Source organism: Streptomyces sp. NPDC088766 (assembly GCF_044750845.1).
Classification (GTDB): Bacteria; Actinomycetota; Actinomycetes; order Streptomycetales; family Streptomycetaceae; genus Streptomyces.
Genome location: NZ_JBIVKQ010000001.1, coordinates 1 through 55,469, shown reverse-complemented (window position 1 = coordinate 55,469; position 55,469 = coordinate 1). Strand labels below are relative to the sequence as shown.

62 protein-coding genes, 1 tRNA gene and 1 pseudogene (1 of these 64 running past the window's edge) are annotated in these 55,469 nt (G+C 68.5%); 9 read left to right on the top strand and 55 right to left on the bottom strand.

Translation table 11 applies throughout. From position 1 onward, the window contains the following. Positions 1–83, top strand: the final stretch of a protein-coding gene (gene coaA, locus ACIP5W_RS00320; protein WP_401464366.1) for a type I pantothenate kinase. Its footprint begins 907 nt before the window's first position; only the last 83 of its 990 coding nucleotides appear in the window; the start codon falls outside the window, past its left edge; it ends in the stop codon at positions 81–83. Positions 84–140: 57 nt separating this feature from the next. Continuing rightward, complete coding sequence (locus tag ACIP5W_RS00315) at positions 141–1,115, top strand: DUF389 domain-containing protein (RefSeq protein WP_401464363.1); 975 nt, start codon at positions 141–143, stop codon at positions 1,113–1,115. Positions 1,116–1,176: 61 nt separating this feature from the next. On the opposite strand, the gene glmM is transcribed toward ACIP5W_RS00315, so the two are convergent. The 4 genes from glmM to ACIP5W_RS00295 form a co-directional block, all read right to left on the bottom strand. Beyond that, on the bottom strand, positions 1,177–2,535 hold the full coding sequence (gene glmM / locus ACIP5W_RS00310; protein WP_401464360.1) for a phosphoglucosamine mutase: 1,359 nt from the start codon (positions 2,533–2,535) through the stop codon (positions 1,177–1,179). Between the two features lie 250 nt (positions 2,536–2,785). Next, positions 2,786–3,298 (bottom strand): 30S ribosomal protein S9, encoded by a 513-nt coding sequence (rpsI, locus tag ACIP5W_RS00305; RefSeq protein ID WP_401464357.1) that lies wholly within the window; start codon positions 3,296–3,298, stop codon positions 2,786–2,788. Positions 3,299–3,342: 44 nt separating this feature from the next. Next, on the bottom strand, positions 3,343–3,786 hold the full coding sequence (gene rplM, locus ACIP5W_RS00300; RefSeq protein ID WP_189718044.1) for a 50S ribosomal protein L13: 444 nt from the start codon (positions 3,784–3,786) through the stop codon (positions 3,343–3,345). Positions 3,787–4,029: 243 nt separating this feature from the next. After that, positions 4,030–5,241, bottom strand: coding sequence for a glycosyltransferase family 87 protein (locus tag ACIP5W_RS00295; RefSeq protein WP_401464353.1), 1,212 nt, complete (start codon positions 5,239–5,241; stop codon positions 4,030–4,032). Between the two features lie 74 nt (positions 5,242–5,315). Between ACIP5W_RS00295 and ACIP5W_RS00290 the strand changes: the two genes are divergently transcribed. Beyond that, positions 5,316–6,194: a hypothetical protein gene (locus tag ACIP5W_RS00290; RefSeq protein WP_401464350.1), complete on the top strand. Its 879-nt coding sequence runs from the start codon at positions 5,316–5,318 to the stop codon at positions 6,192–6,194. A gap of 19 nt (positions 6,195–6,213) precedes the next feature. Here ACIP5W_RS00290 and truA read toward each other — a convergent pair whose 3' ends face one another. The 33 genes from truA to ACIP5W_RS00125 form a co-directional block, all read right to left on the bottom strand. After that, positions 6,214–7,068: a tRNA pseudouridine(38-40) synthase TruA gene (gene truA / locus ACIP5W_RS00285; RefSeq protein WP_401464347.1), complete on the bottom strand. Its 855-nt coding sequence runs from the start codon at positions 7,066–7,068 to the stop codon at positions 6,214–6,216. A gap of 73 nt (positions 7,069–7,141) precedes the next feature. Further along, a complete protein-coding gene (rplQ, locus tag ACIP5W_RS00280; protein ID WP_392240446.1) occupies positions 7,142–7,666 on the bottom strand; it encodes a 50S ribosomal protein L17 in 525 nt (174 codons plus the stop codon). A gap of 144 nt (positions 7,667–7,810) precedes the next feature. Next, entirely contained in the window at positions 7,811–8,833 is a 1,023-nt protein-coding gene (locus ACIP5W_RS00275) for a DNA-directed RNA polymerase subunit alpha (protein WP_003966937.1), read from the bottom strand. A 223-nt stretch (positions 8,834–9,056) separates the two neighbouring features. Beyond that, a complete protein-coding gene (rpsK, locus tag ACIP5W_RS00270) occupies positions 9,057–9,461 on the bottom strand; it encodes a 30S ribosomal protein S11 (RefSeq protein WP_010354218.1) in 405 nt (134 codons plus the stop codon). Positions 9,462–9,525: 64 nt separating this feature from the next. Continuing rightward, on the bottom strand, positions 9,526–9,906 hold the full coding sequence (gene rpsM, locus ACIP5W_RS00265) for a 30S ribosomal protein S13 (RefSeq protein WP_020132619.1): 381 nt from the start codon (positions 9,904–9,906) through the stop codon (positions 9,526–9,528). 214 nt (positions 9,907–10,120) lie between these two features. Next, complete coding sequence (gene rpmJ, locus ACIP5W_RS00260) at positions 10,121–10,234, bottom strand: 50S ribosomal protein L36 (RefSeq protein ID WP_003998809.1); 114 nt, start codon at positions 10,232–10,234, stop codon at positions 10,121–10,123. A gap of 68 nt (positions 10,235–10,302) precedes the next feature. Beyond that, on the bottom strand, positions 10,303–10,524 hold the full coding sequence (infA, locus tag ACIP5W_RS00255; protein WP_004927214.1) for a translation initiation factor IF-1: 222 nt from the start codon (positions 10,522–10,524) through the stop codon (positions 10,303–10,305). A gap of 258 nt (positions 10,525–10,782) precedes the next feature. After that, a complete protein-coding gene (gene map / locus ACIP5W_RS00250) occupies positions 10,783–11,619 on the bottom strand; it encodes a type I methionyl aminopeptidase (protein ID WP_401464343.1) in 837 nt (278 codons plus the stop codon). Between the two features lie 104 nt (positions 11,620–11,723). Further along, a complete protein-coding gene (locus ACIP5W_RS00245; RefSeq protein ID WP_401464340.1) occupies positions 11,724–12,386 on the bottom strand; it encodes an adenylate kinase in 663 nt (220 codons plus the stop codon). Beyond that, complete coding sequence (gene secY / locus ACIP5W_RS00240) at positions 12,386–13,699, bottom strand: preprotein translocase subunit SecY (protein WP_401464338.1); 1,314 nt, start codon at positions 13,697–13,699, stop codon at positions 12,386–12,388. The genes ACIP5W_RS00245 and secY overlap by 1 nt, the downstream gene beginning before the upstream one ends. Positions 13,700–13,944: 245 nt before the next feature. Continuing rightward, on the bottom strand, positions 13,945–14,400 hold the full coding sequence (gene rplO / locus ACIP5W_RS00235; protein ID WP_003974249.1) for a 50S ribosomal protein L15: 456 nt from the start codon (positions 14,398–14,400) through the stop codon (positions 13,945–13,947). A 2-nt stretch (positions 14,401–14,402) separates the two neighbouring features. Then, positions 14,403–14,585 (bottom strand): 50S ribosomal protein L30, encoded by a 183-nt coding sequence (rpmD, locus tag ACIP5W_RS00230; RefSeq protein ID WP_030788246.1) that lies wholly within the window; start codon positions 14,583–14,585, stop codon positions 14,403–14,405. Continuing rightward, a complete protein-coding gene (rpsE, locus tag ACIP5W_RS00225; RefSeq protein ID WP_013001409.1) occupies positions 14,585–15,193 on the bottom strand; it encodes a 30S ribosomal protein S5 in 609 nt (202 codons plus the stop codon). Before rpsE ends, rpmD begins: the two co-directional genes overlap by 1 nt. 43 nt (positions 15,194–15,236) lie before the next feature. Beyond that, positions 15,237–15,620: a 50S ribosomal protein L18 gene (gene rplR, locus ACIP5W_RS00220; RefSeq protein WP_398097245.1), complete on the bottom strand. Its 384-nt coding sequence runs from the start codon at positions 15,618–15,620 to the stop codon at positions 15,237–15,239. 3 nt (positions 15,621–15,623) lie between these two features. Further along, positions 15,624–16,163, bottom strand: coding sequence for a 50S ribosomal protein L6 (gene rplF / locus ACIP5W_RS00215; RefSeq protein WP_058923759.1), 540 nt, complete (start codon positions 16,161–16,163; stop codon positions 15,624–15,626). 24 nt (positions 16,164–16,187) lie between these two features. Continuing rightward, the gene (gene rpsH, locus ACIP5W_RS00210) at positions 16,188–16,586 is read right to left on the bottom strand and encodes a 30S ribosomal protein S8 (RefSeq protein ID WP_073491923.1); all 399 of its coding nucleotides are present in this window, start codon (positions 16,584–16,586) and stop codon (positions 16,188–16,190) included. Positions 16,587–16,796: 210 nt separating this feature from the next. Next, complete coding sequence (locus ACIP5W_RS00205) at positions 16,797–16,982, bottom strand: type Z 30S ribosomal protein S14 (protein WP_003948630.1); 186 nt, start codon at positions 16,980–16,982, stop codon at positions 16,797–16,799. A gap of 5 nt (positions 16,983–16,987) precedes the next feature. After that, positions 16,988–17,545 carry a 50S ribosomal protein L5 gene (rplE, locus tag ACIP5W_RS00200; RefSeq protein ID WP_030788262.1) on the bottom strand — a complete coding sequence of 186 codons (558 nt, stop codon included), beginning with the start codon at positions 17,543–17,545 and terminating at the stop codon, positions 16,988–16,990. Beyond that, complete coding sequence (gene rplX, locus ACIP5W_RS00195) at positions 17,545–17,868, bottom strand: 50S ribosomal protein L24 (protein ID WP_033272457.1); 324 nt, start codon at positions 17,866–17,868, stop codon at positions 17,545–17,547. The genes rplE and rplX overlap by 1 nt, the downstream gene beginning before the upstream one ends. Before the next feature lie 2 nt (positions 17,869–17,870). Further along, positions 17,871–18,239, bottom strand: a complete 369-nt coding sequence (gene rplN, locus ACIP5W_RS00190; protein WP_003998823.1) for a 50S ribosomal protein L14 — start codon at positions 18,237–18,239, stop codon at positions 17,871–17,873. A gap of 135 nt (positions 18,240–18,374) precedes the next feature. Next, on the bottom strand, positions 18,375–18,662 hold the full coding sequence (gene rpsQ, locus ACIP5W_RS00185) for a 30S ribosomal protein S17 (RefSeq protein WP_009327090.1): 288 nt from the start codon (positions 18,660–18,662) through the stop codon (positions 18,375–18,377). Next, positions 18,662–18,886 carry a 50S ribosomal protein L29 gene (gene rpmC / locus ACIP5W_RS00180; RefSeq protein WP_003998824.1) on the bottom strand — a complete coding sequence of 75 codons (225 nt, stop codon included), beginning with the start codon at positions 18,884–18,886 and terminating at the stop codon, positions 18,662–18,664. Before rpmC ends, rpsQ begins: the two co-directional genes overlap by 1 nt. Continuing rightward, complete coding sequence (gene rplP / locus ACIP5W_RS00175; protein WP_004927269.1) at positions 18,886–19,305, bottom strand: 50S ribosomal protein L16; 420 nt, start codon at positions 19,303–19,305, stop codon at positions 18,886–18,888. Before rplP ends, rpmC begins: the two co-directional genes overlap by 1 nt. Positions 19,306–19,310: 5 nt before the next feature. Next, positions 19,311–20,144: a 30S ribosomal protein S3 gene (gene rpsC, locus ACIP5W_RS00170; protein WP_366059592.1), complete on the bottom strand. Its 834-nt coding sequence runs from the start codon at positions 20,142–20,144 to the stop codon at positions 19,311–19,313. Beyond that, positions 20,144–20,491 (bottom strand): 50S ribosomal protein L22, encoded by a 348-nt coding sequence (rplV, locus tag ACIP5W_RS00165; protein WP_006130776.1) that lies wholly within the window; start codon positions 20,489–20,491, stop codon positions 20,144–20,146. The genes rpsC and rplV overlap by 1 nt, the downstream gene beginning before the upstream one ends. A 41-nt stretch (positions 20,492–20,532) precedes the next feature. Then, on the bottom strand, positions 20,533–20,814 hold the full coding sequence (rpsS, locus tag ACIP5W_RS00160) for a 30S ribosomal protein S19 (RefSeq protein WP_363089032.1): 282 nt from the start codon (positions 20,812–20,814) through the stop codon (positions 20,533–20,535). Between the two features lie 12 nt (positions 20,815–20,826). Then, complete coding sequence (gene rplB / locus ACIP5W_RS00155; protein WP_030039757.1) at positions 20,827–21,663, bottom strand: 50S ribosomal protein L2; 837 nt, start codon at positions 21,661–21,663, stop codon at positions 20,827–20,829. A 38-nt stretch (positions 21,664–21,701) separates the two neighbouring features. Next, a complete protein-coding gene (gene rplW / locus ACIP5W_RS00150) occupies positions 21,702–22,121 on the bottom strand; it encodes a 50S ribosomal protein L23 (RefSeq protein ID WP_363172337.1) in 420 nt (139 codons plus the stop codon). Beyond that, on the bottom strand, positions 22,121–22,780 hold the full coding sequence (gene rplD, locus ACIP5W_RS00145; protein WP_382785971.1) for a 50S ribosomal protein L4: 660 nt from the start codon (positions 22,778–22,780) through the stop codon (positions 22,121–22,123). Before rplD ends, rplW begins: the two co-directional genes overlap by 1 nt. 8 nt (positions 22,781–22,788) lie before the next feature. Then, positions 22,789–23,433, bottom strand: a complete 645-nt coding sequence (gene rplC, locus ACIP5W_RS00140) for a 50S ribosomal protein L3 (protein ID WP_366059595.1) — start codon at positions 23,431–23,433, stop codon at positions 22,789–22,791. Between the two features lie 16 nt (positions 23,434–23,449). After that, positions 23,450–23,758 carry a 30S ribosomal protein S10 gene (gene rpsJ / locus ACIP5W_RS00135; RefSeq protein ID WP_003948644.1) on the bottom strand — a complete coding sequence of 103 codons (309 nt, stop codon included), beginning with the start codon at positions 23,756–23,758 and terminating at the stop codon, positions 23,450–23,452. A gap of 574 nt (positions 23,759–24,332) precedes the next feature. Continuing rightward, on the bottom strand, positions 24,333–24,668 hold the full coding sequence (locus tag ACIP5W_RS00130; protein ID WP_401464326.1) for a cupin domain-containing protein: 336 nt from the start codon (positions 24,666–24,668) through the stop codon (positions 24,333–24,335). A 578-nt stretch (positions 24,669–25,246) separates the two neighbouring features. Continuing rightward, positions 25,247–25,783, bottom strand: a complete 537-nt coding sequence (locus ACIP5W_RS00125; RefSeq protein ID WP_401464323.1) for an alpha/beta hydrolase — start codon at positions 25,781–25,783, stop codon at positions 25,247–25,249. Between the two features lie 170 nt (positions 25,784–25,953). On the opposite strand from ACIP5W_RS00125, the gene ACIP5W_RS00120 reads away from it, so the two are divergent. The 3 genes from ACIP5W_RS00120 (at position 25,954) to ACIP5W_RS00110 (ending at position 28,693) form a co-directional block, all read left to right on the top strand. After that, the gene (locus ACIP5W_RS00120; protein WP_401464320.1) at positions 25,954–26,415 is read left to right on the top strand and encodes a hypothetical protein; all 462 of its coding nucleotides are present in this window, start codon (positions 25,954–25,956) and stop codon (positions 26,413–26,415) included. A gap of 543 nt (positions 26,416–26,958) precedes the next feature. Beyond that, positions 26,959–27,504: a DUF5819 family protein gene (locus ACIP5W_RS00115; protein ID WP_401464317.1), complete on the top strand. Its 546-nt coding sequence runs from the start codon at positions 26,959–26,961 to the stop codon at positions 27,502–27,504. 1 nt (position 27,505) lies between these two features. After that, positions 27,506–28,693: an HTTM domain-containing protein gene (locus tag ACIP5W_RS00110; RefSeq protein WP_401464314.1), complete on the top strand. Its 1,188-nt coding sequence runs from the start codon at positions 27,506–27,508 to the stop codon at positions 28,691–28,693. A 161-nt stretch (positions 28,694–28,854) separates the two neighbouring features. On the opposite strand, the pseudogene ACIP5W_RS00105 reads toward ACIP5W_RS00110, so the two are convergent. The 6 genes and pseudogenes from ACIP5W_RS00105 to ACIP5W_RS00080 form a co-directional block, all read right to left on the bottom strand. Next, positions 28,855–29,989: pseudogene (locus ACIP5W_RS00105) on the bottom strand (acyltransferase family protein); the annotation flags it as partial. 269 nt (positions 29,990–30,258) lie between these two features. Further along, the gene (gene tuf, locus ACIP5W_RS00100) at positions 30,259–31,452 is read right to left on the bottom strand and encodes an elongation factor Tu (protein ID WP_363089027.1); all 1,194 of its coding nucleotides are present in this window, start codon (positions 31,450–31,452) and stop codon (positions 30,259–30,261) included. Positions 31,453–31,607: 155 nt separating this feature from the next. After that, on the bottom strand, positions 31,608–33,734 hold the full coding sequence (fusA, locus tag ACIP5W_RS00095; RefSeq protein ID WP_401464310.1) for an elongation factor G: 2,127 nt from the start codon (positions 33,732–33,734) through the stop codon (positions 31,608–31,610). A 39-nt stretch (positions 33,735–33,773) separates the two neighbouring features. After that, complete coding sequence (gene rpsG, locus ACIP5W_RS00090) at positions 33,774–34,244, bottom strand: 30S ribosomal protein S7 (protein ID WP_030788318.1); 471 nt, start codon at positions 34,242–34,244, stop codon at positions 33,774–33,776. 3 nt (positions 34,245–34,247) lie between these two features. Beyond that, on the bottom strand, positions 34,248–34,619 hold the full coding sequence (rpsL, locus tag ACIP5W_RS00085) for a 30S ribosomal protein S12 (RefSeq protein WP_003948652.1): 372 nt from the start codon (positions 34,617–34,619) through the stop codon (positions 34,248–34,250). 254 nt (positions 34,620–34,873) lie between these two features. Beyond that, positions 34,874–35,971: a glycosyltransferase family 2 protein gene (locus tag ACIP5W_RS00080; RefSeq protein WP_401464306.1), complete on the bottom strand. Its 1,098-nt coding sequence runs from the start codon at positions 35,969–35,971 to the stop codon at positions 34,874–34,876. A gap of 126 nt (positions 35,972–36,097) precedes the next feature. On the opposite strand from ACIP5W_RS00080, the gene ACIP5W_RS00075 reads away from it, so the two are divergent. Next, a complete protein-coding gene (locus ACIP5W_RS00075) occupies positions 36,098–37,384 on the top strand; it encodes a hypothetical protein (protein ID WP_401464303.1) in 1,287 nt (428 codons plus the stop codon). 44 nt (positions 37,385–37,428) lie between these two features. Here ACIP5W_RS00075 and ACIP5W_RS00070 read toward each other — a convergent pair whose 3' ends face one another. From ACIP5W_RS00070 to ACIP5W_RS00015, 12 genes are all read right to left on the bottom strand, one after another. After that, on the bottom strand, positions 37,429–37,911 hold the full coding sequence (locus tag ACIP5W_RS00070) for a DUF1707 and DUF4190 domain-containing protein (protein WP_401465592.1): 483 nt from the start codon (positions 37,909–37,911) through the stop codon (positions 37,429–37,431). A gap of 328 nt (positions 37,912–38,239) precedes the next feature. Next, positions 38,240–42,154, bottom strand: coding sequence for a DNA-directed RNA polymerase subunit beta' (locus tag ACIP5W_RS00065; protein ID WP_401464300.1), 3,915 nt, complete (start codon positions 42,152–42,154; stop codon positions 38,240–38,242). Positions 42,155–42,251: 97 nt separating this feature from the next. Further along, positions 42,252–45,737 (bottom strand): DNA-directed RNA polymerase subunit beta, encoded by a 3,486-nt coding sequence (rpoB, locus tag ACIP5W_RS00060; RefSeq protein WP_366059608.1) that lies wholly within the window; start codon positions 45,735–45,737, stop codon positions 42,252–42,254. A 575-nt stretch (positions 45,738–46,312) separates the two neighbouring features. After that, entirely contained in the window at positions 46,313–46,696 is a 384-nt protein-coding gene (gene rplL / locus ACIP5W_RS00055; RefSeq protein ID WP_355140812.1) for a 50S ribosomal protein L7/L12, read from the bottom strand. A gap of 111 nt (positions 46,697–46,807) precedes the next feature. After that, positions 46,808–47,338, bottom strand: a complete 531-nt coding sequence (gene rplJ / locus ACIP5W_RS00050) for a 50S ribosomal protein L10 (RefSeq protein WP_401464296.1) — start codon at positions 47,336–47,338, stop codon at positions 46,808–46,810. A gap of 332 nt (positions 47,339–47,670) precedes the next feature. After that, positions 47,671–48,498: a hypothetical protein gene (locus tag ACIP5W_RS00045; protein WP_401464294.1), complete on the bottom strand. Its 828-nt coding sequence runs from the start codon at positions 48,496–48,498 to the stop codon at positions 47,671–47,673. 108 nt (positions 48,499–48,606) lie between these two features. Further along, a complete protein-coding gene (locus ACIP5W_RS00040) occupies positions 48,607–49,524 on the bottom strand; it encodes a hypothetical protein (protein WP_401464291.1) in 918 nt (305 codons plus the stop codon). Positions 49,525–49,654: 130 nt separating this feature from the next. Beyond that, positions 49,655–50,380 (bottom strand): 50S ribosomal protein L1, encoded by a 726-nt coding sequence (gene rplA, locus ACIP5W_RS00035; RefSeq protein WP_319673713.1) that lies wholly within the window; start codon positions 50,378–50,380, stop codon positions 49,655–49,657. A gap of 103 nt (positions 50,381–50,483) precedes the next feature. Beyond that, positions 50,484–50,918, bottom strand: coding sequence for a 50S ribosomal protein L11 (gene rplK / locus ACIP5W_RS00030; protein ID WP_020132675.1), 435 nt, complete (start codon positions 50,916–50,918; stop codon positions 50,484–50,486). Positions 50,919–51,087: 169 nt separating this feature from the next. Continuing rightward, positions 51,088–51,957, bottom strand: a complete 870-nt coding sequence (gene nusG, locus ACIP5W_RS00025) for a transcription termination/antitermination protein NusG (protein ID WP_401464288.1) — start codon at positions 51,955–51,957, stop codon at positions 51,088–51,090. A 79-nt stretch (positions 51,958–52,036) separates the two neighbouring features. Continuing rightward, the gene (gene secE, locus ACIP5W_RS00020; RefSeq protein WP_356560341.1) at positions 52,037–52,324 is read right to left on the bottom strand and encodes a preprotein translocase subunit SecE; all 288 of its coding nucleotides are present in this window, start codon (positions 52,322–52,324) and stop codon (positions 52,037–52,039) included. A 108-nt stretch (positions 52,325–52,432) separates the two neighbouring features. Continuing rightward, a tRNA-Trp gene (locus ACIP5W_RS00015) sits at positions 52,433–52,505 on the bottom strand. Positions 52,506–52,786: 281 nt separating this feature from the next. Between ACIP5W_RS00015 and ACIP5W_RS00010 the strand changes: the two genes are divergently transcribed. Together ACIP5W_RS00010 and ACIP5W_RS00005 are read left to right on the top strand one after the other, a co-directional pair. Further along, positions 52,787–54,013: a pyridoxal phosphate-dependent aminotransferase gene (locus ACIP5W_RS00010; protein WP_401464285.1), complete on the top strand. Its 1,227-nt coding sequence runs from the start codon at positions 52,787–52,789 to the stop codon at positions 54,011–54,013. Positions 54,014–54,136: 123 nt separating this feature from the next. Then, on the top strand, positions 54,137–55,168 hold the full coding sequence (locus ACIP5W_RS00005; protein WP_401464282.1) for an adenosine deaminase: 1,032 nt from the start codon (positions 54,137–54,139) through the stop codon (positions 55,166–55,168). Positions 55,169–55,469 lie beyond the last annotated feature (301 nt).

Genomic DNA, 55,469 nt, shown 5'->3' with positions numbered 1-55,469 from the left:
CCCCCACCCGCGGTCGCGCGGCCCTCGTCCTGCGCAAGGGCCCGGACCACAAGGTGCAACGGCTGAGCCTGCGCAAGCTCTGACCCGGGCCCGGACCCCTCCCGGACGAGCCGCACCGCGGTGCTGTTAGAAAGGGCGCCATGCTGCACCTGCGCCTGATCACTCCGCCCGACCGCACCGACGACGCGGTCCGCCTGATCGAGAACACGGTCGGCGCCACCCACCTCGTGGTGCTGCCGGGCGCCGCCCGCGATCCCCGGGGCGACGTCGTCATGTGCGACGTGGCACGCGAGGCGGGCGACCAACTCCTCACCGATCTACAGGAGTTGGGCCTGGAGAAGACCGGCTCGATCGCCGCCGAGAACATCGACCTGTCCCTGTCGCAGCGAGCCGACCGGGCCGAGGCGGACGCCCCGGGCGAGGCCGCCGACGCGGTCCTGTGGGAGCACCTGGTCGAGGCGACGCACGAGGAGTCGACCCTCTCGGTCACCTACGTCGCCTTCATCACCCTGGCGACGATGATCGCGGCCTGCGGTGTGGTGCTCGACAACGCGATCCTGATCGTGGGCGCGATGGCGGTCGGCCCGGAGTTCGGCCCCCTGGCCGGCATCTGCACGGCCGCCGTGCAGCGCGCGCCGCGCCTGGCCCTGCGTTCGCTGGTCGCCCTGCTGGTGGGCTTCGCCGCGGCGATGGCGGTGACGGCGGGCTTCAGTCTCTTCATGGACGCCGTGGGCCTGTTCACCAAGGACCAGCTGGAGGGCGACCGCCCGAACACGGGGTTCGTCTACGCCCCGGACTGGTTCTCCTTCGTGGTGGCGGTCCTCGCCGGCGCCGCCGGCACCCTCTCCCTCACCTCGGCGAAGTCGGGCGCCCTGGTCGGCGTCGCCATCTCGGTCACCACCGTCCCGGCCGCCGCCAACGCGGCCGTGGCCCTGATCTACGGCGACACCCACCAGACCCTGCGCTCCTCGCAACAACTCCTGCTGAACCTGCTGGCCATCATCCTGGCGGGGACCCTGACCCTGCTGCTGCAGAAGTGGCTCTGGTCGCTGGCGAGGAGGCGTCGGACGGCGCCCCGCCCGCGAACCGACCCCGGATCCGCCCCGCGGAGCTAGGGCGTGTTTCGTCTGGATCAGGCCGGACCCCGCGAGCCCGGCATGATCCAGGCGAGAGGCCCTAACCGAGCGCCGACTTCACGGCGTCGGCCAGCCGCCCCGCGACGGACCGCGCCTGGTCGATGTCCGCCGCCTCCACCATGACCCGCACCAGCGGCTCGGTCCCGGAGGGCCGCAGCAGTACCCGCCCGGTGGCGCCCAGCTCCCGCTCGGCCTCGCCGACCGCGGCCGCGAGGTCCGCCGAACTGGCGACCCGGGACCTGTCCACGTCGGGCACGTTGATCAGCACCTGCGGCAGCCGCTCCATGACGGACGCCAGCTCCCGGAGCGTCCGTCCGCTCTCGGCGACCCGCGCCGCCAGCATCAGCCCGGTCAGCGTGCCGTCACCGGTGGTGGCGTGGTCGAGGATGATCACGTGCCCGGACTGCTCACCGCCGAGCGCGTACCCGTGCTGCTTCATCTCCTCCAGCACGTACCGGTCGCCCACGGCGGCCTGCACGAGCGAGATGCCCTCGCGCTCCATCGCCATCTTGAAGCCGAGGTTGGACATGACGGTCGCGACGACGGTGTCCGAGCGCAGGGCGCCCCGCTCCCGCATCGCGAGCGCGAGCACGGCGAGGATCTGGTCCCCGTCGATCTCCTCGCCGGTGTGGTCCACGGCCAGGCAGCGGTCGGCGTCACCGTCGTGCGCGATACCGAGGGCGGCTCCGTGCTCGACGACGGCGGCCTTCAGCTTGTCCAGGTGGGTGGAGCCGCAGCCGTCGTTGATGTTGAGGCCGTCCGGCTCGGCGCCGATCGTGACGACCTCGGCGCCGGCCCGCGTGAAGGCCTCGGGCGAGACCCGGGCGGCGGCTCCGTGCGCCTCGTCCAGGACGATCTTCAGCCCGTCGAGCCGGTTCGGCAGGACGGCGATCAGGTGGGCGACGTACCGGTCGAACCCCTCGTCGTACGAGCGCACCCGGCCGACGCCGGCGCCGGTCGGACGGTCCCAGGGAGCGCCGGTGCGGTGCTCGTCGTAGACCGTCTCGATCCTGTCCTCCAGCTCGTCGGCGAGCTTGTGGCCGCCGCGGGCGAAGAACTTGATGCCGTTGTCGGGCATGGCGTTGTGGCTGGCGGAGAGCATCACGCCGAGGTCGGCACCGAGCGAGCCGGTCAGGTAGGCGACCGCGGGCGTCGGCAGCACGCCGACCCGCAGGACGTCGACGCCCGCGCTGGCCAGACCGGCCACGACGGCCGCTTCGAGGAACTCCCCGGAGGCACGCGGGTCCCGTCCGACGACCGCCACCGGCCGGTGGCCCGCGAAGGTGCCCGCCTCGGCCAGCACGTGCGCCGCCGCGACGGAGAGGCCCAGCGCCATCTCGGCCGTGAGATCCACGTTGGCGACACCGCGCACGCCGTCCGTGCCGAAGAGTCGTCCCACTTGTCCTCCTGAGGAAGCGTCAGTTTCGAAAGCCGTGCGGCGCGTCGACGGATCAGCGGCGGCTCCCGCGTTCAGGCATCTGATGCCCTGAACATCCGATCACACAAGCCTTTGAGCACCTTGTGCCGTTATACGCCCACGGCTGCGAGAAAACGAACGCCCCGACGGCACTGTGGCGTGCCGCCGGGGCGTTCGGAGTACGGAGGGGCGGGCCGATCGGCCCACAGCCCGTACTAGCAGGCAGCGAAGCTTAGCGCTTGCTGTACTGCGGGGCCTTGCGGGCCTTCTTGAGACCGGCCTTCTTGCGCTCGACCGCGCGGTCGTCGCGCGTGAGGAAGCCGGCCTTCTTCAGCGGGCCGCGGTTGTTGTCGACGTCGGCCTCGTTCAGCGCGCGGGCGACACCGAGACGGAGCGCACCGGCCTGACCGGAGACACCGCCACCGGCGATGCGGGCGATGACGTCGTAGCGGCCCTCGAGCTCGAGGACCTTGAACGGCTCGTTGACTTCCTGCTGGTGCACCTTGTTCGGGAAGTAGTCCTCGAGGGTGCGACCGTTGATCTTCCACTTGCCGGAGCCCGGAACGATCCGGACACGGGCGATGGCGTTCTTGCGACGGCCCAGGCCGGCGGCCGGCTGCGGCTCGCCGAAGCGGGAGGCCAGCGACTCGGAGGTGTACTCGCCCTCGACGGGCACCTCGGACTCGGTGGTGTAGCTGTCGATGTCAAGCTCTTCGAGCGGCTGCTCGGCAGTGGTCTCGGCCACGGTTCTCCTCAGATTCTCTTCAGCTTGGGGCGGTGTGGCCGGACTTACTGCGCGACCTGGGTGATCTCGAACGGCTGCGGCTGCTGCGCGCCGTGCGGGTGCTGGTCACCCTTGTAGACCTTCAGCTTCGAGAGCATCTGACGGCCCAGCGTGTTCTTCGGGAGCATGCCCTTGACGGCCTTCTCGATGGCCTTCTCGGGGTTCTTGTCCAGCAGCTCGTCGTAACGGACGGAGCGCAGACCACCCGGGTAGCCGGAGTGGCGGTACGCCATCTTCTGGGTCCGCTTGTTGCCGGACAGGTGCACCTTGTCGGCGTTGATGATGATGACGAAGTCACCGGTGTCGACGTGAGGGGCGTAGATCGGCTTGTGCTTGCCGCGCAGGATGGAGGCGGCGGTGCTGGCGAGACGACCCAGGACGATGTCCTGAGCGTCGATGACGTGCCACTGGCGCGTCACATCGCCGGGCTTGGGGCTGTACGTACGCACGGTTCGTAGCCTTCGCTTCGAGTGAGTGGTCCTGACAAGGTCACCGAAGACGATCACGACAGCCCTGACCGCACTGCGGTGACGCATACCGCGTGCAGGTCGCTGGTCATCGGCCCGGTGGACCGGTGTAAGGGCCCGTCCCGTGAGAATGAGCAAGCCAATACACAACGAAGATGCAGGATACCCGCGGTGGCTCGGCCGGGTCAAAACGGGGCCTTCGGCCGCCGGGAACGCTGCTTCTTCTCATCCAGTGTAAATGTGATCGCCGCCGGGAACCGCCGCCTGCCGGTCCGCGTCCGCCGGTGCGCCCGGCCCCACCGGCGGACGCGGGCCGCACCGACGGGCCACCGTCACGGCCAGGACACCCAACGTCACCGCGTCCCGGAAGGCCCGACGCTGCACCGTCTCCAGATAAGGCCAGGTCAGGCCCGGTAGCTGCGGGACCATCGCCAGCCAGAACCACGGTCCGCGCGCCACCGAGCCCGGGTACGGCAGCCCGGCCAGCAGCAGCGGCACGACGACGAGCAGGTAGTGGTCGTACGACGGCCGTGAGACCAGGAACACCGAGAGCATCAGCCCCGCCGCGGTCTCGGAGAGCCGCAACGGACCGGGATCGGCACGGCCCCAGCGCCGGTACGCCGCGACCAGCCCCGCCACGCAGGCGGCCGACGCGAACGTCCGGGCCGCGAGCTCGGGCACCCCCAGCCGCGGCAGCACGGCCCCCAAAGAGGCCTCGTAGAGCCGCACGAAGGCGTCCTGGCCGTGCAGCAGGAAGGGCAGGGTCCGGGTGAGGAACCCGGCCGGGTCGGGCAGCAGCAGGGCGCTCGCACCGGAGGCCAGCGCCGGGACCGCGGCCATGACGGCGAGCGCCTTCCAGCGGCCCGCGAAGAGGAACAGCAGGGCCAGCGGGGCCAGCAGCGGTTTCAGCGCCAGGACCGTACCGAGCACCGCGCCCGCCGCCGTCCACCGGCCGCGGCTCGCCAGCAGCAGCCCCAGCGGCAGGGCCAGGACCGCCGTCGCCGTCCAGTTGCCCAGCCGGACCAGGTGCCCGAAGGGCGCGAAGCCGGCCGCGAGCGCGGTCAGCCCGAGCACCGCGAGCCGGCTGTCCAGCGGCACCCGGTGCAGCCGCAGCGCGCACCCCCAGCCGCCCACCAGACAGGCCGTGACGAACGCCGGCACCAGCACGCGCAGCACCTCCGGCGGCAGCAGCGCCTGCGGCACGGCGGCGAGCACCGCACCCGGCAGGTACAGGAAGTGCGGGTCGTCGTACGGGGACCTCCCCTCCAGCCAGGCGCGCGCCGCCCGGACGACGATCGCGTTGTCCATGCCGCCGTCCGGGGTGGCCCGCGCCACATGCCCCGTCAGCGCGCCCAGCACCGCCACCAGCCCCAGCCACGACGGCCAGGGAGAACGTCGTACCAACCACCCCGAGATATCACCTTTGCCCGTACTCATTCCCCGAACGCTAGGGGCAGCGGAGCCTGTTGGGGCGGAACAGCACACCTCTCGCCCCGTCTAAGATGCGGCGCATGAGCTATGGGCAGGGGGGACCTCAGTCCCAGTGGGATCCCTGGAAACCGAACTCCCAGCAGCCGTGGACCAGCGGTGCCACGGACCCTTCGCCGGACTGGGCCGCGCTCGCCGAGGCGTCGGAGTCGCGCAACAAGCGCCGCCGGCTGCTGCTGATAGGCGGGGGCGTGCTCGCGACGCTCGGCGTCGGCACCGCCGTGGCCATGGCCGTGGTGTCGGCGAACGGCGGTGACGAGGCGTCCAACCGTCCTGCCTCCTCGCTGCCCGCCACCGCCGACCTGCCGAGCGCGTCCGGGACGCCGTCCTTCGCACCGACCAGCGCCCCGCCGCCGCTGGACCCGAAGGAGTTCGTCTCCAGCAAGGCCAAGGACGGCGCGCCCAACGGCCCGGACATCATGTTCCCGGGCAGGCAGCTGACGATGGGCGCGGCCGTCTACAAGAAGGCCTCGAAGGCCGACACCACCAACTGCGTCACCGCCGCCCAGGGCACCCTGCCCAAGGTGCTGACCGCCAACGGCTGCACCCGCCTGATGCGCGTGACCTACGTCAAGGACGGCATCGCCGTGACGGTCGGGGTGGCCGTCTTCGACACCGAGGCCCAGGCCCTCAAGGCCAAGGGCCAGGCCGACAAGAGCAGCATCATCAAGGCGCTGCCCGGCACCGACGCCAAGTCCTTCTGCGCCGGCGCGATCTGCCGCTCGACGACCAACTCCTACGGCCGGTACGCCTACTTCACGATCACGGGCTTCACCGACGGCAAGGACGTGACGACGAAGGACACCCAGGTCTTCGCCGCCGGCGACGGCCTCGCGGAGTTCGCGTTCCAGCAGATCCGCCGCCGCGGCGAGACCCAGGCCTCGGCGGCGGCGAACCAGTGACCCGCTCCCCGGGGGCGGGTCAGCAGCACCCGGCCCCGGGCAGCGTCCGCCGGTTCCGCGCCTCCTTGCTGCGCGCGGCCAGCAGTTCGTCGGCCGGATAGCCGACCTCCTCCAGCGTCAGCCCGTGCGGCCGGACGACGTGCACCGCCGAGTCCCGTACGCCCGCGGCCAGCACCTTCCCCGGCCACTCCGGGCCCCGGTGCCCGTCCCCCACGAACAGCAGCGCCCCGATCAGCGAGCGCACCATGTTGTGGCAGAAGGCGTCGGCCCGCACGGTCGCCGTGACGATCCCGTCCCCGCCGCGCACCAGGCTCAGCTCCTGGAGCGTGCGGATCGTGGTCGCCCCCTCCCGCCGCTTGCAGTAGGCGGCGAAGTCGTGCTCCCCCAGCAGCCGCCCGGCGGCCTCGTTCATGGCGTCGACGTCGAGGGGCCAGTCGTGCCAGAGGACGTGACCGCGCAGCAGCGGGTCGACCCCGCCGGGGTTGTCGGTGACCCGGTAGGCGTACCGCCGCCAGACCGCCGAGAAGCGTGCGTTGAAACCGGCGGGCGCCTCCCGCAGCGCCCACACCCGGACGTCCCTGGGGAGCCGCCCGGCGAGCCGCTTGAGCAGCTTGGCGTGATGCTCCGCCCAGACCTCGCGCGGCAAATCAACGTGCGCGACCTGCCCCCGCGCGTGCACACCGGCGTCCGTACGCCCGGCCACGGTCAGCTCGTACGTCTCCCCCGACCGCGTGACGGTCCGCAGGGCGTCCTCGATCTCGCCCTGCACGGTCCGCCGTCCGCCGGCCTGCCTGGCCCACCCCGAGAACTCCGCCCCGTCGTAGGACAGGTCCAGCCGCACCCGTACGAACCCGGGCTGTACTTCGTCACTCACTCCTGGATCCTCTCGACAACGCGAGAGCGGGCCCGCCCCGAAGGGAGGACCCGCTCACATGCAAGGCAGAGCCTCAGGCGTCCTTCGACTCCTCGGACGCGTCCTCGGCCTTGGCCTCGGCAGCGTCCTCGACGACCTCGTCGGACTTGGCCTCGGCGGCCTCGTCCTTCTTCAGGGCGTCTTCCTTGACCGCGCGCTTCGTCGCGGCCTCGGCCTCACCGGTCGCCTGCTGCGCCACGGTCAGCGCCTCGACCAGCTCGATGACGGCCATGGGCGCGTTGTCGCCACGGCGGTTACCGATCTTGGTGATGCGGGTGTAGCCACCCGGGCGGTTCTCGTAGCGCGGGCCGATCTCGGTGAAGAGCGTGTGCACGATGCCCTTGTCCGAGATGACCTGGAGCACCTGGCGACGGTTGTGAAGGTCGCCCTTCTTCGCCTTGGTGACCAGACGCTCGGCGTACGGCCGCAGACGGCGGGCCTTCGCCTCGGTGGTGGTGATGCGGCCGTGCTCGAACAGCTGCTTCGCGAGGTTCGCGAGCAGCATCTTCTCGTGCGCGGCGCTGCCGCCCAGACGGGCACCCTTGGTGGGCTTCGGCATGGTCTTTCTCCTCAGTGTCTGCCCCGGCCGTATCAGGTACCGAAGTCAGTATCCGAGCGGGCGGTCGCCCGTCGGAGACCCCGCGCCCCTGGGGGCGCGGGGAACTGCGCGACCAGCCACAGCGGTCCCGCAGCCGAAAACGGATCAGTACTGCTCGGTCTCCACGAACCCGGCGTCCGCGTCGTCGTCCGCGCCGAAGGCGTCCGCCGCGGCGGTCGGGTCGAATCCGGGCGGGCTGTCCTTGAGGGCCAGGCCCATGCCGGCCAGCTTCGCCTTGACCTCGTCGATCGACTTCGCACCGAAGTTGCGGATGTCGAGCAGGTCGGCCTCGGAGCGGGCGACGAGCTCACCCACGGAGTGGATGCCCTCACGCTTGAGGCAGTTGTACGACCGAACGGTGAGCTCCAGCTCCTCGATCGGCAGGGCGAGGTCAGCGGCGAGGGCGGCGTCCGTGGGGGACGGGCCCATGTCGATGCCCTCGGCGTCGATGTTCAGCTCGCGGGCGAGACCGAACAGCTCGACCAGCGTCTTGCCGGCGGAGGCCATGGCGTCACGCGGACGCATCGCCTGCTTGGTCTCGACGTCGACGATCAGCTTGTCGAAGTCGGTGCGCTGCTCGACACGCGTCGCCTCGACCTTGTAGGTGACCTTGAGGACCGGCGAGTAGATCGAGTCGACCGGGATGCGCCCGATCTCCTGACCGACCTGCTTGTTCTGCACGGCGGAGACGTAGCCGCGGCCGCGCTCGACGGTCAGCTCCATCTCCAGCTTGCCCTTGCCGTTGAGCGTGGCGAGGACGAGGTCGGGGTTGTGCACCTCGACACCGGCCGGGGGCGCGATGTCGGCGGCGGTGACCAGACCCGGGCCCTGCTTGCGCAGGTACATCACGACCGGCTCGTCGTGCTCCGAGGAGACGACCAGCTGCTTGATGTTGAGGATCAGGTCGGTGACGTCCTCCTTGACGCCCGGCACGGTGGTGAACTCGTGCAGCACGCCGTCGATGCGGATGGACGTGACCGCCGCACCCGGGATCGAGGACAGGAGGGTCCGGCGGAGGGAGTTGCCGAGGGTGTAGCCGAAGCCCGGCTCCAGCGGCTCGATCACGAACCGGGAGCGGAACTCGTCGACGACCTCTTCGGTCAACGAGGGACGCTGAGCAATCAGCATGTTGCGTTCCTTCTGTCAGGGGCGCCCGCTATTTGACGCCCTGATATGAGACAAGGGTACGGGCGACACGACTCCGAGGAGCCGTACCGCCCGAGAACCTCAGTCCGGCAAACGGCCGTGCGTCAGACGCGGCGGCGCTTCGGCGGACGGCAACCGTGCCGCGTCGTGCGGGGGACGACCCCCGCACCCCCGGCCGGCCGGCGAGCCGCCGTGAGCCCGTGCGTCAGACGCGGCGGCGCTTCGGCGGACGGCAACCGTTGTGCGGGGTCGGGGTGACGTCCTGGATGGAGCCGACCTCGAGGCCCGTGGCCTGCAGGGAACGGATGGCGGTCTCACGACCGGCGCCCGGGCCCTTGACGAACACGTCGACCTTGCGCATGCCGTGCTCCTGCGCGCGACGGGCGGCCGACTCGGCGGCCATCTGCGCGGCGAACGGCGTGGACTTGCGCGAGCCCTTGAAACCGACGTGGCCGGCGGAGGCCCACGAGATCACGTTTCCGGCCGGGTCCGTGATGGACACGATCGTGTTGTTGAACGTGCTCTTGATGTGCGCCTGGCCGTGCGCGACGTTCTTCTTTTCCTTGCGGCGCACCTTCTTGGCAGCGCCCTGACGACCCTTGGGGGGCATCTATTACTCCTACGGGAGGTGGTCGGTCCTACAGCGAAGACCGCTGATGAGCGTCCGCTGAGGACTACTTCTTGCCCGGCTTCTTCTTGCCGGCGATGGCGCGACGCGGGCCCTTGCGGGTACGGGCGTTCGTGCTGGTGCGCTGACCGCGGACGGGCAGACCACGACGGTGACGGAGACCCTGGTAGCAGCCGATCTCGACCTTGCGGCGGATGTCGGCCTGGATCTCGCGACGGAGGTCACCCTCGGTCTTGATGTTGGCGTCCACGTACTCGCGGATCGCGACGAGCTGCTCCTCGGAGAGGTCGCGAACGCGGGTGTTGGGGTCGACGCCGGTCGCAGCCAGCGTCTCCTGGGACAGGGTCCGGCCGATGCCGAACACGTAGGTGAGGGCGACCTCCACGCGCTTTTCGCGCGGGATGTCAACACCGGAAACGCGTGCCATTCAATGGCTCCTGGTGATCTTCGGAGGTCTTCCGCAGAACCGCCTCCCAGCCGCCGTCCTCTTCCCGGGATGCCCTGGAAGATTTGGTACGGACTGGGTCCCCGGCCTCCGAACCGGGGGTGTCAGACCACAGGTCTGGGTTCTGCGTATGAACATATTCAGCTCGCGTCGCGCGAAGATTCTGCGTGATGCAGAGGGTGCGATCTGTGTGCGGTCAGCCCTGGCGCTGCTTGTGGCGCGGGTTCTCGCAGATGACCATGACCCGACCGTGACGGCGGATCACCCTGCACTTGTCGCAGATCTTCTTGACGCTCGGCTTGACCTTCATGGGATGTGAGGTTCTCCGGGTCAGTTGCCGGCCACCCCGGGCGGGAACGCACGGGGCCTGGGCAAGATCTACTTGTACCGGTAGACGATCCGGCCACGCGTCAGGTCGTACGGAGACAGCTCCACCACGACCCGGTCGTCAGGGAGGATGCGGATGTAGTGCATGCGCATCTTGCCGCTGATGTGTGCCAGGACCTGGTGGCCGTTCTGGAGCTCGACCCTGAACATGGCGTTCGGAAGAGACTCGACGACAGTGCCCTCGATCTCGATGGCACCTTGCTTCTTGGCCACGCTTCGCCCTTCGAATCGACTACCTTGATCGACTCCTGGGCTTTCCCTTACGGGCGCATACAGACATGCGGGTGCACAAGAGCCGACGAGTCAGTCTACGTCAGCGCACCCGGAAACACGAATCGAGGAAGTCTGCCCGTTCCAGGAGATCCTTAAGCGGTCCCCGGCCGGGACGGGCCGGGAAGAAGGGCCGGGAAGAAGGGCCGGGACGGGAAGGGGCGGCGGGGGCGAGACACCTCGAGCCCCCGCCCGGCACCCTCAGCCCAGCGGGTCGGGCGCGGCCACGACCCCGTGCTCGGCGAGCTTGGCCTTCCCGCCGTCCACCGCGGTCAGCACCAGCGGCCCCTGCTCGGTCAGCGCCACCGAGTGCTCCCAGTGCGACGACCAGGTCCCGTCCGTGGTGATGACGGTCCAGTCGTCCGCGAGGACCTCGGTCCGCGGCGTCCCCAGCGACACCATCGGCTCGATGGCCAGGCAGAGCCCGGGGACCAGCTTGGGCCCCTTGCCCCGCTTGCGGTCGACGTAGTTCAGCAGGTGCGGGTCCATGTGCATCTCGGTGCCGATGCCGTGGCCGCCGTAGTCCTCGATGATCCCGTACCGTCCGCCGCCCGGCTTCGGCTGGCGGCGGATGTACGTCTCGATGGCCCGCGACACGTCCACCAGCCGGTTGCCCTGCTTCATCGCCGCGATGCCGGCCCACATCGACTCCTCGGTCACCCGGGACAGCTCGATCAGCTCCGGGGCGTGACCGGAGCCGACGAAGGCGGTGTAGGCGGCGTCACCGTGCCAGCCGTCGACGATCGCCCCGCAGTCGACGGAGATGATGTCCCCGTCCTTGAGGACGACCTCGTCGGAGGGGATGCCGTGGACGACGACGTCGTTCACCGAGGTACAGATGGTCGCGGGGAAGCCGCCGTAGCCGAGGAAGTTCGACTTCGCGCCGTGCTCGGCGAGGACCTTGCGGGCGACCTCGTCGAGGTCCTTCGTGGTCGCCCCGGGCACCGCCGCTTCCCGCGTCGCCGCGTGGATGGCGGCGACGACCAGGCCCGCCGCGCGCATCTTGGCGATCTGCTCGGGGCTCTTGATCTGCACCATGGGGGGCCTGCGCTCTCCGTCACTCAGGTCGGTCGATGACATACGTACACAACAGTACGGCCGTGGCGTCCCGGAGGACTCCACGGCCGTACCGGGACGGGAACCTACTGGCTCTCGTCCTCGCGCTTCAGTGCCGCCAGCGCACGGCCGGTGACCTCGTCGACCGGGCCCATGGCCTCGATCGTCACGACCAGGCCCTGCGCCTTGTAGTAGTCGATGATCGGCTCGGTCTGCGTGTGGTAGACCTCGAGCCGCGTGCGGACGGTGTCCTCGGAGTCGTCGTCGCGCTGGTACAGCTCCCCGCCGCAGACGTCGCAGACGCCGTCCTGCGACGGCTTCTTGTACGTCACGTGGAAGACGTGGGAGGAGTCGTTGCGGCAGATGCGCCGGCCGGCGATCCGCTTGACGACCTCCTCCTCGGGGGCCTCCAGGTCCAGTACCGCGTCCAGCTCGATGCCCTCGGTGGTGAGCAGCTCGTCCAGCGCCTCGGCCTGCGAGACGTTGCGCGGGAAACCGTCGAGCAGGAAGCCGCGCTCGGCGTCCGGCTGCTCCATGCGGTCCTTCGCCATGGCGATGGTGACCTCGTCGGGGACGAGGTTGCCGGCGTCCATGTAGGACTTCGCGAGCTTCCCGAGCTCCGTCTGCTGGCTGATGTTGGCGCGGAACAGGTCGCCCGTGGAGATGTGAGGTACGCGCAGCTTCTCGGCTAGACGAGTGGCCTGCGTTCCCTTACCGGCGCCCGGCGGCCCGACGAGGACGATACGCATCAGCGGAGGAACCCTTCGTAATTGCGCTGCTGAAGCTGGCTCTCGATCTGCTTCACCGTCTCGAGGCCCACACCCACGATGATCAGGATGCTGGTACCACCGAACGGGAAGTTCTGGTTTGCCCCGAAACCGGCCAACGCCATCGTCGGCACGAGAGCGATCAGCCCCAGATACAGCGAACCCGGCCAGGTGATCCGGTTGAGTACGTAGCTCAGGTACTCAGCGGTCGGTCGGCCAGCCCGGATGCCCGGGATGAAGCCACCATACTTCTTCATGTTGTCGGCGACTTCCTCGGGGTTGAAGGAGATGGCCACGTAGAAGAAGGCGAAGAAGACGATCAGGAAGAAGTAGAGGGTGATGTGCGCGGGCGCCGCCGTGTCCGCCAGGTTCTGCGTGATCCAGGTCGCCCAGCCCGCCTGCGAGTTGGAGAACTGCACGATCAGCGCCGGGATGTAGAGCAGCGACGAGGCGAAGATGACCGGGATCACACCGGCCTGGTTCACCTTCAGCGGGATGTACGTCGACGTACCGCCGTAGGACCGGCGGCCGATCATGCGCTTGGCGTACTGCACGGGGATGCGGCGCTGGGCCTGCTCGACGAAGACCACCAGGCCGACCATGACCAGGCCGACGAGGATGACCGTGCCGAACTCGATCCAGCCGTCGGCCAGCGTGCCCTGCTTCTTGATGGCCCACAGCGCGGAGGGGAAGGTGGCGGCGATCGAGATGAACATCAGGATCGACATGCCGTTGCCGATGCCGCGGTCGGTGATCAGCTCACCGAGCCACATGACCATCGCCGTACCGGCGGTCATGCAGATGACCATGGTGATGGTGGTGAAGATCGCGCGGTCCGGGACGATCTGGCCGGCCACCGAGCAGCCCGAGAAGAGCGCGCCGCTGCGGGCGGTGGCCACCAGGCCGGTGCCCTGGAGGATGGCGAGCGCCACGGTGAGGTAGCGGGTGTACTGGGTGATCTTCGCCGTACCGGACTGGCCCTCCTTCTTGAGCGCTTCCAGTCGCGGGATCACCACGGTCAGCAGCTGAAGGATGATGCTCGCCGTGATGTACGGCATGATGCCCAGCGCGAAGATCGTGATCTGCAGCAGCGCGCCGCCGCTGAACATGTTGACCAGACCGAAGAGGCCCTGGTTGCCGGATGCCTCGTCCACACAGGTCTGGACGCTCTTGTAGTCGACACCCGGGATCGGGATGTGGGTGCCGACCCGGTAGACCACGATGATGCCGAGCGTGAAGAGCAGCTTCTTGCGCAGGTCGGGCGTCTTGAACGCCCGGGCGAACGCGGTGAGCACGGTGCCTCCTGCGACCCCCGCGCGTCTGCGTCAAGGGTGACGGTGTTGAGGTTCCAATAAGAACAACGACATGTGTAACGGTCGACTGCCGCCCAAGGTGCCCCATCGGAGGCACCTTGTGAAAGAGGGCAGTGCAGGCCACCTTACCGGCGACACTGCCACCCTAGGAACGACCGACCGGGGATACCCCATTTGTGGGGTATCCCCGGTCGGGATCGCTCAAGTCATCGAGACGCCTGTGGTGTTCAGACGAGCTCGGTGACCGTACCGCCCGCGGCGGTGATCTTCTCCTTGGCGGAACCGGAGACGGCGTCGACCGTCACCTGCAGCGCCACGGAGATCTCGCCCTGGCCGAGCACCTTGACGAGGCTGTTCTTGCGAACGGCACCCTTGGCGACGAGCCCCTCGACGGTGACCTCGCCACCCTCCGGGTACAGCGCCGCCAGCTTGTCGAGGTTCACGACCTGGAACTCGGTCTTGAACGGGTTCTTGAAGCCCTTGAGCTTCGGAAGACGCATGTGGAGGGGCATCTGCCCACCCTCGAAGCGCTCCGGAACCTGGTAACGGGCCTTCGTGCCCTTGGTACCACGACCGGCCGTCTTACCCTTCGACGCCTCACCACGACCCACACGGGTCTTGGCGGTCTTGGCGCCCGGGGCGGGACGGAGGTTGTGGATCTTGAGCGGGTTGTTCTCCGCCATGATCAGTCGACCTCCTCGACCGTCACGAGGTGGCGGACGGTGTGCACCATGCCGCGGAACTCGGGGCGGTCCTCCTTGACGACCACGTCGTTCAGGCGCTTGAGCCCGAGCGAACGCAGGGTGTCACGGTGGTTCTGCTTGCTGCCGATGTACGACTTCGTCTGCGTGATCTTGAGCTGAGCCATTACGCAGCACCAGCCCCGGCACGCGCACGAAGCAGAGCCGCGGGAGCGACGTCCTCGAGGGGCAGACCACGGCGGGCCGCGATCTCCTCGGGACGCTGCAGGCCCTTCAGGGCCTCCACGGTCGCGTGCACGATGTTGATCGCGTTCGACGAACCGAGCGACTTCGACAGGATGTCGTGAACGCCGGCGCACTCGAGCACGGCACGCACCGGGCCACCGGCGATAACGCCGGTACCGGGGGACGCCGGCTTGAGCAGGACGACGCCCGCCGCCTTCTCACCCGTGATCGGGTGCGGGATGGTGCCCTGGATACGGGGGACCTTGAAGAAGTGCTTCTTGGCCTCCTCCACACCCTTGGCGATGGCGGCCGGCACCTCCTTGGCCTTGCCGTAACCGACACCGACGGTGCCGTCACCATCGCCCACCACGACCAGCGCGGTGAAGCTGAAGCGACGACCACCCTTCACTACCTTGGCGACGCGGTTGATCGCGACGACGCGCTCAACGTACGCGGTCTTCTCGGCGGCAGCTGCGCCGCCGTCACGGCCCTTCCGGTCCCGCCGCTCGCCGCCACCGGCACCGCCACCGCGGCGCTGGGGTCCAGCCATTGGAATTACCTCTCTCTGTCTCCGCTAGCTACGGAACCAGGACTCAGAACTTGAGTCCGGCCTCGCGGGCTGCGTCCGCCAGAGCGGCAATGCGCCCGGCGTACTGGTTACCACCACGGTCGAAAACGACGGCCTCGACACCGGCGGCCTTGGCACGCTCGGCGACCAGGGCGCCGACCTGCTTGGCCTGCGCCGACTTGTCGCCCTCGCCACCGCGGATCGAGGTGTCCAGGGTGGACGCCGACGCAAGGGTGTGACCCTTGAGGTCGTCGATCACCTGGGCCACGATGTGGCGGTTCGAGCGGGTTACGACCAGACGGGGGCGCTCCGACGTACCGGCGATCCGCTTGCGGATCCGGATGTGACGGCGCTTGATCGCGGCGCGCTTGTAGGCGTCGCCCTTCAGGATCTTCTGCCCGTATGCCATGGCTTACTTACCCGCCTTTCCGACCTTGCGGCGGATGACTTCGCCCTCGTACTTGACGCCCTTGGCCTTGTACGGGTCGGGCTTGCGCAGCTTGCGGATGTTGGCCGCAACCTCGCCGACCTTCTGCTTGTCGATGCCCTCGACCTGGAAGCGGGTCGGGGTCTCCACCTTGAAGGTGATGCCCTCGGGCGCCTCGACGGTGATCGGGTGGCTGTAACCGAGCGCGAACTCGAGGTTCGAGCCCTTCGCGGTCACGCGGTAACCGACACCACTGATCTCGAGCTTCTTCACGTAACCCTGGGTCACGCCGGTGATCATGTTCGCCACCAGCGTGCGGGACAGGCCGTGCAGGGCCTTGCTCTGACGCTCGTCGTTGGGGCGGGTGACGTTCAGAACGCCGTCCTCACCCTTGGCGATCTCGATCGGCGCAACGACGGTGTGGGTCAGCGTGCCCTTGGGGCCCTTGACCGAGACCGTCTGGCCGTCGATGGTGACGTCCACGCCGGCGGGAACCGTGATGGGGAGCTTGCCAATGCGCGACATAGCTGTTTCCTCCGTTCCCTTCCGCTACCAGACGTAGGCGAGGACTTCTCCGCCTACGCCCTTCTTGCCGGCCTGCTTGTCGGTGAGGAGACCGTGCGACGTGGAGATGATCGCCACGCCGAGGCCGCCCAGCACCTTGGGCAGGGAGGTGGACTTCGCGTAAACCCGGAGACCGGGCTTGGAGATCCGCTTGATGCCCGCGATGGAGCGCTCACGGTTGGGACCGAACTTCAGCTCGAGGGTGAGGTTCTTGCCCACCTCGGCGTCCTCGATCTTCCAGCCCGTGATGAAGCCCTCCTGCTGGAGGATCTCCGCGATGTGAGACTTGATCTTCGATGCCGGCATCGTCACGGAGTCGTGGTACGCCGAGTTCGCGTTCCGCAGACGCGTCAGCATGTCTGCGATCGGATCAGTCATGGTCATGAGTTGGCCTGTGGCCTCTCTCGCCGGGGTTTCCTGGTGCGCCATCCCTCTCCCCGATCCGAGACGGGACGGGTGCGGCGCGGTGGACCTACGGCGTAGTAAGTCGTACGGGCGTCAGGCGCCCAACCCTCCCAGCCTACGCCATGAAGGGGTGGGCACCTGACACTGCCCTTTACTTACCGAGAGCTCAGGAATCCCGAAGTACGGGGATTACCAGGAGCTCTTGGTCACGCCCGGCAGCTCGCCACGGTGAGCCATCTCACGAAGGCACACGCGGCAGAGGCCGAACTTGCGGTACACGGAGTGCGGACGGCCGCAGCGCTGGCAGCGCGTGTAGCCGCGTACTCCGAACTTGGGCTTACGAGCAGCCTTGGCAATCAGAGCCTTCTTCGCCATCTCGCTCACGCCTCCTTGAAGGGGAAGCCGAGGTGACGAAGGAGCGCACGGCCCTCAGCGTCGTTGGTCGCCGTGGTGACCACGGTGATGTCCATACCCCGGACGCGGTCGATCTTGTCCTGGTCGATCTCGTGGAACATGACCTGCTCCGTGAGACCGAAGGTGTAGTTGCCACGGCCGTCGAACTGCTTGGGGGACAGGCCGCGGAAGTCGCGGATGCGCGGAAGCGCCAGCGACAGGGTGCGGTCCAGGAACTCCCACATGCGGTCGCCACGGAGCGTGACGTGAGCACCGATCGGCTGACCCTCACGCAGCTTGAACTGCGCGATGGACTTGCGGGCCTTGGTGACGGCCGGCTTCTGACCGGTGATCGTGGTGAGGTCGCGGATCGCGCCCTCGATCAGCTTGGAGTCGCGGGCGGCGTCGCCCACACCCATGTTGACCACAATCTTGACGAGGCCGGGGATCTGCATGACGTTCTCGTAGGAGAACTCCTCACGCAGCTTGCCCGCGATCTCCTCGCGGTACTTCGTCTTCAGACGCGGAGTGGTGGTGGTAGCCATCAGATGTCCTCACCCGTCCGCTTGGCAACGCGGATCTTGTTGCCCTCGTCGTCGAAGCGGTAACCGACACGCGTGACGACCTTGTTGCCGTCCTTCTCCACGACCAGCTGAACGTTGGACACGTGGATCGGGGCCTCGGTGGTCACGATGCCGCCGGCCTGGGAACCGCTGGCGGTCGGGCCGGCCTTGGTGTGCTTCTTGACCCGGTTGACACCCTCGACCAGGACGCGGTCCTCGCGGGGGAAGGCCGCGATGACCTTGCCCTGCTTGCCCTTGTCCTTACCGGTGATGACCTGGACCAGGTCGCCCTTCTTGATCTTCATGCTTACAGCACCTCCGGCGCGAGCGAGATGATCTTCATGAACTTCTTCTCGCGCAGCTCACGGCCGACCGGGCCGAAGATACGGGTGCCGCGAGGGTCGCCGTCGTTCTTCAGAATGACGGCGGCGTTCTCGTCGAAGCGGATGTACGAGCCGTCCGGACGGCGGCGCTCCTTGACGGTGCGAACGATGACCGCCTTGACGACGTCACCCTTCTTCACGTTGCCACCGGGGATCGCGTCCTTGACGGTGGCGACGATGACGTCACCGATGCCCGCGTAGCGGCGACCGGAGCCACCGAGCACACGGATGCAAAGGATCTCCTTCGCACCAGTGTTGTCGGCGACACGCAGTCGCGACTCCTGCTGGATCACGTCTATCTCCTGTTTGTCTGCCGGTTCCCGGCAGGGGCCGCCTCTTCACGAGGTGGGGCCCCTGCCGAGCCTGGCGGAACTGTCCTGCGGGGTTGCCCGCAGGCGTACTGGTGGGAATTCCCTTGCGGGAACTACCTACTTGGCCTTCTCGAGGATCTCGACGACGCGCCAGCGCTTCGTCGCGGACAGCGGACGCGTCTCCATGAGGAGGACGCGGTCGCCGACGCCCGCGGCGTTCTGCTCGTCGTGGGCCTTGAGCTTGTTGGTACGGCGGATGACCTTGCCGTACAGCGCGTGCTTGACGCGGTCCTCGACGGCGACGACGACGGTCTTGTCCATCTTGTCGCTGACGACGAGACCCTCACGGGTCTTGCGGAAGCCGCGGGCCTCTGCAGTCTGCTCAGTCACGTTGTTCTCACTCATCAGGCGCTCTCCACCGTCTCGATGCCCAGCTCGCGCTCACGCATCAGGGTGTAGATCCGCGCGATGTCCTTGCGGACGGCCTTCAGCCGACCGTGGTTCTCGAGCTGACCGGTCGCCGCCTGGAAGCGGAGGTTGAACAGCTCTTCCTTGGCTTCGCGGAGCTTCGCGAGAAGCTCCTCGTCACCCAGTTCGCGCAGCTCGGACGCCTTGGTACCGGCCGACATCACGCTTCACCTGCCTCGCGCTTGACGATCCGGCACTTCATCGGCAGCTTGTGGGCTGCGCGAGTGAGGGCCTCACGGGCGATCTTCTCGTTGGGGTAGGACAGCTCGAACATGACCCGACCCGGGTGCACGTTCGCGATCCACCACTCCGGCGAACCCTTACCGGAACCCATGCGGGTCTCGGCAGGCTTCTTCGTGAGCGGGCGGTCCGGGTAGATGTTGATCCAGACCTTGCCGCCACGCTTGATGTGGCGGGTCATCGCGATACGGGCCGCCTCGATCTGGCGGTTGGTCACGTACGCCGGCGTGAGGGCCTGGATGCCGTACTCGCCGAACGCGACCGTCGTACCACCCTTGGCCTGACCACGGCGCTTCGGGTGGTGCTGCTTGCGGTGCTTGACCCTACGGGGGATCAGCATGTCGGTCAGGCCTCCGTTCCGGTGCTCTCAGCCGGAGCGGCGGCGGGGGCCTCGGCCTTGGGGGCCTCGGCACCGGCAGCCTGCTGCGGCTTGCGACCGCGCCGCTCGCCACCGCCACCGCGGCCACCACGGGCCGGGCGGTCGGCGCCGCCGCCGCCACGGGCCGGGCGGTTGCCGGCGCGGGCAGCGGCGTTCTCGGCACGGACCTCGGCGATGTTCTTGACGTCGCCCTTGTAGATCCAGACCTTCACACCGATGCGGCCGAAGGTCGTCTTGGCCTCGAAGAAGCCGTAGTCCACGTTCGCGCGGAGCGTGTGCAGGGGCACACGGCCCTCGCGGTAGAACTCCGAGCGGGACATCTCGGCGCCACCGAGGCGGCCACCGCACTGGATCTTGATGCCCTTGGCGCCGGCCTTCATCGCCGACTGCATGCTCTTACGCATGGCGCGGCGGAAGGAGACGCGGGAGGAGAGCTGCTCGGCGACGGCCTGGGCGACCAGCTGGGCATCCGTCTCGGGGTTCTTGACCTCGAGGATGTTCAGCTGGACCTGCTTGCCCGTGAGCTTCTCGAGGTCGCCGCGGATGCGGTCGGCCTCGGCGCCACGGCGGCCGATGACGATGCCCGGACGAGCGGTGTGGATGTCCACACGCACGCGGTCACGGGTGCGCTCGATCTCCACCTTCGAGATGCCGGCGCGCTCCATGCCGGACGTCATCATCCGACGGATGGCGACGTCTTCCTTGACGTAGTCCTTGTACAGCTTGTCGGCGTACCAGCGGGACTTGAAGTCCGTGGTGATGCCGAGCCGGAACCCATGCGGGTTAACCTTCTGGCCCATTACCGGGTTCCTTCCTTGCTGCTGACGACCACGGTGATGTGGCTGGTCCGCTTGCGGATCCGGTAGGCGCGGCCCTGGGCACGCGGACGGAACCGCTTCAGGGTCGGGCCCTCATCGACGTAGGCCTCGGAGATGAAGAGGCTGTCGACATCGGTGTGGTCGTAGTTGTGCGCGGCGTTGGCGATGGCGCTGTCCAGCACCTTGCCGACCGGCACGCTCGCGGCCTGCGGGGCGAAACGCAGGACCGCCTGAGCCTCCGTGGCGTCCATGCCACGGATGAGGTCCACCACGCGGCGGGCCTTCATGGGCGTGACGCGGATGTACCGCGCCTGGGCCCTGGCTTCCATGGTTGTCCTTCCAGTGTCTGTCATGGTCATTCCACCCCGCCTTAGCGGCGCTTCGACTTCCGGTCGTCCTTGACGTGACCCCGGAAGGTGCGCGTCGGCGAGAACTCGCCGAGCTTGTGGCCGACCATCGACTCGGTGACGAACACCGGAATGTGGGTCTTGCCGTTGTGCACCGCGATCGTGTGACCCAGCATGCTGGGGATGATCATCGAGCGACGGGACCAGGTCTTGATGACGTTCTTGGTGCCTGCCTCGTTCTGTACGTCCACCTTCTTGATCAGGTGGTCGTCGACGAAGGGCCCCTTCTTGAGACTGCGCGGCATCTAAACCCGCTCCTAGCGCTTCTTGTTCGTCTTGCGGCGGCGGACGATGTACTTGTTCGAAGCCTTCTTCGGCGAACGAGTACGACCCTCCTTCTGACCCCAGGGGCTGACCGGGTGGCGACCACCGGAGGTCTTGCCCTCACCACCACCGTGGGGGTGGTCGACCGGGTTCATCGCCACACCGCGGACGGTCGGGCGGACGCCCAGCCAGCGCTTGCGGCCGGCCTTGCCCCAGTTGATGTTGCTCTGCTCGGCGTTGCCGACCTCGCCGACCGTGGCGCGGCAGCGCTGGTCGACCAGGCGGATCTCACCGGACGGCATGCGGAGGTGGGCCATGGTGCCCTCCTTCGCGAGCAGCTGCACGGAGGCACCGGCGGAGCGGGCGAACTTGGCACCGCCACCGGGACGGATCTCGATCGCGTGGATCGTGGTACCGACCGGGATGTTGCGGAGGGCCAGGTTGTTGCCCGGCTTGATGTCGGCCCCGGGACCGTTCTCGACGCGGTCACCCTGCTGCAGGTTGCGCGGGGCGAGGATGTAGCGCTTCTCGCCGTCCGCGTAGTGCAGCAGCGCGATGCGCGCGGTGCGGTTGGGGTCGTACTCGATGTGCGCGACCTTCGCCGGCACGCCGTCCTTGTCGTGACGACGGAAGTCGATCACTCGGTAGGCGCGCTTGTGTCCGCCACCCTGGTGGCGAACGGTCACACGACCGGCGTTGTTACGGCCGCCCTTGCTGTGCAGCGGGCGGACCAGCGACTTCTCCGGCGTGGACCGCGTGACCTCGACGAAGTCGGCGACGCTGGAGCCACGACGGCCCGGCGTAGTCGGCTTGTACTTGCGGATTCCCATTTCTCAGTCCTCGTCCGATATCGGACGATCCGACCCGCTTACGCGGTCGGACCGCCGAAGATGTCGATACGGTCGCCCTCAGCGAGGGTCACGATCGCGCGCTTGGTGGAAGCGCGCTGACCGAAACCGGTCTTGGTGCGCTTGCGCTTGCCCTGGCGGTTGATCGTGTTGACCCCGGTGACCTTGACCGAGAAGACCGCCTGGACGGCCTGCTTGATCTGGGTCTTGTTGGCGTTCGGGTCGACGATGAACGTGTACTTGTTCTCGTCGAGGAGCGCGTAGCTCTTCTCCGACACGACCGGCTTCAGCAGCACGTCACGGGGGTCCGTGTACGCCTTGCTGGGCGCGGTGACGACGGTGTTCTTGCCCTCGGCCTCGTGGCGCTTCGCCTTGGCGACGCGCGCGGCCTTGGCGGCCTTGGCCGCCTTGGGGGCGATGCTCGGGTGACGCGTAGCCATCAGGCGTCACTCCCTTCGGTGTCGTTGGCCTTGTTCGGGCCGGACACGAAGGACTCAAGGGCGGCCTGGGTGAAGACCACGTCGTCCGAGACGATCACGTCGTACGTGTTCAGCTGGCCCGGCTCCAGGATGTGCACCTGGGGCAGGTTGCGGGCGGACAGCCACGCGGCCTCGTCGGCGCGGTCGACGACCAGGAGCAGGTTCTTGCGCTCCGAGATCTTGCCGAACAGCGTCCGAGCGGACTTCGTGGACGGGGTGTCGCCCTCGATCACGCCGGTGACGACGTGGATGCGGTTGTGGCGGGCCCGGTCGGTGAGGGCGTGGCGCAGGGCCGCGGCCTTCATCTTCTTCGGGGTCCGCTGCGAGTAGTCACGCGGCACGGGACCGTGCACGACGCCACCACCGGCGAACTGCGGCGCGCGGGTCGAACCCTGACGGGCGCGGCCGGTGCCCTTCTGGCGGTACGGCTTCTTGCCACCACCGCGGACTTCACCGCGGCGCTTGGTCTTGTGCGTGCCCTGACGGGCAGCGGCGTTCTGCGCGACGACGACCTGGTGGATCAGCGGGATGCTGACCTTCTCCACGCCGAAGATCTCCGCGGGGAGCTCGACGCTACCGGTCTTCTCGCCGGCAGGCGAAAGGATGTCAACAGTGCTCATCGGTTACCTCAGGCCCCCTTGGCCGCGGTGCGGACCAGGACGAGGCCGCCGTTCGGACCGGGAACCGCGCCCTTGATGAGCAGCAGACCCTTCTCCGCGTCAACGGCGTGGACGGTCAGGTTCTGGGTGGTGACCCGCTCGTTGCCCATGCGACCCGCCATGCGGAGGCCCTTGAACACGCGGCCCGGGGTGGCGCAGCCACCGATGGAACCGGGGGAGCGGTGCTTGCGCTGGGTGCCGTGTCCGGCGCCGAGGCCCTTGAAGTTGTGACGCTTCATGACACCGGCGAAGCCCTTGCCCTTGCTCTTGCCGGTCACGTCGACCTTGATGCCGGCCTCGAACACCTCGGCGGTGATCTCCTGGCCGAGGGTGTACTCGCCGGCGTCAGCGGTACGGATCTCGACGAGGTGGCGGCGGGGAGTGACGTCGGCCTTGGCGAAGTGGCCCTTGAGGGGCTTGTTCACCTTGCGCGGGTCGATCTCGCCGAAGGCGATCTGCACCGACTCGTAGCCGTCGGCGTCGTTCGTACGCACCTGGGTGACGACGTTGGGGCCGGCCTTGACGACGGTGACCGGAACAACACGGTTGTTCTCGTCCCACACCTGCGTCATGCCGAGCTTCTCGCCCAGGATGCCCTTGATCTGCTTGGTCATCTTCAGATCACCGGCCTCAGAGCTTGATCTCGATGTCGACACCGGCCGGGAGGTCGAGTCGCATCAGAGAGTCAACGGTCTTGGGGGTCGGGTCGAGGATGTCGATCAGGCGCTTGTGCGTGCGCATCTCGAAGTGCTCGCGCGAGTCCTTGTACTTGTGCGGCGACTTGATGACGCAGTACACGTTCTTCTCAGTGGGCAGCGGCACCGGGCCCGCGACCGACGCACCAGTACGCGTCACCGTCTCGACGATCTTCTTCGCCGAGCTGTCGATGACCTCGTGGTCGTAGGCCTTGAGCCGGATGCGGATCTTCTGTCCCGCCATGGCTACTCAGTAGTCCTGTCTCTTCTAACGCTCTGGACCTGGTGGGCCCCTTACCGTTTCCTCCGACCCACGCGGTCGGGCGTGTCGCGCTCCCGCTGACACGGATGTCCCAACGTTCGAACATCCCTGCGGGGAATGCACACGGCCCTACCGGAACCGCAGACCGGGGGCGGAAGGCCCACCGGGTGCCTGGTCGGTGTCGCGCCCACGCTTCCCGGAAGATTCCCGTACGTCCGCCCCAGCGCTGCCGTGAGGCAGTTAGGGCGACGAGTACTGTGGGACTCGCTTCCGGTCCTCCCGGCGGGAGGCGCGCAGCATCAACACTCGGCCGAGCAACTCGGACAGTCTGCCATATGGGGCAGGGGCCTGGCCAATCGAGCCGGAGAGAATACCCCCGGCGTGACGAGGATCAAACACGGCCCGGGATCAGACACGGCCGGCTCTCGTTTCGCAGGCAGTCGGCCGCATGCGGCCGCCGCACGTCTCCGCGATCCCGTCGAGACCGAGGGGCGGCGCCCGGCCGAAGTGCTCACGGCCGCGGCCGTACGGCGGTGGCGGCGCCGGTGTGCGCCCGTCAGCCCTGCGTGGCGACGGTGAGGAGGACCGCGGAGTCCTCCGTCGCCTCCAGGCCGTGGCGGGCCCGCGGGACGGCCAGGAGGTCGCCGGTGCGGCCCTCCCACACGGTGTCGCCGCTGGTGAGCCGGACCCGGCCGCGCAGCACCAGCAGCGTCGCCTCGCCGGGACTCTCGTGGTCGGCGAGGGAGGTGCCGGCGGTCAGTGCGAGGAGGGTCTGGCGCAGGCCGTGGTCGTGACCGCCGTAGACGGTGCTCGCGCTGCGGCCGGTGGAGGAGGCCGCGGCACGTTCGAGCTGTTCGCGGGTGAGCGCGTCGAGGGAGAGCTTCATCTGCATGACCGCAAGTCTTCCCGGGCGGAGCGGACGGCCGCCAGGGCCGTGCGGGGTAGTCCGAGGAGCCGGGGCGGGCGTGGCCCCCCGGTGACACCGGGCCCGCGCGACGCGGCCCCGACAGCCCGTCGTCCGGCACCCCGGCACCCCGGCAGCGACGACCCGCTGCGGGGCACCGCGCCTTCCCCGCTCACCTGGTCCCGGCTCGGCCCGAGCTTCCCGCACCGGGCGGTGGACCCGGCCGACGTGGCCCCTGCCGCCACCGGGCACGGTGCCCGACACCTTGGACGGCGTCACGTACGTCGGGCTCGCCCTGCTGCGGGGGCGACTCCGCCCGCCCGGAGTCCCGCCCGGAGTCCCGCCCGGAGTCCTGCCCGGCGTCATGGACCTCGGCACGTTCCCCGGGACCGACGTGCGCAACTGGGCCTGCGCGGGGCGTTCTTCGTCCGGTCGGCGTACATGCCCAACGACCCTCCGCGCCGGTCCCTGCACCGGGCCGAGCTCCTCGGACGCGAGGGCGGCCTGGTGCCGGCGGCGGGACTGCCGGGGCCTGCCCGACGACTCCTGCCAGGGTCGGGGCGGTCTCACCGCGCCGACCAGGCCGCGCCGAGTCGCCCCTCCCGGAATGGAACGCGTCCAGGCCGTCCATGAAGGAGCGGAACGCGGGGGCTCCGTCGCATGCGTAGTGTTCGAACGGCGCGTTCGAGCGGTGCGCCCTTGACCGCGTCGTCCGGTGCGCCGTAGCCGGGCCAGGTGACCGTGGAGACGGACTGGCCGTGCGCCTCGGTATTGGCCGCGCGCCACAGGTCTGTCATCCGGTTGATGTCACCGCCGGCCTTTCCCTGTTCCGCCGTCGTTCCGGGAACGTGGACCGCCCGGCGATCCGCGGTGTCCGGGTTTCGGTCGGCGACGATCGCACGGCCGTCCTCGTCGGCGCTGAACCCCAGCAGGTACGCCTCCCGGCAGCCCGCCGGCGCAAGACGTCCGTACGCGTCCCGACGGCCTCGCGGCCCCGCTCGATCCGCACCCGATCGACGACCACGATCGGCATCGCCGCCCGTTCGCTCTCCTGTTTGACGAACAATTAGGCAATGGAATTCATCATCTGGCGCAACCGACAAGAAAATCGGTCGGTAAATGCGACGAGAAGCCGCCTATTGGATGCATTTGAATCCGCTTATGGGCGCACCATGGCCGCATCGATTGATTTCCCTGGTCCGGCATTGCTCTACTTTCCGCTTGAACACGCGGGGTCCCATAATCCCGCACGGAGAAGATGGAGAGGAGAGTCATGCGGGCCATTCGAGCCTTCATGGTGGGGACTTCGGTCCTCGCCGTCTCACTGGGCACGGTCACCGCGTCCCAGGCACTCGGCTGGGAGCGTCCCTGGGCGGCGCACGCCCAGAAGAGCACCGTGTCCCCGACGCACGACCACGGGGACGAGAAGAGGCGTTACGACGACAGGGACGAGGCGAGCAAGTACGACCTCGTCTACGGCTGCAAGGGCGGCACGTTCGGCTACTGCACGCAGAACGTGACGTTCAACCCGACCCTCATCGGTCCCATCGGCCTCACGACCGGGCTCATCGGACTGACGGGCGGGACCGACGGCAACAACGGCAACAATGGCAACAACGGGAACAATGGGAACAATGGGAACAACGGCAACAACGGCAACAACGGCAACAACGGGAACGCCAACGGCAACGCGAATGGCAACGCCAACGGCAACGCCAACGGCAACGGCGGCTGAGACAACCGCTTCCTGACGGGCCCATCGGCCACAGCCCGGCTTTCGCCACACGCCAGGGCCCACTCACTCTGCGGCCTGAGAGCAAGGCTTCGCCGCGAAGCCATCGAGAACCGTGACTTCGACGTCGACGAGTGAGCGGAAGAGCAGTCGCTGAAACGGCCGATGCCCGCCGCCGAAATCGCCCGTTGCCACCTGACGTCTCCATCGGATTCACGAGTGAGGCATCAGGCGTGCGGCTCGTGTGGTGAGCCATCCTCATCACACGAGCCGCAGAACAGAAGGAACGTGATGAAACCCCCCAGTGAATCCACCGCCGGACGTTCGACGAGTGCGGCTCCCGCGGCTCAGTGCCTGCCTACCCCTCGACCCGATCCGGGCGGTGTCGTCCCGGCGCCGGAGCCGGAGACCATCGGGGCACACCCCTCCGACGGCGGCGGACCGGCACCTGCAGCGGGCGACGGGATCCACCGCGGATGGTCACGTGTATCGGTCGGCGCCCTGGCCACGACCGCGCTCCTGCTGGCCGGAGCCCTGCTGGCCCACGTGGTCCTGATCTTTCTGATCCTGGCCCCGGCCAATGCCCTCACGGCCCACCACCAGAAGACGATCGACTCCTTCGTCCGCCCCCAGTTCGGACAGGACTGGAAGCTCTTCGCCCCCAACCCGAAGCAGCGCAATGACTCCGTCGGCGTACGCCTGCGGACCATCGACGCCGGCGGAACCGGCCGTGTCTCGGGATGGATCAACCTCACCGCGCAGGACGTGGCAGCGATCAAGGGCGATCCGGCGCCCAGCCACGTGAGACAGAACATGCTCCGCACCGCCTGGGACGGCGCCGAATCCTGGCACGACCGGGACAACCGGCCCAAGGGCGCCCGTGGAGTCCTGGCGGACGAGTACCTCAAACGCATCGCGCTCCAGCGGCTCGGCCGCCGGTGGCAGGGCGAGCGGATCACGGGTGTGCAGCTCGCGGGCCGGTACATGATGGTGCCGCCCCCGTCGTGGAGTTCGGAAAAGACGTCCGACACCACCGCCTACCGGGTCTTTCCGTGGTGGCCGGTGACCGACCAGGACTACAGGGGACTGTGAGTTGACCACCGCGACACCTTTGCCGCCCCGTTCCGAGGCGATTCGCCGGCCGCTCAGGGAGCGCGTCCGTGAGGTCTTCGCCCGGTTCGGACACTACGTGTGCGGCACTCGCGCGCCCTACCAGGCCGCCGTCTTCCGTATCGGCCTGGCCGTGGCCATCACCGCCTTCCTGCTCCGCGAGTGGCCCAACCGACGGGTGCTGTACGGCGACCGCAGCCCGCTGTCGCACGACATGGCGCTCGAACTGGGGCGCCTGGACGGCTCTTTCAGCGTCCTGTACTGGACCGACGGGCGCGCCTGGTTCGAGATCGTCTACACCCTGACCATCGTCTCGGCCCTCGCGGTCCTGGTGGGCTGGCGCACCAGGACCATGTCCGTGCTGCTCATGGTCGGGACGGTGTCGTTGGAGAGCCGCAACTCGCTGGTGGGTGACGGCGGCGACAACGTCCTGCGCATCATGGTGATCTACCTGGTCTTCACCCGTTGCGCGCAGGTCTGGTCCCTGGACGCGCGCCGGCGGAACCGCAAGGGCCTCTCCCCCGCCGACCGCACGGGAGTCGTCCTCTGGTCGGCCACCGGGCTGTTCCTGCTGGTGGCGTTCGGCATGGAGGCGGGATGGCCGCTGGTCCTGTGGACCCTGTGGGGTGCTCAGGGACTGTGGTACGCCGTCGGGCGCCGGTTCCCCGGGTCCGAGGGCCGCGCGGTGCTGGACGCGGCCGCGGCCATGCTGCACAACGCCGCGATGCTGACAATCGCCGTCCAGGTCTGCCTGATCTACGCAACGTCCGGCTGGTACAAGGTCCAGGGCACACGGTGGCAGGACGGCAGCGCCCTGTACTACGCGCTGAACCTGGAGTACTTCGCGCCCTGGCCCACGCTCTCCGCGCTCCTCGCGTCCCACACGCTGGCGGTCCTGTTGTTGAGCTACGGAACGGTCATGGTGCAGGTGACCTTCCCCGTCACCCTCGCCAACCGCAGGATCAAGAACGTCCTGCTGGCCGTCATGATCCTCGAGCACGTGGGTATCGCGGTGCTCCTCGGCATCCCGTTCTTCTCGCTGGCCATGATCGCGTGCGACGCGGTCTTCCTGCCCACCGCGTTCCTGACGGCCTTCGGCACCCGCTGCGCGCGCCTGCCGCGGCCCGCTCTGCCGGGGAGTGCGACGACGGCGCGAACCGTACGCGCATGAGGGTAGTCGGGCGGGGAGTCACCTGACTCCGGCCGTGCCCGTGAGGAGCCGGCGCCGCACGGCTTTCGACAGCGTGGGCCGTGCGAAGCCGGTACGACACGTGAACTTCCCGTGTGGCCTCCACGCCCGGACCGTCGCTCCTGGCCCGCGGCTCCGCCCGATCGGCCGCGCATCCGGGTGAACGCCCCCTCCAGACCCCGCTTCACCCCTCCCGCCAGCGGCCGCTCCACGAACCGGTGCACCGCCCAGCTCAGCAGCAGAAAACCGGCGATCACCGCCGCCACCAGAAGCCGGGCGTCCAGCTCGTCGTGCAGGCGGCCGATGATCGCCGTACCGGCCGCGTAGTGCACGAGGTAGAGGGGGTACGTCGGGCTTCCCGCCGTCACCAGCCGGCGCCACCGGACGCGGTCGGTGTGGCCCAGGGCCACCGCCACCATCATCATCAGCAGGAGCAGGAGCAGGAGCAGGAACAGGAACAGGAACAGGAACAGGGTGAAGATCAGCACCGCGCCACGCCAGCCCGACACGTGCTCGACCTCGTCGACGCGCAGCCCCAGCTCCCGCTGGCCCATCAGCCAGGCCATGGCGAGGACGTCCCACAGGAGCAGGTCCTGGCCGAAGCGGTGCATGAGGTAGAGGGCGAGGCCCGCGATGAAGTACCAGGCGCCCTCGGGGTTGGCCGGCAGCACCAGCAGGGGCAGTCCGGAGACGGGGGCGAGCATGGCGGCCGCGCCCCACACGCAGCAGAACAGGACGACCTTGCGGTACGTCAGGCCGGTCGCGACGACCAGCAGGAACAGCAGGTAGAAGCGCAGCTCCGACCAGAGCGTCCAGTACACGCCATCGACGTTGCGGACACCGGAGCCGGACTGCAGCATCGTCAGGTTCAGCAGGACGTCCCGGACGCGCAGCCGCTCCCGGACGCCCGGTACCGCCGCCAGCACGCCCGTGGTGAACAGCACCGCGAACCAGTACGCCGGGTACAGCCGGATCCACCCGGGAGACGATGAACTGACGGGGCGTCCGGCCCCAGCAGGACATGCAGATCACGAAGCCGCTGATGACGAAGAAGATCTCCACACCGATCCAGCCGTAGGCCGCCACGTGGAACACCGTCGGCATGATCTAGGAGACCGGGCGGCCCCAGATCGGGTTGCCGGGCCGGTCCACCCGGTAGGTGCCCGCGTAGTGGTGGAGCGCGACCATCAGGGCGGCCAGCAGCCGGATGCCGTCCAGGGCGTAGAGGCGGGGGCGCCGTTCGCGGCCGTGCCGGGCGGCGGCGGGCGCCGACAGCACGGCGAGCGGGGAAGCGGCTGCGCGCCGCGGGTGAGGGCCAAGCCAGTCGTCCTCGTCGGGGGGTCCGACGGGTCGGGCCACGGCCGGGACAGCCGCCTCACAGGACTCTCATCCGAACGTTTGTCCACGGTTCACCTGTCGCACATCCGCCCCGCCCGGTACCCGCGCCCCTCCTCGGCGGGCATGCGAAAGGGCCCGTACGACCGGAGTCGTACGGGCCCTCTCAGGTGCTCAGCTCACGCTGGAGCCACCAGGTCGAGCAACAAGACCTACTTGTTGATCTTGGTGACCTGGCCGGCGCCCACGGTCCGGCCACCCTCACGGATGGCGAACTTCAGGCCCTCCTCCATGGCGATGGGCTGGATCAGCTCCACCTTCATTTCGGTGTTGTCGCCCGGCATGACCATCTCGGTGCCCTCGGGGAGGGTCACGACGCCGGTCACGTCCGTGGTACGGAAGTAGAACTGCGGGCGGTAGTTGTTGAAGAACGGCGTGTGACGGCCGCCCTCGTCCTTGGACAGGATGTACGCCTGCGCCTCGAACTCGGTGTGCGGGGTGACCGAACCCGGCTTGATGATGACCTGGCCGCGCTCGACGTCCTCGCGCTTGATGCCGCGGAGCAGCAGACCGACGTTCTCACCGGCCTGGCCCTCGTCGAGCAGCTTGCGGAACATCTCGATGCCGGTGACCGTGGTGGTGGTCTTTTCGGTCTTGATGCCGATGATGTCGACGGTCTCGTTGACCTTCAGGACACCACGCTCGATACGGCCGGTGACGACCGTACCGCGACCGGTGATCGTGAAGACGTCCTCGATCGGCATGAGGAACGGCTTGTCGACGTCACGCTCGGGCTCCGGGATGGACTCGTCGACGGCCTGCATCAGGTCGAGGACGGTCTGGGCCCACTCCGGGTCGCCCTCGAGCGCCTTGAGAGCGGACACCTTGACGACCGGCAGGTCGTCGCCCGGGAACTCGTACTCGGAGAGGAGCTCACGGACCTCGAGCTCGACGAGCTCCAGGATCTCCTCGTCGTCCACCATGTCGGCCTTGTTCAGGGCGACGACGATGTACGGAACGCCGACCTGGCGGGCCAGGAGCACGTGCTCCTTGGTCTGCGGCATCGGGCCGTCGGTGGCGGCGACCACGAGGATGGCGCCGTCCATCTGGGCAGCACCGGTGATCATGTTCTTGATGTAGTCCGCGTGACCCGGGCAGTCGACGTGCGCGTAGTGACGCGTCTCCGTCTGGTACTCGACGTGCGCGATGGAGATGGTGATACCGCGCTGGCGCTCTTCGGGAGCCTTGTCGATCTGGTCGAAGGCCGAGGCCTCGTTCAGGTCCGGGTACTTGTCGTGCAGCACCTTGGTAATGGCGGCCGTGAGGGTCGTCTTACCGTGGTCGATGTGACCGATGGTGCCGATGTTGACGTGCGGCTTAGTCCGCTCGAACTTCGCCTTCGCCACTGGGGTCCTCCTGGGAGTGGTTCTGGTACGCCTTACTTCATCGGCGCCAGGTGATCTTTGCTGGAATGCCCGGGCCCAGGGGCGAAAGGCCGGGAATGCGGCCGTTCGCCCCAAGAGGCTCCGGAGTCAAGCCTACGGCGTGTGAACGGAGTGCGTTACTCGCCCTTGGCCTTCGCGATGATCTCCTCGGCGACGTTCCGCGGAACCTCGGCGTAGGAGTCGAACTGCATCGAGTAGCTTGCGCGACCCGAGGTCTTGCTGCGGAGGTCTCCGACGTAGCCGAACATCTCCGAGAGCGGCACGAGGCCCTTCACGACGCGGGCGCCGGCACGCTCCTCCATGGCCTGGATCTGGCCACGGCGGGAGTTGATGTCGCCGATGACCTCGCCCATGTAGTCCTCGGGCGTGGTGACCTCGACGGCCATCATCGGCTCGAGCAGCACGGGGCTGGCCTTGCGCGCGGCCTCCTTGAACGCCTGCGAACCGGCGATCTTGAAGGCGAGTTCGGAGGAGTCCACCTCGTGGTAGCCACCGTCGAGCAGGGTGACGCGCACGCCGGTCATCTCGTAACCGGCGAGGATGCCGAACTGCATGGCCTCCTGCGCACCGGCGTCCACCGAAGGGATGTACTCCTTCGGGATACGGCCACCGGTCACCTTGTTCACGAACTCGTACGAGGCGTCGCCGCCCTCGATCGGCTCGATCGCGATCTGCACCTTGGCGAACTGACCGGTACCACCGGTCTGCTTCTTGTGCGTGTAGTCGAGCCGGTCGACCGCCTTGCGGATGGTCTCGCGGTACGCGACCTGCGGCTTGCCGACGTTGGCCTCGACCTTGAACTCACGGCGCATACGGTCGACCAGCACCTCGAGGTGCAGCTCGCCCATACCACCGATGATGGTCTGGCCGGTCTCCTCGTCCGAGTGAACCTGGAAGGAGGGGTCCTCCTCCGCGAGACGCTGGATGGCGACACCCAGCTTCTCCTGGTCACCCTTGGACTTGGGCTCGATGGCGACCTGGATGACCGGGGCCGGGAAGTCCATGGACTCCAGGATGACCGGCGCCTTGTCGTCGCACAGCGTCTCACCGGTCGTGGTCTGCTTCAGACCCATGACGGCGACGATGTCGCCGGCGCCGACCGCCGCGATCTCCTCACGCTTGTTCGCGTGCATGCGGTAGATCTTGCCGATGCGCTCCTTCTTGCCCTTGACGGAGTTCAGCACGGCGGTGCCGGACTCCAGGCGGCCCGAGTAGACCCGGACGAAGGTGAGCTTGCCGAGGTGCGGGTCGCTCATGATCTTGAACGCGAGCGCCGACAGCGGCTCGTCCTCGGACGGCTTGCGCTTGACGACCTCCTCCGGGTCGTTCACGGCGTGGCCCTCGATGGCCTCGACGTCGAGCGGGGAGGGGAGGTAGCGCACGACCGCGTCGAGCAGGGGCTGAACGCCCTTGTTCTTGAACGCGGTACCGCAGAACACCGGGGTGACCGTGGTGTCCTTGGACTTGCCGGACGCGATGGTGATGCGACGGATCGCGGCGTACAGCTGCTCCTCGGTGGGCTCGTTGCCCTCGAGGTACAGCTCCATGATCTCTTCGTCGTTCTCGGCGACGGCCTCGATGAGCTTGCCGCGGTACTCCTCGGCAGCCTCGGTGTGCGTGGCCGGGATGTCGACGATGTCGTACATCTCGCCCTTGGTGGCCTCGGCGGACCACACGAACGCCTTCATCGTGACCAGGTCGACGACGCCCTTGAAGTCGGCCTCGGCACCGATCGGGAGCTGCATGACGATCGGCTGAGCGCCGAGGCGGTCAGAGATCATGTCGACGCAGCGGTGGAACTCGGCACCGGTCCGGTCGAGCTTGTTGACGAAGCAGATGCGGGGGACGCCGTAGCGGTCCGCCTGACGCCACACCGTCTCGGACTGGGGCTCGACGCCGGCGACGCCGTCGAACACCGTCACGGCACCGTCGAGCACGCGCAGGGAACGCTCCACCTCGACGGTGAAGTCGACGTGGCCCGGGGTGTCGATGATGTTGATGGTGTGGTCGACGTCGGCGAGCGGCCAGTGACAGGTGGTGGCAGCAGAGGTGATCGTGATGCCACGCTCCTGCTCCTGCTCCATCCAGTCCATGGTGGCAGCGCCGTCGTGGACCTCACCGATCTTGTAGGACACACCGGTGTAGAACAGGATCCGCTCGGTGGTGGTCGTCTTGCCCGCGTCGATGTGGGCCATGATCCCGATGTTGCGGACCTTGGCCAGGTCAAGTGAAGTGGTAGCCATAAGGCTTCAGTCTTCTCTCGGTCTCGATGTGGGTAGCGACTACCAGCGGTAGTGCGCGAAGGCCTTGTTGGACTCGGCCATCTTGTGGGTGTCCTCGCGCTTCTTCACGGCCGCACCGAGGCCGTTGGAGGCGTCGAGCAGCTCGTTGAGCAGACGCTCGGTCATGGTCTTCTCGCGACGGGCGCGGGAGTAGCCGACGAGCCAGCGGAGCGCCAGGGTGCTCGCGCGGCCGGGCTTGACCTCGACCGGGACCTGGTAGGTCGCGCCACCGACACGGCGGGACTTGACCTCGATGGTCGGCTTGATGTTCTCGAGAGCGCGCTTCAGCGTGATGACCGGGTCGTTGCCGGTCTTCTCGCGCAGGCCCTCCATGGCACCGTAGACGATGCGCTCGGCGGTGGAGCGCTTGCCGTTCAGCAGCACCTTGTTGATGAGCGACGTGACAAGAGGAGAACCGTAGACCGGGTCGATGATGACCGGGCGCTTCGGGGCAGGGCCCTTACGAGGCATGTCTTACTTCTCCTTCTTGGCGCCGTAGCGGCTGCGGGCCTGCTTGCGGTTCTTGACACCCTGGGTGTCGAGGGAACCGCGAATGATCTTGTAGCGAACACCCGGCAGGTCCTTCACACGGCCACCACGCACGAGCACGATGGAGTGCTCCTGCAGGTTGTGTCCCTCACCCGGAATGTAAGCGGTGACCTCGATCCCGCTGGTCAGACGCACACGCGCGACCTTACGCAGGGCCGAGTTCGGCTTCTTCGGGGTGGTCGTGAACACGCGCGTGCAGACGCCGCGACGCTGAGGGGAACCCTCGAGTGCGGGCGTCTTGTTCTTCTCGACCTTGTCCTGCCGGCCCTTGCGGACCAGCTGCTGGATCGTAGGCACTACTTCTCCGGTTTCTGTGTGCCGATTTGTACAGCTAACCTGGAACTTCGCCGACCCACGCGGTCGGGTGTGTCGAACCCGGCGCACTTCCGCCGCGAGGCGGAAAGAGGCACGGATCGCGGTGGCCGCTCCTTAGGCCCCTGTGCGGTTGAAGGCACGCACGAAGGCCAGGGCACACCCCAGGCACAAGGTCTGAGCGTACCCAGCGCAATCACTCCGGTCAAAACAGAGGCCGCGCCGCCGACACACCGAGGTCACGTCCGCGCTCCCGACGGCCCCTGTGGTAGCGGACCTCCGGCTTCCGCGGCGGGCGGCGGGATCGGCGCCCCGCCGGGGACCTCGCCCGGTCCGGCACCGGGCGCGGGCTCGGGCACCGCGGCGCGGGGACCCGCCGCCCCGTGCGCCGTGTCGTGGCCGACGAAGTACGTCGGACGGTTCTGTACGGCCGTGTAGATGCGCCCCACGTACTCGCCGAGCAGGCCGACGCAGATCAGCTGGACCGCGCCGATGAACAGGACGCCGGTGAACAGGGAGGTCCAGCCGGGGACGGTGTGCTCCAGGGCGTGGGCGCCGAGCGTGTAGACCATCAGGGCCAGGCAGACCAGGAAGGCGAAGCCGCCGAGCCAGGTGGCGATGCGCAGCGGGGCCGCCGAGAAGCCGGTGACGCTGTCGATGGCGAGGCGGATCATCCGGCCCAGCGGGTACTTGCTGCGGCCCGCGGGCCGCGGCGCGCGCTCGTAGGCGACCTCGCCGCTCGGGAAGCCGAGCCAGGGCACCAGGAGACGGTAGACGCGCTGCTGGTCCGGCAGTGCCTTGAGGGCGTCGACGGCGGCCCGGCTGAGCAGCCGGAAGTCACCGGCCTGGGCGGGCACGGAGGGGCCGGCCAGCCGGCGGACGAGCCGGTAGTACAGGCCGGCGGTCCACCGTTTGAAGCCGGTGTCGCTGGCCCGGTCGGCCCGGATGCCGTAGACGATGTCGAGGCCCTCGGCGCGGGCCAGCGCCAGCATGTCGGGGATCTTCTCGGGCGGGTCCTGGAGGTCGGCGTCGAGGCTCACCACGTACGCGCCGTGGGCCCGGTCCAGGCCCGCGGTGAGGGCCGCCTGGTGGCCGGAGTTCCGGCGCAGGCCGATCACGCGCAGCTCGGGCCAGCCGAGGCGGAACGCGGCGAGCAGCTCGGCGGTGCGGTCGGTGCTGCCGTCGTCGACGGCGACGACCTCGTAGTCGACGCCCATCCCGGCCAGGGCCGGGCGCAGCCTGCTGACCAGCGCGGGAAGGACCTCTTCCTCGTTGTACATGGGTATGACGACCGACAAGACGGTCGCCGCCGCCGTGGTGTCCGGCGCTTCAGGCACCCGTCCTCCCCCAAGCTGTGACGCACATGTGCGACGCTGTTGCGATCTTATGACCACACTTCACGATCGTCCGGACAGCGGTCGCGCGGCCGGCCCCGGCCGGTCGTCCGAGGGGGGACCCCAGTCATGAGCACGGCCCGCAGCGACACGGCGGCGGACTCCGCGACGCCCGAAGAGCCCGACGGGCGTCAGGGGCGGCCACGGGTGCCGCGCCGGCTCACGCTGCCGGATGGTCTACGACCGTACCGTGCCCCGCTGCTCCTGTACGGCGTCACCAAGCTGGTCGGGCTGACCGTCTTCGCGCTCCTGCTCGAGGCCGCCGGCGACTACCGGGAGAAGCAGCCCCGCTTCGGCGGCGGCGCCCACTGGTGGGACGTGCTCGCCACCTGGGACGGCTGGTGGTACCTCCAGGTCGCCGAGAAGGGGTACGACCCGCGGCCCCTGACACCCCTCGCGCCGGGCGGCCTGTTCACGGTCGAGCAGAACTCCGTCGCCTTCTTCCCGCTGTACCCGGGGCTGATCCGCGGGGTGTCCGAGATCACCGGGCTGGGCCTGTTCGGGTCCGGGATCCTCGTCTCGGTGCTCGCGTCCTTCGTCGCCGCCGCCGGGATCTACGCCGTCGTCGCCATGCTCGCGGGGGTGCGGGCCGGCACCGTCGCCGCCGGGCTGTGGGCGGTCGTACCGGGCGCCGGCGTCGAGTGGGCGGTGTACTCGGAGTCCTTGTTCGTGGCCATAGCCGCCTGGTGCTGCTACGGCGTGATGAAGGGCCGGTGGCTGACGGCCGGGCTCCTCGCCTTCGTCGCCGGACTGAACCGGCCCACCTCCGCCGCCCTCATCGGCGCGGTCGGGCTCGCCGCGCTGGTGACCCTCGCCCGGCGGGACAGCAGACGCGAACACGGGGTGGCGGGACCGGTGTACGCGATGGTCGCCGCACCGCTCGGCCTGCTCACCTACGTCGCCTGGGTCGGGCTGAGCATGGGCGACCTGACGGCGTACTTCACGCTCCAGCGCGAGGGCTGGGCGCACTACTTCGACTTCGGCGCCTACACCCTCGACGTGCTGGGCAACACCGCCGTCGGCCGGCACGACTACCTGTTCGCCTTCTCCGTACCCGACCTGATAGCCGTCCAGGTGGTGCTGGCGCTGCCGTTCCTGATCGCGCTGATGCTGCGGAGGAAGCCGCCGCTGGTGCTCGTCGCGTACACGCTGGCCAGCGTGGTGACCGTGCTCGGCACCCAGCAGATGTTCGGCAACACGCCGCGCTACCTGCTGCCCTGCTTCCCGCTGCTCCTGGCCCCCGCGGCGGCACTGGGCCGCCTGAAGTGGCCGAGCCTGACGGTCTTCTTCACCACGGCCGCCGTCGCCTCGGGCTGGTACGCCCACTACGTCATGTTCGAGCTGGGCATCCCCTGACGAACGCCACCGGACCGACGGACGCCCCGCCCCGGTCTCCGGTCTCAGTGCGACGCGACCGCCGCCAGGAGCAGGACGGCCAGGAAGACCGCCCAGCCCGCCACCGACAGCCAGCCCAGGACGAGGCCGGCCATGGCGAAGCCGTCGCCGCCCTCGCCGGTGCGGCGGATCTCGGCTCTGGCCGAGTGCCCGAGGATCACGGCGGGAATGCCGGTGAGGCCCATCGTCATCGTGGTGAGGACGCCGCAGACCATGGAGCCGACCGCCTTGCCGTTCGTCGGCGGCGGGGCGGGGAGGAAGGTCCGCGGAACCTGCGCCGGGTAGCCGTGCGGCTGCGGGACGGACGGCTGCGCGGCGACGGGGCCCTGCGGCAGGTCGGCGACGATCAGGGACAGCTCGCCGACCGTGCGGGCCTCGTACGCGCGCGCCACCCGGCGCTCGAACTCCACCTGCTGGAGACGGCCCTCGGCGAAACCCGCTCTGAGCACGTCGACGGTGCGCTCCCGGTCCGCGTGGGCGGCCAGCATCGGCGGACCGCTCTGGCCCTGCCACGGCTGCCATGGCGACGGATACGACACGGACACCTCCCCCGCTCGGCGTGAACTGCCTCCCATCATTCTCCTACGCTCGGCGGACCGCGATGGTTCCCCCATTCGCCCCGGCACCGCCCCGTGGCGGGGCGGAGAGGGCTCCGGGAGACCGCGGGCGGGCCGGGGACGCGGGCAGGGACAGGCAGGGTGCCCGGGAGGGCACGGCACCGCGCGGAGGCGGCCACGACGCCGTGTACGGCCGCGGACACGCCGAAGGGCGGCCACCCGCACGGGTGACCGCCCTTCAGTGCTTCAGACGTACGCCTTACTGGTTGTACGGACCGTAGTCGTAGTCCTCCAGCGGGACGGCCTGGCCGGAGCCGGTGCCGAACGGCGAGTAGTCGATGTCGTCGTAGCCGACGGCCGAGTACATCGCGGCCTTGGCCTCCTCGGTCGGCTCGACCCGGATGTTGCGGTAGCGGGACAGACCCGTACCGGCCGGGATGAGCTTACCGATGATGACGTTCTCCTTGAGGCCGATCAGGGAGTCGGACTTGGCGTTGATCGCCGCGTCCGTCAGCACCCTGGTCGTCTCCTGGAAGGACGCCGCCGACAGCCAGGACTCCGTGGCCAGCGAGGCCTTGGTGATACCCATGAGCTGCGGACGACCGGAGGCCGGGTGACCGCCCTCCTGCACCACACGACGGTTCTCGGTCTCGAACTTCGAGCGCTCGACCAGCTCGCCGGGCAGCAGCTCGGCGTCGCCGGACTCGATGATCGTCACGCGGCGGAGCATCTGCCGGATGATGATCTCGATGTGCTTGTCGTGGATCGACACACCCTGCGAGTTGTACACCCGCTGGACCTCGGCCACCAGGTGGACCTGGACGGCACGCTGACCCAGGATGCGCAGCACGTCGTGCGGGTTCTGGGTACCCACGGTGAGCTGCTGGCCCACCTCGACGTGCTCGCCCTCCTCGACCTTCAGACGGGCACGCTTCGAGATCGGGAACGCCGTCTCGTCGCTGCCGTCGTCCGGCGTGATGACGATCTTCTTGGTCTTCTCGGTCTCCTCGATCCGCACGCGGCCGGCGGCCTCGGAGATCGGGGCGACGCCCTTCGGGGTACGGGCCTCGAAGAGCTCGACGACACGCGGCAGACCCTGGGTGATGTCGTCACCGGCCACACCACCGGTGTGGAAGGTACGCATCGTCAGCTGGGTACCGGGCTCACCGATGGACTGGGCGGCGATGATGCCGACCGCCTCACCGATGTCGACCAGCTTGCCGGTGGCCAGCGAACGGCCGTAGCACATGGCGCAGGTGCCGACGGCGGACTCGCAGGTCAGGACCGAGCGGGTCTTGACCTCCTCGACGCCGGCCTTGACCAGCTGGTCGATGAGGACGTCACCGAGGTCGACGCCCGCCGGGGCGAGCACCTTGCCGTCGACGACGATGTCCTCGGCGAGGCAGCGCGCGTACACACTGGTCTCGGCGTTGTCCGCCTTGCGCAGCACGCCGTCCTCGCCGCGCTCGGCGATGGCCAGCTTGAGGCCGCGCTCGGTGCCGCAGTCCTCCTCGCGGATGATGACGTCCTGCGAGACGTCCACCAGACGACGGGTGAGGTAACCCGAGTCGGCGGTACGCAGGGCGGTGTCCGCCAGACCCTTACGGGCACCGTGGGTGGAGATGAAGTACTCCAGCACGGACAGGCCCTCACGGAACGAGGCCTTGATCGGACGCGGGATGGTCTCGTTCTTCGCGTTCGACACCAGACCACGCATACCGGCGATCTGACGCATCTGCATCATGTTTCCGCGAGCACCCGAGTTGACCATCATCGAGACCGGGTTGGTCTTCGGGAAGTTCGCGTTCATCGCCTCGGCGACCTCGTTGGTCGCCTTGGTCCAGATCGCGATGAGCTCCTGCGTGCGCTCTTCCTTGGTGATCAGACCGCGCTCGTACTGCTTCTGGACCTTCTCGTCCTGCGCCTCGTAGCCCTGGACGATCGCCCGCTTCGCGTCGGGCACGACGATGTCGGAGATGGCCACGGTGACGCCGGAACGGGTCGCCCAGTAGAAGCCGGCCGCCTTCAGGTTGTCGAGCGTCGCCGCCACGATGACCTTGGGGTAGCGCTCGGCGAGGTCGTTGACGATCTCCGAGAGCTGCTTCTTGCCGACCTCGTAGTCGACGAACGGGTAGTCCTCGGGCAGCAGCTCGTTGAAGAGCGCACGGCCCAGGGTCGTCCGCAGCCGGAACGAGTCACCCTGCTGCCACTCCCCCTCCGCGGCGCGGTCGTCCCCGTCCTCCTGCACCGGCGGGGTCCAGCCGCGCGGCGGGATGGTGCCCACCGGGAAGCGGACGTCGACGCGCGACTGCAGCGACAGCTCGCCGGCGTCGAAGGCCATGATCGCCTCGGCCACGGACGAGAAGGAACGCTCCTCGCCCTTGACGTCGCGCAGCTCGCCGTCGGTGGTGAGGAAGAACAGACCGAGGACCATGTCCTGGGTCGGCATCGTCACCGGACGGCCGTCGGCGGGCTTGAGGATGTTGTTCGAGGACAGCATCAGGATGCGGGCCTCGGCCTGCGCCTCCGCGGACAGCGGCAGGTGCACGGCCATCTGGTCACCGTCGAAGTCCGCGTTGAACGCGGTGCAGACGAGCGGGTGGATCTGGATGGCCTTGCCCTCGACCAGCTGCGGCTCGAAGGCCTGGATGCCGAGGCGGTGCAGGGTGGGCGCACGGTTCAGCAGCACCGGGTGCTCGGCGATGACCTCTTCGAGGACGTCGTACACCACGGTGCGGCCGCGCTCGACCATGCGCTTGGCCGACTTGATGTTCTGCGCGTGGTTCAGGTCGACCAGGCGCTTCATCACGAACGGCTTGAACAGCTCGAGCGCCATCGCCTTCGGCAGACCGCACTGGTGCAGCTTCAGCTGCGGACCGACGACGATCACGGAACGCGCGGAGTAGTCCACGCGCTTGCCGAGCAGGTTCTGACGGAACCGGCCCTGCTTGCCCTTCAGCATGTCGCTGAGGGACTTCAGCGGGCGGTTGCCGGGACCGGTGACCGGACGGCCACGACGGCCGTTGTCGAACAGCGCGTCCACGGCCTCCTGGAGCATGCGCTTCTCGTTGTTCACGATGATCTCGGGCGCACCGAGGTCGAGAAGGCGCTTCAGGCGGTTGTTGCGGTTGATGACGCGGCGGTACAGGTCGTTCAGGTCGGAGGTCGCGAAGCGGCCACCGTCCAGCTGCACCATCGGACGCAGGTCCGGCGGGATGACCGGCACGCAGTCCAGCACCATGCCCTTGGGGCTGTTGCTGGTCTGCAGGAACGCGGAGACGACCTTGAGGCGCTTCAGCGCACGGGTCTTCTTCTGGCCCTTGCCGGTACGGATGATCTCGCGGAGCTTCTCGGCCTCCTCGTCGAGGTCGAAGGACTCCAGGCGCTTCTGCAGCGCCGCGGCACCCATCGAACCGTCGAAGTACGTGCCGAAGCGGTCGCGCAGCTCGCGGTAGAGCAGCTCGTCGCCCTCGAGGTCCTGGACCTTGAGGTTCTTGAAGCGGGTCCACACCTCGTCGAGACGGTCGATCTCGCGCTGGGCGCGGTCGCGCAGCTGCTTCATCTCCCGCTCGGCGCCTTCGCGCACCTTGCGGCGCACGTCGGCCTTGGCACCCTCGGCCTCGAGCTCGGCCAGGTCGGTCTCGAGCTTCTTGGCGCGGGCCTCCAGGTCGGCGTCCCGGCGGTTCTCGATCTGCTGCCGCTCGACGGAGACGTGCGCCTCCAGGGAGGGCAGGTCACGCGTGCGGCGCTCCTCGTCGACGTACGTGATCATGTACGCCGCGAAGTAGATGACCTTCTCGAGGTCCTTCGGAGCCAGGTCGAGCAGGTAGCCCAGCCGGCTCGGGACACCCTTGAAGTACCAGATGTGCGTGACGGGGGCGGCAAGCTCGATGTGGCCCATCCGCTCGCGGCGCACCTTGGCGCGGGTCACCTCGACGCCGCAGCGCTCACAGATGATGCCCTTGAAGCGGACACGCTTGTACTTGCCGCAGTAGCACTCCCAGTCCCGGGTCGGACCGAAGATCTTCTCGCAGAAGAGTCCGTCCTTTTCGGGCTTGAGGGTGCGGTAGTTGATGGTCTCGGGCTTCTTGACCTCGCCGTGGCTCCACTGACGGATGTCGTCAGCGGTGGCCAGACCGATCCGGAGCTCATCGAAGAAGTTGACGTCGAGCACTATGCGTCAATCCCTCTCAGGGTTGTAAGTCTGTGGTCTGAAACGGGGGTCGCGGGATCGGCGGGGCCTCTGCTGGAGAGGCCCCGCCGGACTCCCGTCAGACCTCTTCGACGCTGCTCGGCTCGCGCCGGGACAGGTCGATGCCGAGCTCTTCCGCCGCGCGGAAGACGTCCTCGTCGGTGTCGCGCATCTCGATGGACATGCCGTCCGAGGACAGCACCTCCACGTTGAGGCACAGGGACTGCATCTCCTTGATGAGCACCTTGAAGGACTCGGGGATGCCGGGCTCGGGAATGTTCTCGCCCTTGACGATGGCCTCGTAGACCTTCACGCGGCCGGTGACGTCGTCGGACTTGATGGTCAGCAGCTCCTGGAGGGCGTACGCGGCGCCATATGCCTCCAGCGCCCACACCTCCATCTCACCGAAGCGCTGGCCACCGAACTGGGCCTTACCACCCAGCGGCTGCTGGGTGATCATCGAGTACGGACCGGTCGAACGGGCGTGCAGCTTGTCGTCGACCAGGTGGTGGAGCTTGAGGATGTACATGTAGCCGACCGAGATCGGCTCCGGGAACGGCTCACCCGAACGGCCGTCGAACAGCGGGGCCTTGCCGGACGGGAGCACCATGCGCTCGCCGTCGCGGTTCGGGATGGTGTGCTGCAGCAGACCGGTCAGCTCGTCCTCACGGGCACCGTCGAACACCGGGGTGGCGACGTTGGTGCCGGGGGCGACGCTGTCGGCGCCGATCGCCTGGAGGCGCTGCGCCCAGTCGTCCGCGAGGCCGGAGACGTCCCAGCCGCGGCTGGCGAGCCAGCCGAGGTGGATCTCCAGGACCTGTCCCGGGTTCATTCGGGACGGCACACCGAGCGGGTTGAGGATGATGTCGACCGGGGTGCCGTCCTCCAGGAACGGCATGTCCTCGATCGGCAGGATCTTCGAGATGACGCCCTTGTTGCCGTGGCGGCCGGCGAGCTTGTCACCGTCCGTGATCTTGCGCTTCTGCGCCACGTAGACACGAACCAGCTGGTTCACGCCCGGCGGCAGCTCGTCGCCCTCCTCACGGTCGAAGACGCGGACGCCGATGACCTTGCCGATCTCGCCGTGCGGCACCTTCAGCGAGGTGTCACGGACCTCACGGGCCTTCTCGCCGAAGATGGCGCGCAGCAGGCGCTCCTCCGGGGTCAGCTCGGTCTCGCCCTTGGGCGTGACCTTGCCGACCAGGATGTCGCCGGCGACGACCTCGGCGCCGATGCGGATGATGCCGCGCTCGTCGAGGTCGGCGAGGACCTCCTCGGAGACGTTCGGGATGTCCCGGGTGATCTCCTCGGGGCCGAGCTTGGTGTCACGGGCGTCGACCTCGTGCTCCTCGATGTGGATCGAGGAGAGGACGTCGTCCTGCACGAGGCGCTGCGACAGGATGATCGCGTCCTCGTAGTTGTGACCCTCCCACGGCATGAACGCCACGAGCAGGTTCTTGCCCAGCGCCATCTCGCCGTTCTCGGTGGCCGGACCGTCGGCCAGGACCTGGCCCTCGATGATCCGGTCGCCCTCGTTGACGATGACCTTCTGGTTGACCGAGGTGCCCTGGTTGGAGCGGGCGAACTTGGCCAGGCGGTACGTGATGTACGTGCCGTCGTCGTTGGTGGTGGTGATGTAGTCCGCGGAGACCTCCTGGACCACACCCGCCTTCTCGGCCTTGACCACGTCGCCGGCGTCGACCGCGGAGCGGTACTCCATGCCGGTGCCGACGAGCGGCGACTCGCTCTTGATGAGCGGGACGGCCTGACGCATCATGTTCGCGCCCATGAGGGCACGGTTGGCGTCGTCGTGCTCGAGGAACGGGATCATGGCGGTCGCGACCGACACCATCTGGCGCGGGGAGACGTCCATGTAGTCGACGTCGTCACCGGGGACGTAGTCGACCTCGCCGCCACGACGGCGGACCAGGACGCGGGCCTCCTCGAACTGGAACTCGTCGTTGAGCGGCGCGTTGGCCTGCGCGATGACGAACCGGTCCTCTTCGTCGGCCGTGAGGTAGTCGACCTCGTCGGTGACGACACCGCCGGTGACCTTGCGGTACGGCGTCTCGATGAAACCGAACGGGTTGATCCGGCCGTACGAGGCGAGCGAGCCGATCAGACCGATGTTCGGGCCTTCCGGCGTCTCGATCGGGCACATGCGGCCGTAGTGCGAGGGGTGGACGTCACGGACCTCGAAGCCGGCCCGCTCACGGGACAGACCACCCGGGCCGAGCGCGTTGAGACGACGCTTGTGCGTCAGACCCGACAGCGGGTTGTTCTGGTCCATGAACTGGGACAGCTGGCTGGTGCCGAAGAACTCCTTGATGGAGGCGACGACCGGCCGGATGTTGATCAGGGTCTGCGGCGTGATCGCCTCGACGTCCTGGGTGGTCATGCGCTCGCGCACGACGCGCTCCATACGGGCGAGACCCGTACGGACCTGGTTCTGGATCAGCTCGCCGACGCTGCGGATGCGGCGGTTGCCGAAGTGGTCGATGTCGTCGGTCTCGACCATGATCGAGCGGCCCGACTCGCCGAGCGTCTCGGTCTCACCGGCGTGCAGCTTCACCAGGTACTTGATCGTGGCGATGATGTCGTCGGTGGTGAGCACGCCGGCGTCCAGCGGCTCGTCGGCGCCGAGCTTCTTGTTCACCTTGTAGCGGCCGACCTTGGCGAGGTCGTAGCGCTTGGGGTTGAAGTAGAGGTTCTCGAGCAGCGTCTGAGCGGCCTCGCGGGTCGGCGGCTCGCCCGGACGCAGCTTGCGGTAGATGTCCAGGAGCGCGTCGTCCTGGCCCTGGGTGTGGTCCTTCTCCAGGGTGGCGCGCATCGACTCGTACTCGCCGAACTCCTCGAGGATCTGCTCGGTGGTCCAGCCGAGAGCCTTCAGGAGGACGGTGACGGACTGCTTGCGCTTGCGGTCGATGCGGACGCCGACCATGTCGCGCTTGTCGATCTCCATCTCCAGCCAGGCACCCCGGGACGGGATGATCTTGGCGGAGAAGATGTCCTTGTCGGACGTCTTGTCGATGGAGGAGTCGAAGTAGACGCCGGGCGAGCGGACCAGCTGCGACACGACGACACGCTCGGTGCCGTTGATGACGAAGGTGCCCTTGTTGGTCATGAGCGGGAAGTCGCCCATGAAGACCGTCTGGGACTTGATCTCGCCGGTCTCGTTGTTCGTGAACTCGGCCGTCACGAAGAGCGGGGCCGCATACGTGAAGTCGCGGTCCTTGCACTCGTCGATGCTGTTCTTCGGCGGCTCGAAACGGTGGTCGCGGAAGGTCAGCGACATCGACCCGGAGAAGTCCTCGATCGGGGAGATCTCCTCGAAGATCTCCTCGAGGCCGGACTTGGTGGGGACGTCCTGACCGTTCTCGAGAGCCTCCTCGACGCGAGCCTTCCACGCTTCGTTGCCGAGCAGCCAGTCGAAGCTCTCGGTCTGCAGTGCGAGAAGGTTCGGAACCTCGAGGGGCTCCTTGATCTTTGCAAAGGAGATGCGCAGCGGGGCGGTGCTGGCAGCGTTGTTCGTATTCGCGGTCGAGGCGTTGCGCGAGGCGGCCAAGAGGGGGTCCTTCCGAGGGCTCGGACTCACTACGCGCGTACCGGCCCCTCTCCCGCACAATGAGACAGACTCCCCGGAATCAGCCGAAAGGCCAGGTCAGAGAGGGTCCGGTCATCGATGCTCGGGCGAGGGCATGCCCCTGGTGACGAGCAGGGGACAGCTAACAGGCAGCGCAAAGGGTCAGTGTAGCCACTTGGCACACTGATGTCCAGTGCGGGTTTTTCGAGACCCTCGTAGCTCTCAACGCCCTCGGTCCGGTAGCCCTCAACGCACGGTGATACTGCCCTCTTCGCCGTCGATCCATGCCTCGGATACGGATCCTTGTGACGACGCGTCCTGAGAATTGCGCGCTGCGTGCGGTTCGTCAAGGCCCCCATGCCCGAACGCGGGGCGCCCGGAGACACGACGAAGATCACCATACCCCTCGCGAACTCAGGTGCAAGGTAACCGTGGCCGCCCTCGGGAACGCCGAAGAGCGACCACCCGGATGGATGATCGCTCCTCGGTACGTCGGCGTTACAGCCCCGAGGGGACCTGTTTCGGCCTTCGCTGCGGTCGTCGCCGACCGCGGGGTGTTACTTGACCTCGACGGAGGCGCCGGCGCCCTTGAGGGACTCGGCGGCCTTCTCGGCGGCGTCCTTGGCGACCTTCTCGAGGACGGGCTTCGGGGCGCCGTCCACGAGGTCCTTGGCCTCCTTCAGACCCAGGGAGGTCAGCTCACGCACGACCTTGATGACCTGGATCTTCTTGTCGCCCGCACCGGTGAGGATGACGTCGAACTCGTCCTTCTCCTCCTCGGCCTCGACCGGGGCACCCGGGGCGCCCGGGGCGGCGACGGCGACCGCGGCGGCGGCGGTGACGTCGAACTTCTCCTCGAAGGCCTTCACGAACTCGGAGAGCTCGATGAGGGTCATCTCCTCGAACTGCGCGAGCAGGTCTTCCTGGCTGAGCTTCGCCATGGTGGGCGATCCTTCCACTAATTCGGCAGGTGCCGGATGTACTTGTTCGGCGGGCGTACGTTCGGCCCGCTAAGACCGCTGCCTCAGGCGGCGGTCAATGCGCGAGCCGAATTACTCGGCACCGCCCTGCTCTTCCTGCTTGGCGCGAAGGGCGTCCACGGTGCGGACGAGCTTCGAGGGAAGCGCCTGGAAGAGCTGCGCAGTCTGGGACTGCTTGCCCTTGAAGGCACCCGCCAGCTTGGAGAGCAGAACCTCGCGGGACTCGAGGTCCGCAAGCTTCTTGATCTCGTCGGCGGACAGCGCCTTGCCGTCAAGGACACCGCCCTTGATGACGAGGTTGGGGTTGTCCTTGGCGAAGTCACGAAGACCCTTCGCCGACTCCACCGGGTCACCGGTGACGAAGGCAACTGCCGTCGGACCGTTGAACAGGTCGTCGAGCGTCGAGATCCCGGCCTCGTTGGCCGCAATCTTGGTCAGCGTGTTCTTCACCACGGCGTACTGGGCGTTCTCACCGAGCGAACGACGCAGCGACTTGAGCTGCGCCACGGTGAGACCCCGGTACTCGGTCAGCACGGCGGCGTTCGAGCTGCGGAACTGCTCCGCGAGCTCGGCCACCGCGGCAGCCTTGTCGGGCCTTGCCATGAGCGTCGGCCTCCTTCCGGGTGTTGACGACCGCTCGGAAGGGGCTGGGACAAACGAAACGCCCCGGCGCAGGCGCACGGGGCGAGAGCTCGACCGAACGAGATCCGTGTACGGATCGCGGTCCGGGAGCACTTCCACAGTCACCTGCGCGGGTCGTCCGCATATCAGCGGATCCTTCGGCCACCGCACCCTCTTGCGAGCGCACGGCAACGACCAGCGGTCTTTGGCTTCTGTAGGAGCGTACGGGAACGGGTCGCCGTCGAGCAAATCCGCCCGTGAGGGGGCTCGGTGCTCCGCTCGTGGGGGAGCTCGGTGCTCCGTCCGTGAAGGGCTCAGCGGCCGGCCTTCTTCATCTCCTCGGCCAGGTCGAGGGTGTCCGAGGCGGGCGGGGCCTGCACGGTGACGGGCTTGCCGAAGTCGAGGAAGGTGATGGTGAGGTCGAGCTGGCCGTGCCGGCCGAAGCCCTGGAGCCGCAGTTGCTTGGTGCGGCCGGCCTCGTCGATCCAGACGTCCATGTCCAGTTCGTCGACGCCGAGCTTCTCGTACTGCGCGAGGGACTGCTCGCGGCGCTGGCGGACGCTCCTGGCCTCGTCACGGTAGGAGGCCCGGATCTCGTCGACGGTGGCCGTGCCCTCGTAGTGGGTCGTGGTCACACCGTCGACGGTCTCCGTGCCGGTCGTCCTCAGGTCGTCGGCCGCGGTGAGGAAGGTGCTCTCGTGGGCCGGGTTGCGGCGGACCGTGTCGGCCAGGGACGTGGTGTCGGCCTTGACGCCGCTCGGGGTGCCGGAGCTGCCGGGCGCCCCGAACCGCATCCAGTGCTTGCCGTCCTCGGTGGCCTCGTCGCTGCCGACGTACACCGCTCCGCCGACGAGGCGGACCTCGCCGACGCCCTTGTCCGGACCGCCTAGAACGGTCGTCCTCAGGCTCATGGCCGGCGGCTTCACGGCCATCGCGGCCTCGGCCCTGATCCGGCCCTCCTCCGGCATCCGGCCGGTCATCCGGTAGCGCAGGGAGCCGATCCGCTCCGTCTTCTCCGCGGCCCGCGCGACGGCCGTGGCCGCGGTCTTCGGGTCGCCCCCGTCCGCCGCGCCCTCCGACGCCGCCGCACAGCCCGTGACGAGCAGGGCGGACAGCCCGAGGACACCTACGGAAGATCTCATGCACATTCCCCCACGCAGCACACGGTGAACACCTGGTCGATTCACAGCGAGGGGGTGAAGGTATCCCAGAGGTGCGGGCGGGGTCCCGTGAATTCCCGGCGGCCGCTCTCAGGGCGTGGAGCCGGCCCCCTGCTGCCGGAGCAGCTCCGAGAAGTCGGCGGTGTCGGCCACCGGGGGTGCCTCGGTGTCGACCGGGGTGCCGTAGTCGCTGTAGTAGGCGGTCTGGCTGTACGTGCCGTTCGCCGACTCGCCCTTCTCGACCTTCTTGACCAGCAGGTCGTCCTCGTCGACCCAGATGTCGACGGTCTCGGTGGTGACGCCGGCCTGCTCCAGCTGTTTCTTCAGGTCGGCGAGCTGGCTCTCGCTGAGGCTGGAGTTGCGGCCGGCGAGGTCGGCGACCTCCACGGTGCCCGAGTAGTGCGTGGTCCGCTCGCCGCGGACCGTCTCCTCGCCGACCCTGCGCACGTCCCCGGAGGCCAGCAGGAGCTTCACCGACTGGTTCGGGGTGGAGTTCTCCATCTGGTCCTTGAGATAGGCCCCCGAGCCGCCGCCGAGGGTCTCCAGCGCGTCGTACGGGTACTTGATCCAGTGCTTGCCGCCGGCCTGGCCGGCGAAGGCGTCGCCCATGCGCGCGTAGTACGCGTCGGGCAGATAGCGGGCCTGCATCGAGATGGTGCCCAGCTGCCGCATGGTGTCGGCGACGGTGCCGCCGGTGTAGGTGATGGTGAGGGTGCCGGTGAGGCCGTCGCCCCAGCCGAGGGAGCCGTCGGCCGTCATCGCCATCACCGAGCCCATGGTGGTCGTCGACTCGACCTTGGCGGAGTCGGCGCGGTCGGTGGACTTCTCGGCGGTGCGCAGCGCGGCTATCGGACTGACGCGGCTGCCGCCACCGCCGGAGGAGGCGGCGGAGGCGGATCCCTCGTCCCCATCGGATCGCCCGGAGCCCGAGCTGCAGGCGGCCGCCCCGGTCAGCAGGGCCGCCGCGACGATCGAGAGGCCCGCCCGGCGTGCACCGGTGCCCTTCATACCCTCACCCCCATCTTGTCCCCGTGTCCGCACGGTAACGCACGGCACCGACAGCCGTACGGGAAAAGGGACGAGCCCCGCACCTCGGAAGGTTGCGGGGCTCGTCGCCGACCGGTGCGAACCGTCAGGTTCAGACCGCGGCCGGGTCCTCCTCGACGAGGAGGTTCCGGGTGCGGTTGGGGTCGACCTGGATGCCGGGGCCGATCGTGGTGCTGATCGCGGCCTTCTTGATGTAGCGGCCCTTGGCGGCGGACGGCTTCAGACGGAGGATCTCCTCCAGGGCCGCGCCGTAGTTCTCCACCAGCTGCGTGTCGTCGAACGACGACTTGCCGATGATGAAGTGCAGGTTGGAGTGCTTGTCGACGCGGAACTCGATCTTGCCGCCCTTGATCTCCGTGACGGCCTTGGCCACGTCGGGGGTGACGGTGCCGGTCTTCGGGTTCGGCATCAGACCACGCGGACCGAGCACGCGGCCGAGGCGGCCGACCTTGCCCATGAGGTCCGGGGTGGCGACGACGGCGTCGAAGTCCAGACGGCCCTTCGCGACCTCGTCGATCAGTTCGTCGGAGCCGACGATGTCGGCGCCCGCGGCCTCCGCGGCCGCAGCACGGTCACCGGTCGCGAAGACCAGGACCCGGGCGGTCTTGCCGGTGCCGTGCGGCAGGTTCACGGTGCCACGGACCATCTGGTCGGCCTTGCGCGGGTCGACACCCAGACGGAAGGCGACCTCGACGGTGCCGTCGAACTTGGACGTGGAGGTCTCCTTGGCGAGACGGACGGCCTCGAGCGGGGCGTACAGCTTCTCCCGGTCGATCTTGGCGTCCGCAGCGCGGAGAGACTTGCTGCGCTTGCTCACTACTGCTCCTGGGGGTTCTGAGGAGTCGTGGTACGGGCCGAGCAGGCCCTGCCACGTGCGGCCTGAGCCGCGACTGCTACGAAGGTGCTGCGGGGTTTGGAACTCAGCCCTCGACCGTGATGCCCATGGAACGGGCGGTGCCGGCGATGATCTTCGACGCGGCGTCCAGGTCGTTGGCGTTCAGGTCGGGAAGCTTGGTCGTGGCGATCTCGCGGACCTGCGCCTCGGTGATCTTGGCGACCTTGGTCTTGTGCGGCTCGCCCGAGCCCTTCTCGACACCCGCGGCCTTGAGGATCATCTTCGCGGCCGGCGGCGTCTTGGTGATGAAGGTGAAGGAACGGTCCTCGTAGACCGTGATCTCCACCGGGATCACCCAGCCACGCTGCGACTCGGTCGCGGCGTTGTAGGCCTTGCAGAACTCCATGATGTTGACGCCGTGCTGGCCGAGCGCGGGGCCGACCGGCGGGGCGGGGTTCGCCGCACCGGCGTTGATCTGGAGCTTGATGAGCCCCGTGACCTTCTTCTTCTTGGGAGGCATTGCTCTCTCCGGGTCCTAGTGAGAGTTTTCAGCCGTCCGGTCCGGATGATCCGGATGGAGGCATACCGCACAACGATAACGGGTATCCCTGCGCGGCCAAAAACCGAGCAGGTCAGGCGCCGCGCGAGCGGCCACCTGACCTGGTCGGAGGCTTGTGTTCCAGAAAGGGCTAGTTCTTCTGGATCTGGTCGAAGCTCAGCTCGACCGGGGTCTCGCGGCCGAAGATCTCGACGAGGCCCTTGACCTTCTTCGAGTCGGCGTTGATCTCGTTGATCGTGGCCTGCAGCGTGGCGAACGGGCCGTCGGTGACGGTGACCGAGTCGCCCACCTCGAAGTCCAGCACCTGGACCTCGACCTTGCGGGCCGGAGCCGGCTTGCCCTCGGCCTCGGCGGCCTCGCGGGCGGCCTTCTCCTCGGCCTCCGGGGCGAGCATCTTGACGATCTCGTCCAGGGTCAGCGGGTACGGGTCGTAGGCGTTGCCCACGAAGCCGGTGACGCCGGGGGTGTTGCGGACGACGCCCCAGGACTCGTTCGTCAGGTCCATGCGCACCAGCACGTAGCCGGGGAGCTTGTTCTGACGGATCGTCTTGCGCTCGCCGTTCTTGATCTGCGCGACCTCTTCCTGCGGCACCTCGGCCTGGAAGATGAAGTCCTCGACGTTCAGCGAGACGGCACGCTGCTCGAGGTTGGTCTTCACGCGGTTCTCGTAGCCGGCGTACGTGTGGATGACGTACCACTCGCCGGGCAGGGTGCGGAGTTCCTCGCGCAGGGCGGCGACGGGGTCGACGGGCTCGGCCGGCTGGGCTTCCTCGGCCTCTTCCGCGACGGCCTCGCCGTCCTCGGAGTCCTCGTCGTCGGAGTCCTCTTCGTCCTCGACGTGCAGCGCGGCTTCCTCCGCGGGCTCGCCCGCCTCGGCATCGGCAGCCTCGAACTCGTCCAGGTCCTCGTCAGCGCCCTCGACGATGTCGAGCTCGTCGTCGACCGACTCGGCATCCGCCCCGCGCGGCTCCATGGCGTCGTTCAGGTTCTGGTCAGACACGGTGGCTGCTTCTTCCTGGATACATAGGGGTGGAACACGCGAAAGGGGCGCCGATCGCCCGGCGCCCTTCGCTCTCGGCTCAGCCGAATACGTACTTCGCGGCGTGGTCGAGTCCATAGTCAATCACGGTCACCAGACCGATCATGATGACCACGAACACGATCACGACCATGGTGTACGTCGTCAGCTGGCCCCGCGTCGGCCAGACGACCTTGCGAAGCTCCGCGACGATCTGGCGGTAGAAGAGGGCGAGCCGCTTCAGCGGGCCCTTCTTCGCGCGCTTGCCGCCCTTGCGGGACTTCTTCTGCGCCTCAGGCACCTCGTCCTGGGCATCAGGCGTGTCGATGGAGCCCACGGCGTCCGCCATTCGTCCTCACCTGTTCCCGGGTCGTGGCCGTGCCGCGCCCGGTCTGAGCCGCACGGCGGTGCATTTCTGTACGTACATGCGCACACTGCCTGGCGAAGGAGTGTGTAGCAGGGCCGGAGGGACTTGAACCCCCAACCGCTGGTTTTGGAGACCAGTGCTCTACCAATTGAGCTACGACCCTTTGTGTGTCCCCCAACGTACCGCATCCACCCGGATGCTTGGTGTGCACCGGTTGTGGCACGGCTGTTGAAGGCCAACGACGTAGGAGTGTACGTGCTCCGGGGCGCCTCGTCGAACGTGAAGCGCCCGTGAGGGCCCCGGCGGCGGAAGATCGCCGGGAAACGGCCGGAAGATCACCAGGCCATCGCCCGGATCGGCACGGATGTTCGCAAGGGGGCCCGTCCTTGTTCAGTCCGTGAAACCCGTGTGCCGGGCGCGTTTCCTGTCTGAAACCATGGGGCCATGAGCCCTGCAACCCCTCCCACCGAGCGCCGGGTCTCCGCCCGGGTCGGTGCGATCTCCGAGTCCGCCACCCTCGCCGTGGATGCCAAGGCCAAGGCCCTGAAGGCCGCCGGGCGGCCGGTGATCGGCTTCGGCGCCGGTGAGCCCGACTTCCCGACCCCGGACTACATCGTCGAGGCCGCCGTCGAGGCCTGCAAGAACCCGAAGTACCACCGCTACACGCCGGCCGGCGGCCTGCCCGAGCTGAAGGCCGCGATCGCCGCGAAGACACTGCGCGACTCCGGCTACGAGGTCGAGGCGTCGCAGATCCTCGTCACCAACGGCGGCAAGCAGGCCATCTACGAGGCCTTCGCCGCGATCCTCGACCCGGGCGACGAGGTCATCGTCCCGGCGCCGTACTGGACGACGTACCCCGAGTCGATCCGGCTGGCGGGCGGTGTCCCGGTGGAGGTCGTCGCGGACGAGACGACCGGTTACCGGGTCGGCGTCGAGCAGCTGGAGGCGGCACGCACGGAGCGGACGAAGGTCGTCCTCTTCGTCTCCCCCTCCAACCCGACCGGCGCCGTCTACAGCGAGGCCGAGGCGGAGGCGATCGGCCGCTGGGCCGTGGAGCACGGTCTGTGGGTGATGACCGACGAGATCTACGAGCACCTCGTCTACGGCGACGCGAAGTTCGTCTCGCTGCCGGCGCTCCTTCCCGAGCTGCGCGACAAGTGCATCGTGGTCAACGGCGTCGCCAAGACGTACGCGATGACGGGCTGGCGGGTGGGCTGGATCATCGGCCCGAAGGACGTGGTGAAGGCGGCGACGAACCTCCAGTCGCACGCCACCTCGAACGTGTCGAACGTGGCCCAGGTGGCCGCGCTGGCCGCCGTCTCCGGTGACCTGGACGCGGTCGCGAAGATGCGGGAGGCGTTCGACCGCCGCCGCCGGACGATCGTGCGGATGCTCAACGAGATCGACGGTGTCCTCTGCCCGGAGCCCGAGGGCGCCTTCTACGCCTACCCGTCGGTGAAGGGGCTGCTCGGCAAGGAGATCCGCGGTAAGCGCCCGCAGGACTCCGTCGAGCTGGCGGCGCTCATCCTGGAGGAGGCCGAGGTCGCGGTCGTGCCGGGCGAGGCCTTCGGCACGCCGGGCTACCTTCGGCTGTCGTACGCGCTGGGTGACGAGGACCTCGTCGAGGGCGTGAGCCGGATCCAGAAGCTGCTGGCGGAGGCCAGGGACTGACCCGCCCCGTGCGCGATTCCGCGGGCCGTCTCCTTCGGGAGGCGGCCCGTCGCCGTGTGCGAGCAGGACCACGTTCGGGGAAACGGCTACCCGGACGGCCTCGGCGTACGGCAGGATTCCGGAATGGAGCGTGTACGTGATGTCTCTGAGCTGCCGAAAGCCCATCTGCACCTGCACTTCACCGGGTCGATGCGGCCCGGCACCGTGCTGGAACTCGCCGACAAGTACGGCGTGCGTCTGCCGGAGACGCTGAGCGAGGCCCTGACCAGTGGGGAGCCACCCCGGTTGCGGGCGACCGACGAGCGGGGCTGGTTCCGCTTCCAGCGGCTGTACGACGCGGCCCGCTCCTGCATCAGAGAGCCCGAGGACATCCGGCGGCTGGTGCGCGAGGCCGCCGAGGAGGACGTGAAGGACGGTTCGGGCTGGCTGGAGATCCAGGTGGACCCGACGTCGTACGCGCCGCGGCTGGGCGGGCTGATCCCGACGCTGGAGGTCATCCTGGACGCCGTGGAGTCGGCGTCCAGGGAGACCGGGCTCGGGATGCGGGTGGTGGTGGCGGCGAACCGGATGAAGCATCCGCTGGACGCCCGCACGCTGGCCCGGCTGGCCGTGCGGTACGCCGACCGGGGCGTGGTGGGCTTCGGGCTGTCGAACGACGAACGCCGGGGCATGGCACGGGACTTCGACCGTGCCTTCGCCATCGCCCGGGAGGGCGGGCTGCTGTCGGCCCCGCACGGCGGCGAGCTGGCCGGGCCCTCCTCGGTGCGGGACTGCCTCGACGACCTGCACGCCACGCGGATCGGGCACGGCGTCCGGGCGGCGGACGACCCGCGGCTGCTGAAGCGGCTTGCCGAGCGCGGTGTCACCTGCGAGGTCTGCCCCGCCTCGAACGTGGCCCTGGGCGTCTACGACAAGCCGGAGGACGTGCCGCTGCGCACCCTGTACGAGGCCGGGGTGCCGCTGGCCCTGGGGGCCGACGACCCCCTGCTGTTCGGCTCCCGGCTGGCCGACCAGTACGAGCTGGCCCGCCGCCACCACGCCTTCACGGACGAGGAGCTGGCCGAACTGGCCCGCCACTCGATCCAGGGTTCGGCGGCCCCGAAGGGCGTGCAGCAGAAGCTGCTGTCGGGGGTGGACGACTGGCTGGCCTCCTGACCGGCGGCCGTCGCACCGCGGTTCACCGGCCGGGTCTGCGTGGTGCGCTCCGCGCCGGTCCGGGCGGACGGTGCCCCCTGGTGCGGCGGGGTGCCCCATGGTGCGGCGGGGTGCCCCATGGTGCAGCGGGGCGTGGCGGGGCGTGGCGGGGCGGGGCGTGGCGGGGCGTGGCGTGGCGTGGCGGGGGGGGGGGGGGGGGGCCCCCCCCCCCCCCCCCCCCCCCCCCCCCCCCCCCCCCCCCCCCCCCGCGCCGGCCCCCCCCCCCGGGGGGGGGGGGGGCGCCCCCCCCCCCAACAGGCCC

Bases quoted from the DNA above. Each gene is read 5' to 3' on its own strand.
- ACIP5W_RS00315 (WP_401464363.1), top strand. From the start codon at position 141: ATGCTGCACCTGCGCCTGATCACTCCGCCCGACCGCACCGACGACGCG.
- ACIP5W_RS00295 (WP_401464353.1), bottom strand. From the start codon at position 5,241: ATGAGTACGGGCAAAGGTGATATCTCGGGGTGGTTGGTACGACGTTCT.
- ACIP5W_RS00290 (WP_401464350.1), top strand. From the start codon at position 5,316: ATGAGCTATGGGCAGGGGGGACCTCAGTCCCAGTGGGATCCCTGGAAA.
- rplQ (WP_392240446.1), bottom strand. From the start codon at position 7,666: ATGCCGAAGCCCACCAAGGGTGCCCGTCTGGGCGGCAGCGCCGCGCAC.
- ACIP5W_RS00275 (WP_003966937.1), bottom strand. From the start codon at position 8,833: ATGCTGATTGCTCAGCGTCCCTCGTTGACCGAAGAGGTCGTCGACGAG.
- rpsK (WP_010354218.1), bottom strand. From the start codon at position 9,461: ATGCCCCCCAAGGGTCGTCAGGGCGCTGCCAAGAAGGTGCGCCGCAAG.
- rpsM (WP_020132619.1), bottom strand. From the start codon at position 9,906: ATGGCACGCGTTTCCGGTGTTGACATCCCGCGCGAAAAGCGCGTGGAG.
- rpmJ (WP_003998809.1), bottom strand. From the start codon at position 10,234: ATGAAGGTCAAGCCGAGCGTCAAGAAGATCTGCGACAAGTGCAGGGTG.
- map (WP_401464343.1), bottom strand. From the start codon at position 11,619: ATGGTGCAGATCAAGAGCCCCGAGCAGATCGCCAAGATGCGCGCGGCG.
- ACIP5W_RS00245 (WP_401464340.1), bottom strand. From the start codon at position 12,386: ATGCGTATCGTCCTCGTCGGGCCGCCGGGCGCCGGTAAGGGAACGCAG.
- rplO (WP_003974249.1), bottom strand. From the start codon at position 14,400: ATGGCGGAGAACAACCCGCTCAAGATCCACAACCTCCGTCCCGCCCCG.
- rpmD (WP_030788246.1), bottom strand. From the start codon at position 14,585: ATGGCTCAGCTCAAGATCACGCAGACGAAGTCGTACATCGGCAGCAAG.
- rpsE (WP_013001409.1), bottom strand. From the start codon at position 15,193: ATGGCTGGACCCCAGCGCCGCGGTGGCGGTGCCGGTGGCGGCGAGCGG.
- rplR (WP_398097245.1), bottom strand. From the start codon at position 15,620: ATGGCATACGGGCAGAAGATCCTGAAGGGCGACGCCTACAAGCGCGCC.
- rplF (WP_058923759.1), bottom strand. From the start codon at position 16,163: ATGTCGCGCATTGGCAAGCTCCCCATCACGGTTCCCGCCGGCGTGGAC.
- rpsH (WP_073491923.1), bottom strand. From the start codon at position 16,586: ATGACCATGACTGATCCGATCGCAGACATGCTGACGCGTCTGCGGAAC.
- ACIP5W_RS00205 (WP_003948630.1), bottom strand. From the start codon at position 16,982: ATGGCGAAGAAGGCTCTGATTGCCAAGGCTGCTCGTAAGCCCAAGTTC.
- rplE (WP_030788262.1), bottom strand. From the start codon at position 17,545: ATGGCTACCACCACCACTCCGCGTCTGAAGACGAAGTACCGCGAGGAG.
- rplX (WP_033272457.1), bottom strand. From the start codon at position 17,868: ATGAAGATCAAGAAGGGCGACCTGGTCCAGGTCATCACCGGTAAGGAC.
- rpsQ (WP_009327090.1), bottom strand. From the start codon at position 18,662: ATGAGTGAGAACAACGTGACTGAGCAGACTGCAGAGGCCCGCGGCTTC.
- rpmC (WP_003998824.1), bottom strand. From the start codon at position 18,886: ATGTCGGCCGGTACCAAGGCGTCCGAGCTGCGCGAACTGGGTGACGAG.
- rplP (WP_004927269.1), bottom strand. From the start codon at position 19,305: ATGCTGATCCCCCGTAGGGTCAAGCACCGCAAGCAGCACCACCCGAAG.
- rpsC (WP_366059592.1), bottom strand. From the start codon at position 20,144: ATGGGCCAGAAGGTTAACCCGCATGGGTTCCGGCTCGGCATCACCACG.
- rplV (WP_006130776.1), bottom strand. From the start codon at position 20,491: ATGGAAGCCAGGGCCCAGGCGCGGTACATCCGCGTCACGCCCATGAAG.
- rpsS (WP_363089032.1), bottom strand. From the start codon at position 20,814: ATGCCGCGCAGTCTCAAGAAGGGGCCCTTCGTCGACGACCACCTGATC.
- rplB (WP_030039757.1), bottom strand. From the start codon at position 21,663: ATGGGAATCCGCAAGTACAAGCCGACTACGCCGGGCCGTCGTGGCTCC.
- rplW (WP_363172337.1), bottom strand. From the start codon at position 22,121: ATGGCTACGCGTCACCCGAGCATCGCCCCCAAGGCGGCCAAGGCCGCC.
- rplD (WP_382785971.1), bottom strand. From the start codon at position 22,780: ATGAGCACTGTTGACATCCTTTCGCCTGCCGGCGAGAAGACCGGTAGC.
- rplC (WP_366059595.1), bottom strand. From the start codon at position 23,433: ATGACCAAGCAGATCAAGGGCATCCTGGGCGAGAAGCTCGGCATGACG.
- rpsJ (WP_003948644.1), bottom strand. From the start codon at position 23,758: ATGGCGGGACAGAAGATCCGCATCCGGCTCAAGGCCTACGACCACGAG.
- ACIP5W_RS00130 (WP_401464326.1), bottom strand. From the start codon at position 24,668: ATGCAGATGAAGCTCTCCCTCGACGCGCTCACCCGCGAACAGCTCGAA.
- ACIP5W_RS00120 (WP_401464320.1), top strand. From the start codon at position 25,954: ATGCGGGCCATTCGAGCCTTCATGGTGGGGACTTCGGTCCTCGCCGTC.
- fusA (WP_401464310.1), bottom strand. From the start codon at position 33,734: ATGGCTACCACTTCACTTGACCTGGCCAAGGTCCGCAACATCGGGATC.
- rpsG (WP_030788318.1), bottom strand. From the start codon at position 34,244: ATGCCTCGTAAGGGCCCTGCCCCGAAGCGCCCGGTCATCATCGACCCG.
- ACIP5W_RS00075 (WP_401464303.1), top strand. From the start codon at position 36,098: ATGAGCACGGCCCGCAGCGACACGGCGGCGGACTCCGCGACGCCCGAA.
- ACIP5W_RS00070 (WP_401465592.1), bottom strand. From the start codon at position 37,911: ATGCTGGCCGCCCACGCGGACCGGGAGCGCACCGTCGACGTGCTCAGA.
- rplL (WP_355140812.1), bottom strand. From the start codon at position 46,696: ATGGCGAAGCTCAGCCAGGAAGACCTGCTCGCGCAGTTCGAGGAGATG.
- rplJ (WP_401464296.1), bottom strand. From the start codon at position 47,338: ATGGCAAGGCCCGACAAGGCTGCCGCGGTGGCCGAGCTCGCGGAGCAG.
- ACIP5W_RS00045 (WP_401464294.1), bottom strand. From the start codon at position 48,498: ATGAGATCTTCCGTAGGTGTCCTCGGGCTGTCCGCCCTGCTCGTCACG.
- ACIP5W_RS00040 (WP_401464291.1), bottom strand. From the start codon at position 49,524: ATGAAGGGCACCGGTGCACGCCGGGCGGGCCTCTCGATCGTCGCGGCG.
- rplK (WP_020132675.1), bottom strand. From the start codon at position 50,918: ATGCCTCCCAAGAAGAAGAAGGTCACGGGGCTCATCAAGCTCCAGATC.
- secE (WP_356560341.1), bottom strand. From the start codon at position 52,324: ATGGCGGACGCCGTGGGCTCCATCGACACGCCTGATGCCCAGGACGAG.
- ACIP5W_RS00010 (WP_401464285.1), top strand. From the start codon at position 52,787: ATGAGCCCTGCAACCCCTCCCACCGAGCGCCGGGTCTCCGCCCGGGTC.
- ACIP5W_RS00005 (WP_401464282.1), top strand. From the start codon at position 54,137: ATGGAGCGTGTACGTGATGTCTCTGAGCTGCCGAAAGCCCATCTGCAC.